This is a genomic window from Azomonas macrocytogenes (assembly GCF_014191985.1).
Taxonomy (GTDB): Bacteria; Pseudomonadota; Gammaproteobacteria; order Pseudomonadales; family Pseudomonadaceae; genus Azomonas; species Azomonas macrocytogenes.
Map to the genome: position 1 here is coordinate 228545 of NZ_JACHXI010000003.1, position 57671 is coordinate 286215.

The following is a 57671-nucleotide window of genomic DNA, read 5'->3' on the forward strand; positions in this document are numbered from 1 at the left end:
GCTATCTGGCATCGGCAGGCTATCGAAACGTTCGTCCGAGCAAGACGTTGGTAACACTGCGCTATTGCTGCGCAGTGACCTTCTTCCAGCATGCGGCTACAATTCGCGCCATTCGAAGCGCCCTTGTTGCTTTGCCAATCCGCTTCGGCGCCCTGCCCTGAAGGAGAAACCCATGGGTCAGCGTACACCGCTCTTTGCTCAACACCTCGCTTTCGGCGCCAAAGTAGTCGACTTTGGCGGCTGGGACATGCCGCTGCACTACGGCTCCCAGGTCGAGGAGCACCATCAGGTGCGCCGCGATTGCGGGGTATTCGATGTCTCGCACATGACGATCCTGGATATTTCCGGTATCGACGCCAAGGCTTATCTGCAACATCTGCTGGCCAATGACGTGGCGCGGCTGGGATTTGCCGGCAAGGCACTGTATAGCGCCTTGCTCAATGAGCAAGGCGGGGTAATCGACGACCTGATCGTCTATCTGGCTGACTATGGTTATCGCATGGTCGTCAACGCGGCGACCCGCGAGAAAGATCTGGCCTGGCTGAGAGCCCAGGCCGCCGGCTTTGACGTCGTCATCGACGAGCGTAGCGAACTTGCCATGCTGGCCATCCAGGGACCGAATGCCCGGAGTAAGGTCGCTGAACTGGTCAACCCGGCACGTGCGGCGCTGATCGGCGGTCTCAAGCCGTTCCAGGGACTGGCCGAAGGCGATTGGTTTATCGCCCGTACCGGCTATACCGGTGAAGATGGCCTGGAAATCATCCTGCCCGCCGTGCAGGCACCCGGGTTCTTCAACGACCTGGTTGGCGCCGGCATTGTGCCCATTGGCCTTGGGGCTCGTGACACCTTGCGCCTGGAAGCTGGAATGAACCTTTACGGCCAGGACATGACCGAGGAGATATCGCCCCTGTCGGCGAATATGGCCTGGACCATTGCCTGGGAGCCGGCCGAGCGCCGCTTCGTGGGGCGCGAGGTGCTGGAGGCGCAGCGTGAAGCCGACCATCTGCCCAAGCTGGTCGGATTGGTACTGGAGGAACGTGGCGTGCTGCGTGCGCACCAGTTGGTGCGGGTCGCTGGTATAGGCGAAGGCGAGATCACCAGCGGTAGCTTCTCGCCGACCTTGGGTAAATCTATTGCTTTGGCGCGCGTGCCGGCTGCCACTGCCGATCGCGCCGAAGTGGAAATCCGCGGCAAATGGTATCCGGTGCGCGTGGTGCAGCCGGTTTTCGTGCGCCATGGCAAGATCCTTGTTTAATCCGAAGATAGTCGTGAGGACAGAGAATGAGCGACATTCCCAGCGAACTCCGTTACGCCGCCACCCATGAATGGGTCCGCCTGGAAGCAGACGGCAGCGTTACCGTGGGCATTTCCGACCATGCCCAGGATGCGTTGGGCGACGTGGTCTACGTGGAATTGCCTGAAATAGGCCTGCAACTTCAGGCAGAACAGGAAGCCGGCGTGGTGGAGTCAGTCAAAGCCGCGTCGGACATCTATGCACCGATTTCCGGTGAAGTGATCGCCATCAATTCCTTGCTCAGCGACTCGCCCGAGCAAGTCAACAGCGACCCTTATGGCAGCTGGTTCTTCCGTCTGAAGCCGAACGATCCGGCCGAGCTGGACAAACTGCTCGATGCCGCCGGTTACAAGGCTGCCAGCGAAGCCTGACCCTGCAATCGCCACACAATTGAAGGAAGCTCCGCGCAGGCGGGGCTTTTTTGCCTTTGGAGAACCTGCCCGGATGTCCCATTCCTCTCGTCTTTCCCAGCTTCATCAGGCCGATGCCTTTCTCGATCGCCATCTTGGCCCGGATAAGGCCGAGCAGCATGCCTTGCTCGATGCGCTCGGGTTGGCCAACCGTGCGCAGCTGATCGAGCAGACGGTGCCGCCAGCAATTCGCCTGCGCGGCGAGCTGGAGTTGCCCGCGGCCCTGGACGAGCAGGAGGCACTGGCCCGATTGCGTGAACACGCCATGCGCAACCAGCAGTGGACCAGCCTGATCGGTACGGGCTACCACGGGACCATCACGCCACCGGTGGTCCTGCGCAATGTGCTGGAAAACCCCGGCTGGTACACCGCTTACACGCCTTATCAGCCGGAAATTGCCCAAGGTCGCCTGGAAGCCCTGCTGAATTTCCAGCAACTGACCATCGATCTTACGGGCCTGGACTTGGCCAATGCCTCCTTGCTGGACGAGGCGACTGCCGCCGCCGAAGCCATGGCATTGGCCCGGCGCGTAGCGAAGAATAAGAGCAACCGCTTTTTCGTCGACGAGAATTGTCATCCGCAGACGATTTCGGTCGTGCGTACCCGTGCCGAAGCCTTCGGTTTCGAACTGGTAGTGGATGCGCTGGATAATCTCGGCGCGCACGACGTATTCGGCGCTTTGCTGCAATATCCCGATACCCATGGCGACATTCGCGATCTGCGGCCGCTGATCGAGCAATTGCATACCAGGCAGGCACTCGCTTGCGTGGCGGCCGATCTGCTCAGCCTGCTGCTGCTGATGTCACCGGGTGAACTGGGCGCCGATGTGGCGCTCGGTTCGACCCAGCGTTTCGGCGTGCCCATGGGCTTCGGTGGGCCGCATGCCGCCTATTTCGCTACACGTGATGAGTTCAAGCGCGCCATGCCTGGGCGCATCATCGGCGTGTCGAAGGATACCCGCGGCAATACGGCGCTGCGCATGGCGCTGCAGACTCGTGAGCAGCATATCCGCCGCGAGAAGGCTAACTCCAATATCTGTACCTCGCAGGTATTGCTGGCCAACATTGCCGGCTTCTATGCCGTCTATCATGGTCCCGAAGGACTCAAGCGGATTGCCGAGCGCGTGTATCGGCTGACCTCGATCCTGGCTGCTGCCCTGGAGCGCAAGGGTATCCAGCGGATCAACCAGTATTTCTTCGATACCCTGACGCTGGACGTCGGTGGTGCACAGACGGCCATCATCGAGAGTGCCAAGGCAGCACGGATCAACCTGCGTATTCTTGGCCGCGGCCGGTTGGGCGTGAGCCTCGACGAAACCTGCACCCGGCAGACCGTCGAGCAGCTACTGAGCATCTTCCTTGGTGCCGATCACGGTCTGGAGATCGACTTGCTGGATGCGAGCGAACTGCCGCAAGGCGTTCCCGCCGAGCTTGTTCGCCGCTCGGCCTACCTGACGCATCCGGTGTTCAATACGCACCATAGCGAAACCGAGATGCTGCGCTACCTCAAGCGTCTGGAAAACAAGGACCTGGCGCTGAACCAAGCGATGATCCCGCTGGGCTCCTGCACCATGAAACTCAACGCCACCAGTGAGATGATCCCCATTACCTGGCCGGAATTCGCCAATCTGCACCCCTTCGTACCGAGTGAGCAGGCCGTCGGCTACCGGGCGATGATCGACGAACTGGAGTCCTGGCTGTGTGCCATCACCGGGTTCGATGCCATCAGCATGCAGCCCAACTCGGGAGCGCAGGGCGAATACGCCGGTCTGCTGGCAATCCGCAAATATCACGAAAGCCGTGGCGAGGCGCAGCGCGACATCTGCCTGATTCCGGCCTCGGCACACGGGACCAACCCGGCGTCGGCGCAGATGACCAGCATGCGCGTGGTGACCGTCGACTGTGACAAATCCGGCAACGTCGATCTCGACGACCTCAAGCGCAAGGCGGCGCAGGCCGGTGGGCAGCTAGCCTGCCTGATGATCACTTACCCCTCGACCCACGGGGTCTACGAGGAAGGCATCCGCGATATTTGCACCGTCGTGCACGAGCAGGGCGGGCAGGTCTACATGGACGGGGCCAACCTCAACGCATTGGTTGGCCTCGCGCGGCCGGCGGATGTCGGTGCCGATGTGTCGCACATGAACTTGCACAAGACCTTCTGCATCCCCCACGGCGGCGGCGGCCCGGGCATGGGGCCGATCGGTGTCAAGGCGCACCTGGCGCCCTTCGTCGCCAACCATCCGGTGGTTGAGTTGGAGGGACCTGCACCCGGCAATAGCGCGGTCAGCGCCGCTCCCTGGGGCAGTGCCAGCATCCTGCCGATCAGCTGGATGTACATCGCCATGATGGGCCCGCGCCTGCGCGATGCGACCGAAGTGGCGATCCTCAATGCCAACTACCTCGCCAACCGCCTGAACGGTGCCTTTCCCGTGCTCTACAGCGGGCGCAACGGCCGGGTAGCGCACGAGTGCATCATCGACTTGCGGCCACTCAAGGCGCAGACCGGCATCAGCGAGGAAGATGTGGCCAAGCGCTTGATGGACTACGGCTTCCATGCCCCGACCATGTCCTTCCCGGTACCCGGCACGTTGATGATCGAGCCTACCGAAAGCGAACCCAAGGCCGAGCTGGATCGTTTCGTCGAGGCCATGCTGAGCATTCGCGCCGAAATCGCCAAGGTGCAGAATGGTGAATGGACAGCTGAAGACAACCCGTTGGTGAACGCTCCGCACACATTGGCCGATGTCACCGGCGCCTGGACTCGCGCCTACAGCATCGCCGAGGCCGTAACGCCAAGCGCGCACACCCGCGAGCACAAGTACTGGCCAACAGTGAATCGAGTGGACAACGTCTTTGGTGACCGCAACCTGTTTTGCGCCTGTGTGTCGGGTTGAATGGCTACAGGCTGCAAGTTTCAGATAAAGGCGGGAAAAGCTTGACGGGACAGCAAGCCTGAAAACGTCCTCACTGTTCTCCCACCAGAATGGTCGTGGCCAGTTCCAGATCGGATGCTTGCAGTTCCGGGTGTTCGCTGCGCAGTTGCTGGAGTTTCGCTTCGAGGAAGGGGCCGCGGATCTCGCCGTTGCTGGCGACGAAACCGCTGGCCTCCTCGCGGATGGCTGCGACCTGCTTGTCGTCGCGCGAGGTCAGGTAGGTGGAGGCGGTCGTCGCGCCCGAGGACAGAATCCGCCGGACCCAGCCATCATCTGCCATGGTTGCGGCGGATACGAATGCAAGAGCGACGGCAAGTAGAACCCTTGGATTGTGCATGGTTTCCTCTCCAGGATGGCGATGCCTAATTGGATGGCTCGGGAACCAGAGGGGTTCCGCTCTGGGTTCAGCTCTCGATCATCTGGCGGACCTTCATTGCCAAGGCATCGATGTTAAACGGTTTGGCGAGCATTTCCATGCCCTGCGAAAGGAACTCGCCGCGAACCCTGGCATTGGCCGCGTAGCCGGTAACGAACAGTATTTTCAGATCCGGCCGGTGATTGCGGGCGATGTCCGCCAACTGGCGGCCATTCATGCCGGGCAGGCCGACATCGGTGATCAGCAGATCGATCTTCCGTTCGCTGCTCAGGATGGGCAGTGCGCTGTCGCTGCCGCTGGCTTCCAGTACGGCATAGCCCAGTTCCTGCAATACTTCGATGACCAGCATGCGTACGGCGGCTTCGTCTTCGACCACCAGAATCGTTTCGTCATTTCGCGCGCAGGGAACTTCCCGCGTATCCACCGCAGCCTCAGCTTGGATCGGCTCCTGCTGATCGCGCGGCAATAGCAAGCTGATGCTCGTGCCCTGCCCGGGCTGGCTGTCGATATGTACCTGACCACCCGTTTGCTTGACGAAGCCGTAGACCATGGATAGGCCAAGGCCGGTGCCCTGGCCGATCGGTTTGGTGGTGAAGAAGGGATCGAAGGCCTTGGTGATTACCTCGGTCGACATGCCACAACCAGTGTCGCTTACGCTGAGCTGCACGTAATCGCCCGGCTCGGTGCTATCCGGCAGAGAGTGGTCGATCGCGATATTGGCAGTGCCGATCAGCAAGCGTCCACCCGCCGGCATGGCGTCACGGGAATTGATCACCAGGTTCAGCAGCGCGTTTTCCAGTTGGTGGGCATCGGTGTGTGCGAGCCACAGGGTCGGCTTCAGTTGGGTGGTCAGTTGGATATGCTCGCCGATGGTGCGGCGCAGCATGTCTTCCATGGACAGGATCAGTCGATTCACATCGACCGGCTGCGGGTCCAGCGATTGGCGGCGGGCGAAGGCCAGCAACCGATGGGTGAGCGCGGCGGCTCGATTGGCCGAGGTCACTGCCGCATCGATGTAGCGATCCACTTCGGTGCTATGCTGCCGACCGAGCCGACGCTGGATCATGTCCAGCGAACCCACCACGCCGGTCAGCATATTGTTGAAGTCGTGGGCCAGCCCACCGGTCAACTGGCCAATGGCTTCCATTTTCTGGGCATGGCGCAGGGCTTCTTCGGCACGCTCGCGCTCGTTCATTTCGATCTGCAGCCGGCTGTTGCTTTCGGCCAGTTCGTGGGTGCGCTCGACGACCCGGCGTTCCAGGTTGTTATTGAGTTCGCGCAGGGCCTCTTCGGCGGCAACCTGGGCGGTCACATCCGTATAGGTGCCGAACCAGTGGATGACCCGGCCGAGTTCATCGCGGATCGGCAGCGCGCGCGACAGAAACCAGTTATACCGGCCATCCTTGCCGCGCAGGGGATAGGTGTCCTCCCACACCAAGCCAATACTGAAGGCTCGCTGCATGGATGCGATGACCCGTTCGCGATGTTCGGGATGATGCATCGAGCCGATACCCAGGGCCTGCATGGCTTCCAGGGTGGCGCCGGTATAGTCGTACCAGCGCTTGTTGTACCAGTAGATCACCCCGGCAGGGTTGGCCATCCAGGCCAGTTGGCTCATGTTGTCAGCCAGGGTGCGGAACTGCTCTTCACTCTTGCGCAGGGCTCGTTCGGCCTGCATACGGTTCTGGGCGGACCAGGCTCGTTCGCTGATATCCCGGGCAAAGGATATTTCCTCGTCAAGCCAGCGGCGCGGCTCGTCCTGCAGCAGGATCAGCACTTTGCAAAGATGGCCTTGCTCCTGGCGCGGGATGCCCATCAGACTGCAGACTCCCGCTTGGGCGAAGTTATCGGCTTGCTCTGCCGTGCGTACGTCATGGCGAACATCCTCGATCACGATCATCTCGCCCTGGTGCAGGTCGTAGGCCAGATCGCCATAATCGGTGAAATTGAAAACCTGTATCCCGCAGGGGAGCTTGTAGGGCCAACTTTGCAGGAGCTTGCCCCGTTCGCCGGGGGCTTCGACTTCGATCAGCAGGGCCCGACTGCTATGCAGGGTTTCGCCGAGCAGGCGCGGCAGCACACGATCGACGGCTTCAGGGTCGAACTGGCCGCGCAGCATGTCGCTCATTCTGACGTAGGCGGCCTGACGCTGTTCGGCCTGATGACGTTCCTCGATCTGCATTTCCAGCAGCGTGTTGATTCGCTTCAGCTCTTCCGCTGCCTGGCGTTCGGCGGTGATTTCCCGTGTCGTGCCGAGAATCCTGACCTTACCGTTGTTATCCTGGATGCGTCGCCCTCGGTTGGTGATCCAGCGATATTGATGGTTGGTCGAGTCGAGAAAGCGGTAGTCCAGATCGATTTCACCGTCGCTTATCACTGCCAGTGCGCGTTTGAATGAGGTGACGACTGTGCGTCGATCATCCGGATGGATCCGTTCCAGAAACGCCCTGATGCTGAGCTCGGGCTGGCCGGCGGCGAGTCCGGCGAGCTGCCGGATCTGGGCATCCCAGTGCAGCCTGTTGGAGTGCGGATCGTATTCCCAGACGCCTACGGCGGCGGCCTGATTGGCCAGGCTGAGCCGTTGCCAGGCATCACGAATGGCCGTGGTACCGTTGAGACCGCTATCTGTCGGTTCTTGGCGTAAGCGGCGCAGCTCCAGCAGGGCCGTTGCCTGGCGAGCCAGGGCTTGCAGGTAGGCGATCTGAGGTTCGGTGAGTTGACGAGTACCAGGGTCGGCAACGGCCAGGGTTCCCAGTGGCAGGCCTTCAGAGGTGATCAGTGCGATTCCGGCATAGCTGCGCAGGTCGGATTCCGGCAATTGCAGGCTGGTTTGCAGATCCGGAATCAGCAGGGGAGTGGCTTGCTGCAGGATTTGTGCGCAAAGGGTTTTCAGGCCGTCGGCATCGCCTGGTTTCAGCGCGCTCGCCGCGACGCAGCAATGGCTGGTGCCATCGAGTAAATGAATGGCCGCACAACTGTAATCGCACAGGATACAAGCCTGCTCGACCAGGGATTGGAGCTCTGGATCTGGTTGCAAGCCAGTCATGGAATGAAAAACCAGAGTGGCCGAGCACCCAGCTTCGTCTTTTTTATAATTCACAATGTTTGCTCGGCAGTCCGTTGCGTTGCAATGGTCGAACGATAACAAGTGCAAACTTGCATCGCCCCGTTTTTTATTAAAGAAATATTAGCCGGGATTACCGCACGATGCTCTCTCCTGTTCTATTGCTCGGCGGTGAGTTCAAGGCCTGGCTGCATTCAATGCTGCCAGCAGGCTCCGGTCGAGTTTGTAGATATCCTGCTGGTAGGTCACCTGACCATTGCCATCGGCTTCTGCCGTCCAGTAGGTAATCAGGATCGGCCTGGGGCTGCCCAGGTTGTACTGCGTGCTCTTACCGTTGGCGAGCAACTTCTTGACCGGTTCGCGTTCCTGATCGGTCAGTAGACGATCGGCCAGTTTCAGGGCGCCTTCGACCCGCACGCAACCCGAACTGAAGGCTCGCGGCGAACGGGCGAACAGGGGCTGGCTGGGGGTATCGTGCAGATACACGAAGAACGGATTGGCGAAACGCACGACAACTTTCCCCAACGGGTTGCCCGGGCCCGCATCCTGGCGCAGGCGGATGGCTTGCGGATTATTCCAGTCGATCAGGTTCGGGTCGATCTGCTGGCCCTGGGCATCCAGCACCTTGATCTGGTTGCGGGCCAGGTAGCCAGGGTTGCGGCGGATTTTCGGCAGCTTGTCTTCGCGCAGGATGGTCGGCGGCACTGTCCAGGTCGGGTTGAGGGTCAGGCGAGTTACCGTCGATTTCAACAGCGGCGTGGCACGGTCGGCCCGGCCTACCTGAGTGCGGGTCTGCCAACTGGCCTGGCCGTTGCGGTAGTCGATCAACCGGGCTCCGGCGACATTTACCAGCAAGATGTCGGGCTCCATATCGCGGGCGATCCAGCGCAGACGCTCCAGATTGATACGCAACTGCCCCAGGCGATAGGCCTGGCTGGTATTCAGTTCGGCAAGGGTACCCGGGCCAATGATGCCATCGGGCTGCAGGCTGTGCTGGCGCTGGAAGTTCTTCACCGCCTCGACCAGGGCCGGGTAGTAGAGCAGATCGTCACTGGCTGCCGGATCGGGCTGCGGCAGGTAGATGGCCAGGCGTTGCTCGAGCAGGGGGATGCGCAGGTCCTGCATCTCCGGGCGCAACGGCGAGCCGGCCGGAATCTTCGGCCATACGGGCGATTGCTCATGGCGCATCCGCGCGTAGAGGTGGCGCAGGTTGATATACAGATCCAGTGTCGGGCGGGCCTGGCTGAAGGCCATGGCCGGATCTGCCAGGCCCTGTTCGGCGATCTTCGTCAGCGAGGGAATCTTTCCGGCATAGTCCCCGGAGCGCCAGATGGGTTCCAGACTGGTCTGGTCGACCCGGCCCCAGGCCAGATGCCGCAGGGCTCGCAGATAGGCATGGGTGGTCAGAATATCGGCGCAGGCCAGCTGGGTGCTGTCCGCTGTCTGGTACAACTGGCGAATCTGTTCGGGAGCGTAGCTGGCCGGGTCGAGGCCATCGTCCGCCAGCTCATCGAATTGCGCCAGCAAGGCTTCCAGACGCTGCCGGTCGCTCCAGAGTGGATGGAAATTGTGCGGTTGATAGAAGGCGATCAACTGTTTGCGCGCCAGATCGTCGAATGTCGGGCGCAAGTTGCGGCATGCGCTATTCTGATTTCCCAGGATCTGGAAGATTGAATTTGTAGAAGAGGGTGCGGAATAAGCGAAAGGTGCCGGCACCGTCAATAGCAGACAGGCGAGCAGACCTAATGCGGTTTTTTTCAACAATGCGTCACTCCACATTCAGGTTCCGGCTGGTAGACTTCAGCCCGCAAAAAAAGGCTGCAGTTCACGGAAGTACCCTTTCAGTTTACCTGAGGCAGCCGCTGGAAGCAGTTGTCATAACGAGGCCCATAGAACGCATGCCCACATTATTTCGCAGACTCTGCCTGGCGGCGGGGTTTTTCGTCTGCTCTTCACCGCTCTTTGCGGCAACGCTCGTCTCCTCTTATTCGCCTCTCGCCGAGCGTCTCGCGCGTTCGGCGCTAACCCTTGATCGACAGGTCCTGCGCAATGCCGTCGCGGCGATGGAATGTGCTGTCCGGCATGGCGCCGCGCCGGCCCAGCGACTGGCGGTGATCGATTATTCGCTGCCGTCCTCGGAGCGCCGCCTGTGGATTTTCGATCTGGTGAGAAAACGCCTGTTGCTCAAGGATTTTGTTGCCCACGGGCAGAATTCCGGGGAAAACCTGGCGACCAGCTTTTCCAATCGCGAAGGCAGCTACCAGTCAAGCATCGGTCTGTTCCGCACCGAGGAAACCTATGAGGGCCAGCACGGCTACTCGCTGCGGATGGATGGTTTGGAACCGGGGGTGAACGACCGGGCGCGAGACCGCGCTATCGTCATTCATGCGGCGGATTACGTGAATCCCTTGTGGATCACCCGGCAAGGGCGCATCGGCCGCAGCCAGGGCTGTCCGGCGGTACGCCCGGAAGTGGCGAAGATGGTGGTGGATAGCCTCAAGGGCGGGCAATTCATGTTTTCCTGGTACCCGGATCGGCAGTGGCTGCAGACCTCTGTCTTTCTTAATTGCAATTCGGACCGAGTCGTCACCATTTTGTCGTCGCGGGCCTCCGGCGGCTAACGCTGCTCGCTCTGCGGGGTGACCCGCAGGACTTCCTCCACCGTGCTCAGCCCGCTTGCCACTTTCTGTGCGCCAGACAGCCGCAAGCTGCGCATGCCGTCTTTGAATGCCTGGCGGCGCAGGGCGAGCAGGTCGGTATCGGCACTGATCAGCGACTTGAGATGGTCGTTCAGCAGCATGATCTCATACACGCCGGCGCGACCACGGTAGCCGGTATCACGGCATTCCAGGCAACCCACCGCCTTGTGCGCGCCGGGCGGCAGCGGCGCGCTCCAGGGCCGGGTCAGTTCCTGCCAGATGTCTTCTTCCAGCGCTAATGGCGCCTTGCAGTGCGGGCAGAGTGTGCGTACCAGGCGCTGGGCCATGACGCCAAGCAGGGTCGCCTTGAGCAGATAGTGCGGCACGCCCAGTTCGAGCAAGCGAGTGATGGCGCTGGGCGCATCGTTGGTATGCAGGGTCGACAGCACCAGATGGCCAGTCAATGCCGCCTGGATTGCCATCTCGGCGGTTTCCAGGTCACGGATTTCGCCGACCATGATGATGTCCGGGTCCTGGCGCATCAAGGCGCGCACGCCGCTGGCGAAGGTCAGGTCGATATTGGGCTGGACCTGCATCTGGTTGAAGGCGCCCTCGATCATCTCGATGGGGTCTTCGATGGTGCAGACGTTCACCTCACTGGTGGCCAACTGCTTGAGCGTGGTGTACAGCGTGGTGGTCTTGCCCGAACCGGTCGGCCCGGTGACCAGGATGATCCCGTTGGACTGGCCGGTCATGCTCTGCCAGCGGCGCAGATCGTCGGCAGAGAAACCGAGCTGGTCGAAACCCTTGAGCAGCACCTCGGGATCGAAGATGCGCATCACCATTTTCTCGCCGAAGGCCGTAGGCAGCGTCGACAGGCGCAGCTCCACTTCGCCACCGTCCGGTGTGCGGGTCTTGATCCGGCCATCCTGCGGCTTGCGCTTCTCGGCGACATTCATCCGTCCGAGCGTCTTCAGGCGGCTGATCACCGCCACGCTGACCTGTGGCGGAAACTGGTAGACATTGTGCAGTACGCCATCGATGCGAAAACGTACGGTGCCCTGTTCCCGGCGTGGTTCGAGGTGGATATCGCTGGCGCGCTGCTGGTAGGCGTACTGGAACAGCCAGTCGACGATATTGACGATATGCGCGTCGTTGGCGTCCGGCTCCTGGTCGCTGGCGCCGAGGCTGAGCAGCTGCTCGAAATTGCCGATGCCGCTGATCTTCTGCTCGCCGGTTGACGCGCCGCTCACCGAGCGGGCCAGGCGATAGAATTCCACGGTCAGGCGCTGGATATCCGCCGGGTTGGCCACCACCCGGCGGATCGGCCGTTTCAGCGCATGGGTCAGGTTCGCCTCCCAGGCCCGCACGAACGGCTGGGCGCTGGCGATGCTGACCGAATCCGCCCCGGCTTCCACCGCCAGGATTCTGTGGCGCTGGGCGAAGGCATAGGACATCAGCGAGGTGATCGCCGCAACCTCGATCTTCAACGGATCGATCCGCAGGTAAGGCTGGTTGGCATACTCGGCCAGCCAGACGGTCAGGGTCTCCAGATCGAGCTTGCGCCCTGGCCGTTGCCGGTCTTCCACCTGCTGGGCCGCGAGGAATTCCAGCGGATGCTGCTGGTTCACCGCGCTGCGGCGAGCCACCAGGCACTGCTCGGCCGTCTCCTGCGCGAGGCGGCCCTGGGCAACCAGTTCCCGCAGCAGTTCGTTGAGGTTCAGCGGGTGATCGGCAGTGGCGGGTGGCATGGCATGAATGTCCTGGTTGGCGAAGCCTGAAGCTTCTACTGCAAAATCTCCCTCCAAACCTTGAGCGTGTAGACAGTCTGCGCTTGTGCCTGGATTTCGCTGGCGGCGCCGGAGTGTTCGAGCCTGTCGTGCAACTTGCTCAATTCGCCATAAAGACGGTCGGTTTCCGGCAGATCGAGTACGTTGCGTGCCAGTTGCAGCCAGACCAGCAGACGCTCCATGCGCGGCAGTTGCTCTGGTAGATCGTTGATATGGTTTTGGTAGTTGGGCAACTGCATGGCCGTCGCTTCTTCGGCAAGCATGCGTGGCAGCCATTTGCCCAGTTCGGCTTTGCCCAGGCGATTGCCGCGCTCTTTGCGCGAGTCGCCCCAGGTACGGCGCAGCAGCCAGAGGGAAGCGGTCAGAGAAAACCGCCCCCAGCGCGGCTGGGCCAATTCTTCGGCGAACAGCGCAGGCGCTGCCTGGCGGACGGATTCGTCCTGCAAGCCAGCGTTGCTTCGTGGGCGCCAGTCGCCCAGCAGTGCATCGAGGCACTCACGCAATTCCTTCGAGCTGGCCCGTGGAACTGCCTGGCCGACGCTGCCAAGCAGGGCACGCAGCTGGGCAAGATGGCGAACCCAGTCGACCAGAAGCGTCCAGTGGCCGTTGAAGCGATATTGCTCGGCCAGGCGTTGGCTGTTGCCGAGCAGATGCCAGGCCAGGGCGGTGAACGCATCGTCCAGCGGCTGTGCGGCATCCAGGTTCGGAACGGGCAGGGCCAGGGCATAGCTAGCGGCATCGTGCAGGCGATAACCGCGTTCTGCCTTGCTGATATCGCAGGGCATCAACGGCAGGTCCGCTGCCAGTTCGGCTGCCAGTTCGAGCAGCGCGGCGGGTTCGCCCTGGCGCAATTCCAGTTCCAGCTCGCAGATTTCCTCCTCCTGCTGGCCTGCGACGACCTTGCCCAGATCCAGCGCGACTTCGACGACTACCTTGGCCTTGCCGCGACCCCAGGCGATATCGGTCTTTTCGCGCACGAAATCGGTACTGAAGATCGGCTTGAGCAACTGCTTGTCCAGCCCGGCCAAGGCTGCCGGCCAGCACTCGTCGGTCAGCTTGCCCGGGTCCAGCTCGGGCTGGTCCAGGTGCCAGTCCCACTCATTACGCTCGGACAGCCCGGCGATGCTCTGACCACGGCTCTTGAGCGTCTGGATATAGCTGTCGCCGTCGCGGCGCAGGCGCAAGGCAACCTTGTTGCGAGCCAGATCGCGTTCGTTGCTGTCGTAGTACTGGTTGAACAGTTCATGGCGTTGCCAGCCCTCCTTGCTGCGTTTTTTCAGCAGAGGATGCTCGCGCAGGGCGGCAAGCGTTTCGCGAGTGGCGCGCAATTTGATTTCGGTTTCTTTCTGCATGTGCCGGAAGGCCTGTTTTCGTATCGATCGGACCGTTGCGGCGGCTCCGGCAGAAATCTCATCCGGCCGGTCGACGGGCTGGACAGCCATTTCCGAGCACAGCGCCGCTCGCGGTTGTCGAGTGTACAGGACAACGCCGCACATGGCCGGGCACCAGAAGCCTATTCATGAAAGGCGGCGTCCGGCCCGATCTGTGTTTCACTGGAGCGGTTTTTCCGGTTTTTCAGGAGGTCTGCCTGTGTCGCTTCCCTCTTTCAAAGAGCAGTTCGCTGCCTTGATCGCCGCGTCTTCGGTGAGCTGTACCCAGCCGCGCTGGGATCAGAGCAACCGTTCGGTTATCGAATTGCTGTCAGCCTGGCTCGGCGATCTCGGCTTTCGCTGTGAGACGCAGGAAATCGCTCCCGGCAAGTTCAATCTGCTGGCTACCTTCGGGACGGGTCCCGGCGGGCTGGTGCTGGCTGGGCACAGCGATACCGTGCCCTTCGACGCCAGCCTGTGGAGCAGTGATCCACTGACCCTGCGTGAGGCCGACGACCGCTGGTACGGCCTGGGCAGTTGCGACATGAAAGGCTTTTTCCCGCTGATCATCGAAGCGGTCAGGTCGTTGCTGGCGCAACCGTTTCGCCAGCCGCTGTTGATCCTCGCCACTTGCGACGAAGAAAGCTCGATGAGCGGCGCCCGTGCCCTGGCCGCCGCCGGGCATCCCCTGGGGCGTGCCGCAGTGATCGGCGAGCCGACCGGCCTGCGCCCGATCCGCTTGCACAAGGGCGTGATGATGGAGCGCATCGACATTACCGGGCAGAGCGGTCATTCCTCCAACCCGGCCTACGGACGCAACGCTCTGGAGGTCATGCATGCGGCCATTGGCGAGTTGCTGAACCTGCGCAGCCAGTGGCAGGCGCAATATCGCAATCCGTTGTTCGATGTACCGCAACCGACGCTCAATCTTGGCTGCATTCACGGCGGCGACAACCCCAACCGCATCTGCGGCCAGTGTGCGCTGGAGTTCGACTTGCGCCCGCTGCCCGGCATGGACCCGGAGCAACTGCGCGCGGCGATCCGCCATAAGCTCGTCCCTCTGGCCGAGCGGCATGGGGTGGGCATTGACTATCATCCGCTGTTCCCGGCGGTACCGCCTTTCGAGCAAGCGGCTACCTCCGAGTTGGTGCGCCTGGCCGAGCGCTTGACCGGGCGAGCGGCCGACGCGGTGGCATTCGGCACGGAAGCGCCTTATCTTCAGCAACTCGGCTGTGAGACCCTGGTGCTCGGCCCTGGCGACATCGCCTGCGCGCACCAGCCGGACGAACATCTGGAGCTGGCGCGGATCGATCCCACGCTAAAGCTGTTGCGCGAGCTGATTCACTATTACTGCCTGGAGCCTCGGCCCGCCGGCTGACGGCCATCTTTCCATCGACCCCTATCAAGATCCCCGCATGCACGACTACGTCAACTGGCTCCGCCACGCCACGCCCTACATCAATGCCCACCGCGACGCTACCTTCGTGGTCATGCTGCCCGGCGACGGGCTGGCACATGGCAACTTCGCCAACATCGTCCACGACCTGGTGCTGCTGCATAGCCTGGGCGTGCGTTTGGTGCTGGTGTTCGGCTCGCGCCCGCAGATCGAGGCACGCCTGGCGGCCCGAGGCCTGGTGCCGCGCTATTACCGCAATATGCGGATCACCGATGCGCCGACACTGGAATGCGTCATCGATGCGGTCGGCCAGCTACGCATCGCGTTGGAGGCGCGGCTTTCCATGGATATGGCGTCCTCGCCGATGCAGGGCTCGCGGCTGCGCGTGGCCAGCGGCAATTTCGTCACGGCGCGGCCCATCGGGGTGCTCGATGGCGTCGACTACCACCACACCGGCGAGGTGCGGCGGATCGATCGCAAGGGCATCGGCCGGTTGCTGGACGAGCGCACCATCGTGCTTCTGTCACCCCTGGGCTATTCGCCGACTGGGGAAATCTTCAACCTCGCCTGCGAGGACGTGGCGACCCGCGCGGCCATCGACCTGCAGGCCGACAAGCTGGTGTTGTATGGCGCCGAATCGGGGTTTCTCGACGAGAACGGCCAGTTGGTACGCGAGTTGCGCCCGCAGGAGATCCCGGCGCTGGTCAAGCGGCTCGGCAGCGATTATCAGGGCGAACTGCTGGACGCGGCGGCCCAGGCCTGCCGGGGCGGGGTGCGGCGCAGTCATCTGGTCAGTTACGGGGAGGATGGCGCGTTGCTCAACGAACTGTTCACTCGCGACGGCAGTGGAACGCTGGTCGCCCAGGAGCAATTCGAGCGCTTGCGCGAGGCGACCATCGAGGATGTCGGCGGGCTGATCGAGCTGATCCGGCCGCTGGAAGAGCAGGGTATCCTGGTGCGTCGTTCGCGCGAAGTGCTGGAGCGTGAGATCGGTCAGTTCAGCCTGGTCGAACGCGACGGCCTGCTCATCGCCTGCGCGGCGCTCTATCCCATTGCCGATTCCCAGGCCGGCGAACTGGCTTGTCTGGCGGTCAACCCACAGTATCGCCATGGCGGGCGCGGCGATGAATTGCTGGCGCGTATCGAGCGACGGGCCCGGCATCTGGGCCTGAAGCATCTGTTCGTACTCACCACTCGCACCGCCCACTGGTTCCGCGAACGCGGCTTCGAGCCCAGTAGCGTCGAACGACTGCCCGCGGCGCGGGCCTCGCTGTACAACCTCCAGCGCCAGTCGAAGGTGTTCGAGAAGGCGCTCTGAGCCACAGGGCCATCGGGTAGGGTGGAAAACCGCGTAGCGTTTTCCACCTTTTCCTGGCGGTGGATAAGCTGCAGGCGGCGTTATCCCGCCTTATCTACCTGGGCCGCTGCCAGTTTCGGCGTAGCCATCGGAAGCGAATGCCATCGTCTGAACGTCGGGCCCTTGCGATTTGTTGCCCAAGGAGGCTGGCCTTCAGGCATGCAGCAAACGGCGCAGCGAACTGGGTGGCAGGCCGGTCCAGCGTTTGAACGAGCGGCGGAAGTTGTTGGCGTCGTGGAAGTGCAGGTAGCTGGCGATCGCTTCGTTGCCGTAACCCTTGATCTGATGGAGGTAGAGCGCTACGTGCAGGCGGACCTGATCGAGCTGTTCCTGGTAGCTGGTGGCGTGTTTGCGCAGTTTGCGCTTGAGGGTGGTCGGGCTCATGCCGAACGCTGCGGCGGCCCGCTCCAGGCTGGGGGCTTCGCGCACGTGAGCGAGCAGCCAGTCGTACAGGCAATCGAGCAGGCTGATTGCCGGACCGAGGGCTTCGAGCTGCGTACGCGCCTGTTGGCAGCTCACCGCGCTGGCGGTGGGGGCCTGCTGGGGGAGCGCCTGGTTCAGACAGGCCAGCGGCAGGCGCATCAGGTCGCAAGGGCTGCCGAAATGCAGGTCTTCACTCAGATGTACCCAGTACTGCTCGACGTAGCGAGGCTCGGCGTGACGGAAATGAAAGCGCCAGGGCTGGCGCTCCCCGCTCAACCGTCGACTCAGTGCGGCCACTGCCGTCATGTGTGCCTCCAGCAGAAAGCGCCGTGATGGCCCGGCACCGCAGCTGTCGAGCCAGTAGAGGTAGGCATGCTGCTCGTCGCAGACCAGTCGCGGGCTCAGCAGCGGGCAGAGCAGCGCGCGCAGTTCGCCGAGTAGTTCCAGCGCCTGGCGCAGGTTGCCGGCCAGCGCCAGGGCCTGACTGGCCGCGCCGTGGTGTCCGGGCAGCAACCGCTGGCCGAAGAGAAAGCTGGAGTCGTCCGTCGCCAGCAGGCGTTGGGCGTTACCGATCAATTGCAGGTATTGCGCAGGGCTGATCGTGGTGGTGCCACGCAGGATGTCTTCATGAAACAGGCCGGTGCCGCGCAGCAGGCGATGGCTGTCGAGGCCACGCTCCAGGCCCAGGTCGATCAGGCTGGCGGGTTGCTGATGGGCGGCGATGAAACGGCTGTCGCATTCGTACCACTGCGCGTGCATCGACATGGCCTCAGGCGCTCAGCGCCAGGGTTTGCTTGGCGTGGGCCAGCGCCAGGTTGAGGCGGCGCAGCAACTGTTCGGCATTTTCACCCAGCGCCATCGTGCTGGCCACGCTGGCCTTGAGCTGCAGGCGTTCGCCGTGCTGGCGAGTCTTATGCGCCAGGTGTTCGACGGCCAGGGCCATCTCCTTGGCCAGTTGCCGGGCCTGGCTCTCGCCGGTATTGGGCAGCAGGATCACGAAGCGGTCGCCGGCCAGCCGGCAGAGCAAGTCCTGGCGGCGCAGGTTGAGCAGCAGCAGTTGGGTTACGGCCTGCAGCACTTCATCGCCTTCGGCATGGCCGAAGCGCTGGTTGAGCGCATCGAAATCGTCCAGGTCCACTGCTATCAGCGACAGTGGCTGGCGTTCCCGACGGCTCTCCTCCAGGCTCAGCTGCAACTGGCGGCGCAGGTAGTCGGCACCGGCCAAGGGGGTGAGTTTGTCGAACAGCAGGTGTTCGCGAAACAGCCGCTCGCGCTTTTCCATCTGGGCGCTGATTGCCAATTGCTCGTGGTGCCAGTGGTAGAGGCCATAGGTCAGCAGCAGCAGGCCGACCGGCATGGGTGCCGATTCCAGCCAGTGATCCCAGTGCACCGCAGCGGGCAACTGGATGAATTCGTCGAGGCAGTCCACCCACAGGGAGAAGAACACGCAGCTTAGCCCCAGGCTCAGCAGGTTGGTCACCCGTCCGGCCGGGCGGCTCTTGAGCAGCAGGCCCAGCCAGGCCAGTGCCAGCAGCGCCGCGCCGCCTTCACCGAGAATGTCCAGCAGAACCCAGTCGTGTGGCGCAATGGGGTCGCCGGCTGCCAGATACAGCAGCAGGGCGAGGTTGGCGGCCAGCAGGACGGCGAACAATTTGACGTGATGGTGGCTCAGCAGGCTTGGCATCGGTGGCGGACTCCCGGCCTGAAACTAGGAAGGCGCTAGCAGAGCAGAGCCATGTGACGGTCCGATGACAGTCGGGGAGGTCAAATCGGACCAGCTCGGTTCGGGTTTTTTTTCTTCGTCGGTGGGCCGGGTGCCACGGTGCGGGGGCCAAGCGAGCCTTTTACCTTGCCGACGAATGTCTGAAGGGGGCATTTCAGCCCATCCGGCTGCGCAATAGGGCTTGCAAGCCACGTTTTTGAGGGCGTTCGCCACTGCCTGTCACAGAAGTGCCATCTCGTCTCCCTAGCGTGCCTCCTCACTTCGCCGGGGCCTCTGCCCGCTATTACCGAGAATTGGGGAAATCCAGATGTACGAATGCCGAGTCTCCCGTCATACCGGCTTTACCTTCAGCGCTCTGGCGCTGGCCATCACTGCCACGCCGCTGCCGGCTGCCGAAGGTGAGAGCCGCGGCAGTACCGAGCATGTCGAAGTAGTCGGGCAGGCCGTCAGTGTGGACAAAGCCCTCAGGCAGCAGCGCCGCTCCGACAATGTGGAGAGCGTGGTGCACGCCGATGGTGTAGCCCAGTTGCCCGACCAGAACGTCGCGGAGGCGGCGCAGCGCCTGCCGGGGGTGTCCATCGAGCGCGACCAGAACGAAGGCCGCTTCATCAGCGTGCGTGGCATGGGCCCCGACCTGAACAGTGTGAGCATCAACGGCACCCTGGTGCCGGCCCCGGAAAGCGGTCGCCGTGCGGTGGCTCTCGATGTGCTGCCGGCCGAGCTGGTGCAGTCGCTCTCGGTGGTCAAGACGCTGACCCCGGACATGGACGCCAACTCCCTGGGCGGCACTATTTCGGTGGAAAGCCTGTCCGCTTTCGATCACGCGGGGCTGTTCTACACCTTCAGCGGCGAGGGCAGTCACGACGAGAACACCAGCGAGAACAGCCCGAAATTCTCTGGCGCGTTCAGCCAGCGTTTCAGCCTTGGCAGCGGCGTCGATAACTTCGGTATCGCCGCGGCCTACAGTTGGTCGGACCGCGACTTCGGCTCGGATAACGTGGAAACCGGCGGCGACTGGGATTTCGAGGACGGCTCGCGGTTGGAGCAGGCAGAACTGCGCGATTACGAAATCAGCCGCGAGCGTACCGGCTTTGGCCTGAACTTCGACTACCGCCCGGACGACTATTCCAGCTACTACCTGCGTACCCTCTACAGCCGCTACAAGGATACCGAGACGCGCAACGCCGCCGGCGTCGAATTCGCCGACCCCATGGCTCCGGGGACAACCGGCGCGGCCGAGGGCTGGCGCGAGCTGAAGGACCGCAAGGAAATCCAGACTATCCGTTCCTACGTGCTCGGTGGCGAGCGTCTGCTCGGCGCCTGGACTCTGAACGGCCAGATCGGCTATAGCCGCTCCAGCGAGAACACCCCCAATGGATTGAACGCCACCTTCGCGGGCAACGATGATTTCAGCGATGCCGGCTTCTCCAGCCGCAGGAAGCCGCATTTGAACATCGGTCGCGAATTCTTCGCGGCCGACAGCTTCGGTCTCGACGAGGTGGAGTGGAGCAAGAGCCGCACCACCGATACCGAGCGCAATATCAAACTCGACCTGGCCCGCGACTACGAACTGTCCGGCCATGCCGCCCGGGTCAAATTCGGCGGCAAACTGAGCCGGCGCGACAAGGATAACGACACCGACATCCTCACCTTCGAGGATCTGGACGAGCACGGCCTGAACGATGCACAGCTGGCCATGGGCAACTTCACGTCGGGTTCGGTGGACTATGGCCTGGGCAATTTCGGCCCGGGCCTGTCCGCGGGCAAGGTCAAGGGCCTGCTCGGTAGGCTCGACCGCAATGCTTTCTATGATGCGGAAGAATCGCGGGTGAACGACTACGACATGAGCGAGGACATCGACGCCGCCTATCTCATGCACACGCTCGATGTCGGCGACCTGCGCATCATTGCCGGCATGCGCTACGAGCGGACCCGCTTCGAGGCCAGAGGCAGCGGTATTCGCGATGGCAACTACGAAAAAATCAACGCAGACAATAGCTATACCCGCTGGCTGCCGGGTCTGCACCTGCGCTACCAACTGGACAAGCGCACCCAACTGCGCGCGGCCATCACGCATTCGGTCGTGCGCCCGACCTTCGGCCAGTTGGCCCCCGGCTTCGTTATCGATGGTGACGAAGCCAGCTTCGGCAACCCGAATCTGCGCCCGCTGAAATCGCGCAACATCGACCTGGGCATCGAGCATTACCTGGGGCGCGCCGGCGTGGTGTCGGCCTTCCTGTTTTACAAGGACATCGACAACTTCACCTATAACACCGACCTGGCCGGCAGCGGCGACTGGACTGATTTTTCCGAGGCGAACACCTTTGCCAATGGTGATCGCGCCGATCTCTGGGGGCTGGAGCTGGCCTGGTCACAGAAGTTCGATTGGCTACCGGCGCCCTGGAACGGCTTGCTGCTCGGCGGCAACCTCACCGTTACCCACTCCGACACCAGCATCAGTGGCCGCGACCCGAACAGCGGCCGCGCGCTGCACCGCAATATCGACCTGCCCAGCCAGTCCAAGCGGGTCGGCAACCTGATGCTCGGCTGGGAGGACGACCGGCTCAGTGTGCGCCTGTCGGTCAACTACAAATCCAAGTATCTCCAGGAAGTGGCCGGCATCACCGACAAGAAGCGCGACCTCTATGTGGATGACCAGACCTTCGTCGATTTCAGCGCCCGCTACGCCCTGACCAAGAATCTGCGGCTGACCTTCGAGGCGCAGAATCTCACCGACGAGAACTATTACGTCTACAGCGGCCGCCGCAGTTTCAACGCCCAGTATGAAGAATACGGCCCGACCTACCGGCTCGGCCTGACCCTTACCCACTTTTGATTTGCCAGGGACTGCCCTGCCACGACAAGGACCATCTGCGACATGATTTTCGAGTTTTCCCGTATCTCCCTGGCCATCCTGCTGGGCACCAGTCTGCTTGCGACCATCGGCGAATGCCGTGCTCAAGCCGCGCCCTTCACGCCGGCCCTGAAATTGAGCCCCTGGGGCGCGGTGACCGGTCGCGAGGCCGACGACCTGCGCTTTGTGCCGGCTGAGCTGGCCGGCGGCGCTGAACTGCGGATCGCTGCCAGCGAGCAACAAGGTTTGTCGCTGCTCGACAGCGAGGGCCGCGAACTGGCGCGTCTGCCCGGCAGCTATGCCAGCCTGGACAGCCGCAGCGCCGGCCACCAACTGATCGTCGCCGCGCTGGACGAAACCGCGCAGCAGGCCACGCTGGTTAGCCTCGATCCGGCCGGTCGCCAATGGAGCCCGCCGCAGTTGCTGCCGGCGCGCGACTATGCGCTCGCCGGGCTGTGCCTGTACCGCGACGAGACGGCCAACCTGCATCTGTTTTTGCTTGGCGAGGAAGGTCGGGGCGAGCAATGGCTGGTCGGCAACGATGCGCGACTGCTCGACGAACCGCGCCTGGTGCGTACCTTGCCGTTGCCGCCCGAGGCTGCCCACTGCCAGGTGGACGATGGGGCCAACCTGCTGTTCGTCGACGAAGCCGGCGCCGGGCTATGGGCCTACCCGGCGCATCCCGAGGCCGATACCACGCGCCAGCCGGTGGATATGCTCAAGCCGTTCGGCTCCTTCACCGGGCGCGCCGGTGCCATGGCCGCGCTATCCGGCGGTCTGCTGGCGCTGGACTCGCGGCATGCCGAGCTGCATCTCTATCAACAGGAGCACGCTGGCTGGAAGGCGCTGGCCAGCCTGCCGCTCGACGGCCTGGAGAAACCCGAGCGGCTCAGCGTGCGGCCGCTCGGCGAGGGCCTGGAGCTATTGATCGGTGACGATAACGGACATTTCTATAAGGGTGAGCTGGACTGGCGACCCCGGCCAGTGGCGTTGCCGAAAGTGCTGCCCAGCGTCGCTGCGCTGCGGCAGAGCGAACCGGTCGGCCGCCATGGCGATGCCGCCGACGATCCGGCGATCTGGGTCCACCCTGGGCAGCCGGCGCTGTCGCGGGTGCTTGGCACCAACAAGAAGCAAGGTCTGCAAGTCTACGATCTCGACGGCAAACTGCTGCAGGACTTGCCAGTGGGCCGCCTGAACAATATCGACGTACGCCCGGATTTCCTGCTCGGCGATACGTCGGTCGACCTGGCCGTGGCCAGTAACCGCGACCGCAACAGCATCACCGTGTTCGCTATCGATCGTGCCAGCGGCAAGTTGCGCGAGGCTGGCGAAATCTCCACGCCACTGGCGGATATCTACGGCATCTGTCTGTTCCAGCCGGCACCAGGCGAGCTGTACGCCTTCGCCAACGGCAAGGGCGGCAGTTTCCTGCAGTACCGCCTGAGCGCCGCCGATGGTGCCGTGAAAGGCGAACTGGTGCGCCGTTTTCAGGTGGACAGCCAGCCCGAGGGCTGCGTCGCCGACGACCGCCGTCAGCGTCTGTTCCTCGGTGAAGAGGATGTCGGCGTCTGGGCGCTGGATGCCCGCCCGGATGCGCCCGCCACGCCGGAAAGCGTGATCCGGGTCGGTGAAGCACTGCACGCCGATGTCGAGGGGCTGGCGCTCTATCTTTCTGCCAGCCATGACAATGACTACCTGGTGATTTCCAGCCAAGGCAACGACAGCTATGTGGTGCTCGATGCAGAGCCGCCCTATGCCTGGCGGGGCACCTTCCGGGTCGGCTTGAACGGCGTGCTGGGTATCGACGGGGCTGCCGAGACCGATGGCCTGGAGGTCACCTCGGCCAATCTGGGCGGCCCCTGGAGCCAGGGCATGCTGGTGGTGCAGGACGGCCGCAAACGCATGCCCGAGCAGACCCAGAACTTCAAGTTCGTGCCTTGGCGCGAGGTCGCTGCCGCCCTGGGCCTGGATGCGCCGGTTTCTACAAGTGGCAAGGCGCTGTCATCAAGCGGTAGTGAAAGCGTAATCGAATAACCCGCACTCGACAGCCCGCTTCCGGGAAGCGGGTGCAGAAAAGGAGCCATATCATGCATTCAACTCTCGAACCCATGAGCGTCTGGGGTCTGGTCAGCGAGGCCAGCCTGCTGGTCCAACTGGTCATGCTGACCCTGGTCCTCGCCTCACTTGCCAGCTGGTATCTGATTGTCCAGCGCAGCCTGCTGCTCGGTGGCAGCGAGCGTTTGCTCAAGGACTTCCTGCGGCGCTTCCGTGGCAGCGCCGAGCTCGCCCAGTTGTATCGCGAAGACGCTGACAAGCTGCCTGCCGACGCCGCCCTGGAGCGTCTGTTCCGGGCCGGCTACGGTGAATTCCAGCAGCTTGGACGCGAGTCGGGCATCCCGCCTGAGGCGGTGCTCGAAGGTGTCGAGCGCAGCCTGCTGGTGGCCATCAGCGAGGAGGAAGAGCGTCTCGGCAAGGGCTTGGCGCTACTTGCCACCATCGGCTCGGTGAGCCCTTATATCGGCCTGTTTGGCACCGTCTGGGGGATCATGAATTCCTTCATCGGTCTGTCACAGGTTCAGCAGGCGACTCTCTCCACCGTCGCGCCGGGGATCGCCGAGGCGCTGATCGCCACCGCCATCGGCCTGTTCGCGGCGATTCCCGCGGTGGTCGCCTACAACCGCTTCAGCGCCCGCGTGGCCAGCCTCGGCAGCCGCTACTATGCCTTCGGCAACGAATTGCAGGGGCGTCTGCATCGCCGCTTGCAGGCCGCGCCGAGCATCGCCCGGGCCGCTTGAGGAGTTCATCATGCGCAAGCCGTATAACCCGCACGGCCCGAAGGCCGAGATGAACGTAGTGCCCTACATCGACGTACTGCTGGTGTTGCTGGTGATCTTTATGGTCACCGCGCCCATGCTCACCCAGGGCGTGCCGATCGAGCTGCCCAAGGTCGCCGCCGAGGCACTGCCGACGGATGCTCGCCAGCAGATTCTCACCCTTTCGGTGAAGGCCGACGGCAGCTATTACTGGAACCTCGGTGCCGAGCTGGATACCGAGGGGCAGACCGACAGCGCGGTGGATCTGGCAGAGATGCGCGCCAAGGTCAGCGCTATCGTCGCCGCGCGCGGCGATACCCAGGTCTATGTGCGTGCCGACCGGAACGCTGACTACGCCAGTGTGGTCGCCGGTATCGCCGCACTACAGCAGGGCGGGGTGAGCAACCTCGGACTGATCACCGAGGCGCCGCAATGAGTGCCGTGTTCATGGACCATCCGGCACCTTGCGCGCCGTGCCAGAGTGACAGCAGTTGGTCGCGCCAGATCGCCGCCAGCGGCGTGGCTGTGGGGGTACACGTGGCGGTGTTGGCCTTGCTGATGGTCGGTTGGCAAGGCGAGACGCCGTCTGCGCCCCAGGTCCGCACCCTGACCACACAACTGGTCGCGCTGACGCCACCGGCCCTAGCGGCGCCGCCCCAGGTCGAGCCAGCGCCGCCGGCGCCGGTGGAACCGCCCAAACCCTTGGCGCCATCCAGACCTGTGGAGCCACCCAAACCCGCCCCGCGTCTGGAGCAGCAGAAGCTGGAGCAGGCTGCGCTGGCCCGCAAGCGGGTGCAAGAGCAGAAGCAGCACGAGCAGCAGCGCATCGAACGGCAACAGCGCGAACAACAGCGCCGCGAGACCGATGAACTGGCGCAGCGCCAGGAACGGCAGCGTCTGGATGAGGTCGCTGCACGTACCCGGGCCGAAGCCGCCGCTAACGCCGCTGCCGAACGTGCCCGCGCCGAAGCCGCCGCTGCGGCCAGCCGCCAGTACCTGCCAATCGCCAAGCAGGCCCCGGATTATCCCGACTCTGCCCTGGACAAGGGCATCGAGGGCGACTGCACGGTCAGCTATCGGGTCAACCCCCAGGGTCGGGTGGAAGATCCGCAGGTCATCGGCAACTGTCACCCGCTGTTCGTGCGTCCGTCATTGGCTGCGGCCCGCTCCTTTCGTTACCAGCCACGCATTGTCGATGGGCGAGCCGTTGCTGTGCTCGACGTGAAGAACACCTTCCACTACCGAATCCAGGAATGATCAACCAGCCAGTACCCACCTCCCGTTTGCCGGGCTGAGCGGGTAGCGAGCATGCACTGGCTGGGGCTGCGGGGCGGGCAAGGCCAGGCTTTGCCCGTCACAGGGTCAGGCCCCGCTATTCTGGATGCTCGCCTGATAGGCCGCGACGAAGTCGTCGAAGCTGCCGCTGTCCCGGCGTTCCTGCTCGGCTTGTTCCATGAGGGATGTGCGGGTTGCGGCCACGAAAGCTTGCTGCTCCGCTTCGCTCAGTGGATGGGCGCGGAAGGTTTCGGCATGGGCCAGGCTCTGGCGCAGGGCGAAGTCACGGAAGCTTTCGCCGCGCTCGCGCAGGGTCGCCAGGACTCGTGCCGAGGGCGTGAGTTCAGGGTTGGCGACCTTCGCCTGCTGGAGGTGCAGGGCGTCCCGGTAGGCAGTGCCGCCGTGAGCCCGGTCGAGCAATTGGGCCAGTGGCTGCAACTGCTCGACCAGCTCGGCCGCCCAGGCTGTGAGCGGCACTGTCTGGCCCTGGCGTTGCAAATGCAGGCCGGGGCGGCGGCCTTCCTTGACCACCTTGAGGAAGTTGCCGGTACAACCGGCGCATTCCCGGGCATCCAGGCAGGGGCTGTCTTCGAGGGCGCAGAACAGCAGGAAGGCGTCGAGGAAGCGCGCTGCGTCGAGATCGATACCCAGTGGCAGGAAGGGATCGATGTCCAGGCAGCGCACCTCTACATACTGCACGCCACGCTCCATCAGGGCCTGGATCGGCCGTTCACCGCTGCGGACGACGCGTTTGGGGCGGATGATCGAGTAGTACTCGTTTTCGATCTGCAGGATGTTGGTATTCAGTTGCAGCCACTCGCCGGCGCGCTGGGTGCCGATTGCAACATAGGGCGCATAGGGCGTGGAAACCGCCCGGCGCAGGCTGTCGATATAGCTGGACAGATCGTTGTAGCAGGGGGTCAGGTCGGCCTGGGCATTGTTGTGGTAGCCCAGGTCGCTCATCCGCAGGCTGGTCGCCCAGGGCAGGTAGAGGGTGTCTGCGTCGAGTTGCTGCAGATGGTGGCGATGATCGCGCAGGAAGTTCCTGTCCAGCGCCGGCGAGGCACCGAACAGGTACATCAGTAGCCAGCTGTAGCGGCGGAAATTGCGAATCAGCGCGATGTAGCGTTCGGACTGGAAGTCGCGTGGATTGCGCGTATCGCCTTCGCTCTGGTGCAGCAGCGACCAGAAGCTCTCCGGCAGGGAGAAGTTGTAGTGGATACCGGCGATGCATTGCATGGTCTTGCCGTAGCGCAGTGCCAGGCCTTTGCGATAGACGTGCTTGAGCCGACCGATATGGGAATTGCCATAGCGGGCGATGGGAATCGTCTCCTCGGCTGGCAGCGGGCCAGGCATCGAGGGGCTCCACAGGTATTCCCCGTCGAGGTTGGCGCAGGCGAAGCGGTGGATGCGATCCAGTTCGGCGAGGGTCGCCGCCGGCTCGGTGGCGGCGGCGGTGACGAACTCCAGCAGCGCTTCGGAATAATCGGTGGTGATCTGCGGATGGGTGAGCGCCGATCCCAGTTTTGGCGGATGACCGGTCATGGCCAGTTGGCCCTGGCTATCGACGCGCAGGCATTCGCGTTCGATCCCGTGCAGGCATTGGGTCAGCAACGGCAGATGGTTGGGTTCGGCCAGCAATGCCAGGCGATGAGAGAGAAGATCGCTCAAGTCAGGAATTCCTTCACGCATCAGACGGCGCAATATGCGGGCTGGATAAGGCCACTACAAGAGCCGGATCAATATTCGTATAGGGTGTTCGCCTGACGCTGTGCGAACGATAGCGTTATCCGCCCAGTTGACCATCTGCCCCTGCGGTGATTCCCCGCATGCCGGCAGATGGTTTTGCTATTAGTTAGTGGTCGGGCTGCGCAGGTCAGGCCGCGTCGCGGGGCAGCAACAGGCCCAGCGGCAGGCAGAGGCGTGCTTCGAGGCCGCCATCGGGACGGTTGCGCAGCTCGACGCTGCCAGCATGCTGGGCGGCGATGCGCTTGACGATGGCCAGGCCGAGCCCTGTCCCCTGGCCGCCACGGGCGCGGTCGCCGCGGATGAAAGGGTTGAAGACCTCGTTGATTTCCTTTGGGGTGAGACCTTTGCCACGGTCGAGCACGCTGAGGACCACGTAGGGTGCGCTGCTGTCGGTAGAGGTATGGGCGGCGACTTCCACGCCGACGCCGGCATAGCGCATGGCATTCTCGATCAGGTTGACCAGCAGGCGTTTCATGGAAATCCGGCGTAGCCACAGCTGTGGCATGGGTTCGAGGTGCAGGTGTACCTGCTCGCCCTGCTGGTTATAGGGGGCGGCTACTTCACGCACCAGTTCGCTCAGGTCGATCAGCTCGATCGATTCATCGCGCCCGTCGCGGATGAAGGCGAGGAACTGATCGAGAATGGCGTTCATGTCCTCCACATCGCGGATCATTTCCTCGGCCAGTTCCGAATCGCCGTGCATCAGCTCCAGCGACAGGCGCAGGCGAGTCAGCGGGGTGCGCAGGTCGTGGGAGACGCCCGCGAGCATCAGATCCCGTTCGCGCCCGGCCTGTTCGACATCCTCGGCCATCTGATTGAAGGCTCGATACAGTTCGGTCATCTCGCTCGGCGTATCGCTTACCGGCAGGCGCACGCTATGCCCCTTGCCGATCTGGCGGGCGGCGACGACCAGGCGTTTCAGCGGCTGGTTGAGTTGGCTGACGAAGATCCAGGCGGCGGCAGTCGACAGCAGGCCGATGCCAAAGGACCAGCCCAGTACGCTCCAGATCCGCTGGCCACGCAGGGCGAAGGCATACAGCGGGACTTCCACCCAACCCTCGCCGAGCGTCGGCGCCTTGACCCAAAGCGCCGGCGAGGCTTGAGTCCTGACCCGGATCTGGGTTTGCGGGCCCAGCTCATGCTGCATTTGGCGCTCGAATACGTCGGAGTAGGGCCAATGGTATTCGCCGATGGGGACGTCCCGCTCTTCCAGCAGCTTGAGCCCGGAAGCCTGGGCGACGACCTCGCGGTCGATGCCACTGACGGCCCAGTAGGCGCGCAGGGTCAGGGCTGCGCCATGGCTGTACTGGCGATCGACCAGCACGTCCTCGTTGAGCATCAGATAGACCAGCGTCAGGAGTTTGGAGAACAGTACGGCCAGCAGGACCAGCCAGAGGGTGCGGGCGAAGAAGCTTTGCGGGAACCAGGCAGGGGTTTTCATGACAAAAACTCGGAAGATCTGCACGAAAAAACGCTGGAAGCAGGACGAAAAATAATCTCGCCCCGCTTCCAGCGCTCTTGTCGACGTTTGCTCAGGATTTGTTGCCGTCCGGGACGAACACGTAGCCGACCCCCCAGACGGTCTGGATGTAGCGTGGTTTGGACGGGTCCGGCTCGATCAGGCGGCGCAGGCGGGAAATCTGCACGTCGATCGAGCGCTCCAGGGCATCCCATTCGCGGCCACGGGCAAGGTTCATCAACTTGTCGCGGGTCAAGGGTTCGCGGGCATGCTGCACCAGGGCCCGAAGCACGGCGAATTCACCGGTAGTGAGCATGTGGACTTCGTCGCCTTTCTTCAACTCGCGGGTGGCCAGGGACAGCTCGTAGTCGCCGAAGGTAACGATTTCATCCTCGCTGGCCGGCGCTCCCGGGACCACCGCTGCCTGGCGGCGCAGCACGGCGCGAATCCGCGCCAGCAATTCGCGGGGATTGAAGGGTTTGGCCAGATAGTCGTCGGCACCGATTTCCAGGCCCTGGATGCGGCTGGTTTCGTCGCCCTTGGCCGTCAGCATGACGATCGGGATCTGGTTGTTGGCCTCACGCAGCCGGCGGCAGGCGGACAGCCCGTCCTCGCCCGGCAGCATCAGATCCAGGACGAGCAGGCTGAACAGCTCCCGGGTCAGCAGGCGATCCATCTGCTCGACATTCTCCACCGTGCGCACGCGAAACCCCTGTTCGCTGAAGAAGCGTTCGAGCAGGCGCCGCAGGCGCGCGTCGTCATCGACGATGAGGATTTTTTCGCCTTCGCTGGCAAGGGCACTGTTCATGGTATCTCCGAGAATATGATCTGGCGGCATTATGGCGTAGTCGGCACTGCTACGAGGGTGACCATTGTTAGCATATTTTTCATCCCGGTCAGCATTTTAAGGCGTTGGCAGCCAGACCTCGGTCTCGCTGTCGTCCGGATAGTAGAAACCGCCAGGGATGGTTTGCAGCTCGATGAGGCCCCCCCAGGGCGTGATGGCATAGACGCTGCCGTTGCCGGGAGTGTCCTCATGGCGCGAGTTGCCGTGGACTTCGGAGAGCAGCCGGCCGCCGGCGGCGGCCATGCGTCTGACGCTGCCCTGCATATCGTCGACATAGACCGCGATATGGTTGAGCCCATAGTCGTGCAAGCCGGCGGCAGGCTGGTGCGTGGGCGATTCGATCTCGAATATCTCCAGGCCCGGGCCGTTGCCGATGTGCAACATGCGCTGGCGGATGATGCGTGCGCCTTTTGGCAAGCCAAGCTGGCGCTCGACTTCCGGCCCTTCGCGCGGTGGGTCGTCGCGCGTGAGTCCATCATAGGCCCAGCGCCTGCTTGAGAAATGCGCTGGCCTGGTCCAGGTCGGGCACGGTCATGCCGATATGGTTGATGCCGCGCGGCAGGGCACCGAATTCATCGTGAGTCACTGCAAACTCTCCTTGTCTTATCAAAATGGTGTTGTTCCCGTCTGACCGATAGTTGCGGATTTGATTCTCGACGCTGTGGCCAGAGCGGGCCGTGCCCTGGTTTTCCGTACGCCATCGTGAAATCGTGTCCAGCAGCTCGTGACCGGCTGCCTTAACGCTCTTGCGTACCTGCCGTTATACTCCTGCCGCTTCCAGGCGCCCGACGCCTGCCTTTTTATCCTCGACCAGGTTTTTTCATGGACAGTATCAACCAGCGTATTGCCGACGAACTGGGTGTTCGCCCACAACAGGTCGCCGCCGCCGTGGCCTTGCTGGACGAAGGCTCCACCGTTCCCTTCATTGCCCGCTACCGCAAGGAAGTCACTGGCAGCCTCGATGACACCCAACTGCGTCACCTGGAAGAACGCCTGCGCTACCTGCGTGAGCTGGACGACCGTCGTGGGTCGATCCTCGCCAGCATCGAGGAGCAGGGCAAGCTGACTCCCGAACTGACCCGCGAGATCAACCTGGCTGACACCAAGACGCGGCTCGAAGACCTTTATCTGCCATACAAGCAGAAGCGCCGCACCAAGGGCCAGATCGCCCTGGAAGCCGGCCTTGGCGAGCTGGCCGACGCGCTGTTCGGCAACCCAGCTTTGACGCCGGAAGACGAAGCCGGGCGCTTCATCGATGCCGACAAAGGCTTCGCCGATACCAAGGCGGTGCTTGAAGGCGCCAAATACATCCTGATGGAGCGCTTTGCCGAAGACGCCGACCTGCTGGCCAATCTGCGCAGTTTCCTCAAGGACAATGCAACCCTGAGCGCCCGCGTGGTGGCTGGCAAGGAAAACGAAGGTGCCAAGTTCAGCGATTACTTCGAGCATGACGAACCTCTGAAAAGTGTGCCCTCGCACCGCGCCCTGGCCATCTTCCGGGGCCGCAACGAAGGTATTCTGGCGTCGACCTTGAAGGTGAGTGAAGAGCAGCCAGGCACCCTGCATCCTTGCGAAGGCATGATCGGCGAGCGCTTTGGCATCTCCCATCAAGGCCGTGCTGCGGATAAGTGGCTGGGCGAAGTGGTGCGCTGGACCTGGAAGGTCAAGCTCTACACGACGCTGGAAACCGATCTGTTCGGCGAACTGCGCGACCGGGCGGAAGACGAGGCGATCAACGTGTTCGCCCATAACCTGCACGATCTGCTGCTGGCTGCGCCGGCTGGCCCGCGCGCCACGCTGGCGCTGGACCCGGGCCTGCGTACCGGCTGCAAGGTGGCGGTCGTCGATGCCACTGGCAAACTGCTGGACACCGCCACGGTTTATCCGCACGCGCCGAAGAACGACTGGAACGGCACGCTGGCGATCCTGGCTAAACTCTGTACCAAGCATGCCGTGGACCTGATCGCCATCGGCAACGGCACCGCCAGCCGGGAAACCGACAAGCTGGCCAGCGAGCTGATCAAGAACGTGCCGGGGCTGAAGCTGACCAAAATCATGGTCAGCGAAGCGGGTGCTTCGGTGTATTCGGCCTCCGAACTGGCGGCAAAGGAATTCCCCGATCTCGATGTCTCGCTGCGTGGCGCTGTTTCCATCGCTCGCCGTCTGCAGGACCCGCTGGCTGAACTGGTGAAGATCGATCCGAAATCCATCGGTGTCGGCCAGTACCAGCACGATGTGTCCCAGCTCAAGCTGGCGCGCTCGCTGGATGCCGTGGTGGAGGACTGCGTGAACGCCGTCGGTGTCGATGTGAATACCGCTTCGGCCGCATTGCTGGCGCGCATCTCCGGCCTCAACACAACGCTGGCGCAGAATATCGTCGCCCACCGCGACGCCAATGGTGCCTTCAAGACCCGCAACGAACTGAAGAAAGTCCCGCGCCTGGGTGATAAGACCTTCGAGCAGGCCGCAGGCTTTCTGCGCGTGATGAACGGTGACAATCCGCTGGACGCTTCTGCTGTGCACCCGGAAACCTACCCGCTGGTGCAGCGTATCGCCACCGATACCGGTCGCGATATTCGCTCGCTGATCGGCGATTCGGCCTTTCTCAAACGCCTCGATCCGAAGACATTCACCGACGAGACGTTCGGTTTGCCCACCGTCACTGACATCCTCGGCGAGCTGGACAAACCCGGCCGCGACCCGCGCCCCGAGTTCAAGACCGCCGAATTCCAGGATGGCGTCGAGACGCTGAAAGACCTGCAGCCCGGCATGGTGCTCGAAGGCGTGGTGACCAACGTGACCAACTTCGGTGCCTTCGTCGATATCGGCGTGCATCAGGATGGCCTGGTGCATATCAGTGCGCTGTCGGAAAAGTTCGTCAAGGACCCGCGTGAAGTGGTCAAGGCCGGCGACATCGTCAAGGTCAAGGTGATGGAAGTGGACATCCCGCGCAATCGCGTCGGCCTGACTATGCGCATGAGCGACACGCCCGGGGAAAAAGTTGAGGGGCCGCGTGGTGGCGATGGCAAGCGCGGCGGCCAGCGTAGTGGCGCAGCGCAGCGCGGCGAGCGCAGCGCGCCCAAACAGCCAGACAAGGCACCCACGAACCCGGCCATGGCGGCGTTGTTCGCCAATGCCAGGCAGTTGCGCAAATAAGCGCTTCGAAAAGCGTCGCAAGCAAAAGGCTGGACGAAAAATCTTGATTCTCGTCCAGCCTCGGTCTCAGCCTTTTCCCTTGGTCCTCGTCATGCCGTATTCGGCATTTTTTTCCAGATGATCGATGATGATGCCGGCTACATCGCGGCTGGTAGTTACCTCGATTCCTTCCAGACCGGGCGAGGAGTTCACTTCCATCACCAGTGGACCATGGTTGGAGCGCAGGATGTCCACGCCAGCCACGTTCAGCCCCATCACCTTGGCGGCGCGGATCGCGGTCATACGTTCTTCCGGCGTGATCTTGATCAGGCTGGCGCTGCCGCCGCGATGCAGGTTGGAGCGGAATTCACCGGGCTTGGCCTGACGCTTCATCGAGGCGATGACCTTGTCGCCGACCACGAAACAGCGAATGTCGGCACCGCCGGCTTCTTCGATGTATTCCTGAACCATGATGTCCTGCTTGAGGCCCATGAAGGCCTCGATCACCGATTCAGCTGCCTTTTCGGTCTCGCACAGCACGACGCCGATCCCCTGGGTGCCTTCCAGCACCTTGATCACCAGCGGCGCGCCGCCGACCATGCGAATCAGGTCCGGCACGTCGTCCGGCGAATGGGCGAAGCCGGTCACCGGTAGGCCGATGCCCTTGCGCGAGAGCAGTTGCAGCGAGCGCAGCTTGTCCCGTGAACGGCTGATGGCTACCGATTCGTTGAGCGGAAAGACGCCCATCATCTCGAACTGGCGCAGCACCGCGCAGCCATAGAAGGTGACCGAGGCACCGATCCGCGGGATCACCGCGTCGAAACCTTCCATCGGCATGCCGCGGTAATGGATCTGCGGCTTGTGGCTGGCGATATTCATATAGGCGCGCAAGGTATCGATCACCACCATGTCGTGGCCTCGCTGCCGGCCGGCTTCCACCAGGCGGCGAGTCGAATACAAGCGCGGGTTGCGCGACAACACGGCAATTTTCATTGGGCACCGAGGGTCAGGATCTGCGGTTTGTCTTGAATGTAGCTTTTCGAGGGATCGACCAGCCAACTGCCGTCGATCAGGGCCTTGGAGCCCAGCAGCATGCGATAACGCATGGTCTTGCGACAGGTCAGAGTGAGTTCGACGAGCCAGGCGCTGCCGCCGAGTGCCAGGGTCGTGCGGATCACGTAACGGGTCTGTACGTGGCCGGTGGAGCTCTTGATGGTCTTGCGGGTCAGCAACGGCGCTTCGCAGCGATGCCGGCGCTGCACCAGCGTGCCCAGGTGCGCGTGAAAGCGTACCCAGCGCTGGCCGCCGCGTTCGAACTCGCTGATCTCGGTAGCATGCAGCGTCGAGGTGCTGGCTCCCGTGTCGATCTTGGCGCGCAGGCCGACTACGCCCAGGTCGGGCAGGGCGACCCACTCGCGCAGGCCGATGACGCTATTGAAGAGGTCGGAGTTCATCGAGGCCTTCCTGGATGATGTGCGCGCATTTTAGAACCTTGCATGTGGCAGCCACAAAATTGCGGGTAATGGTAATGGCCAAGTATGTCGCGGCCATGCCGTTCGGTGAAGCGGGCCTATAATCCTGCAAGAGTTCACCCCTGCCCGACAAGGAACGAAGATCATGAAAATACCTGTGGGATGCGGTCTGGCCGCCCTCGCTCTGATTCTGGCCTGGCCTGCGCTGGCCGGCAGCCTGACAGGCAGCGCAACCTATCGCGAGCGCATGGCGCTGCCGGCGGATGCGGTGTTCGAGGCGGTGCTGCAGGATGTGTCACGGGCCGACGCCCCAGCCTCGGTGCTCGGCCGTGCCACGCTGGAGCCGGCAGGTCTGCCGCCATTCCATTTCGAAATCACTTATGACGACCAGGCCATCGAGCCGGGCCACCGCTATGCCGTGCGGGCAGCGATCCGTCAGCAGGAGCGCTTGCTGTTCACGACCGATACGCACGTTCCCGTACTCGACGGCAGCTCCGTGCCCCTTCAGCTTCGGCTGGTGTCGGTTGCCGGTGCAGCGCAATCGACCGACACGTTCGTCCCCGACAGCCCGCTGCGCAATACTTACTGGAAGCTGGTAAGTCTGAACGATGCGCCGGTTGCGGTGGTGGCGAACCAGCGCGAGCCGCACCTGGTCTTTTCGGCAAGCGAGCTTCGTGTGTCGGGCTATGGCGGCTGCAATAGAGTAATGGGCGCTTTCGAGGTCGAGGATGATCGGTTGGCGCTGAAACAAATGGCCAGTACGCAGATGGCCTGTGTCGACGGCATGGCGCAGGAAACACAGTTCCTGCATACCCTGGAGACGGTGGCGCGCTTTCGCATCGTTGGCGAGCAGCTCGATCTGCTGGATACCGATGGCAAGGTCGTGGCGCGTTTCGCGGCTGTGGCGTTGCGCTGAGAGTAGGTGTGCGGCTGGATGACGTCGGATTTACTGCTATTAGAAACCCGTGTTCTTCGTCGATTTCAATGGATTGATAGGTACTTATCCGTCCTTCACTGACTCGCGCAATTTTCGTAGCAGTCGATCAGGCGCTGCAGGGGAAATGCCTCAAGCTTGCGCCTGTCGAGATAGTTGCTCAGGTGCATGAAGTTTCGCTTGATTTCGCCTTGCGTAAGGCGTCGGCGTTTTTTGCGCAGGTCGAGAAAGTCGATCAGCCCGAACCGGCCATCGGGTAGCTGCAGGATGTTGCCCAGGTGCAGGGAGCGAAAATAGATGCCCTCGCGATGCAGCAGCGCGATGAAGGTGGCCAGATCAGGCAGCAGCGGTTCGATTTGCTGCGAGTTGCGTTTGAAGAGCGATTCGATCGATTCTCCAGGCAGGGGACGATAGCGACAGGCGCTCAGGCCCTTATCCTTGTCCAACCAGAATGTTTCGACGATCTCGGGAACGCAGATTCCCGAATTGGCCAGGATTTCCCCGTTGCGCGAGAAAACCTGCGCAGGCGGGGTAAGCCGGTTCAACAGCACATGGCGGCGCGTGTGGAAGATCTTCAGGATCAGCCCGTCTTCCAGTAGCAGTACCTTGGGGCCACGGCTGTCCTTTTCCAGAACCTGGCCATCTTCGAGCCATTTCTCCTGCTCTTGCGCTGATACAATCCGCATCCTGTTTTTCTTGCCGAGGTTAGAGGCTTTCTGCATGGCCCATTCTGTCCAGCAATCCAGCGTTTCATTGTACCTGCGATTGCTCAAGTACGTGCTGCCCTATCGAGGATCGTTCTCACTCAGTATCGTTGGCTTTCTCATCTTTGCCTCCAGCCAGCCGATGTTGGCCGATCTGCTCAAGTATTTTCTCGATGGCTTGCAGGCCGATGACAACAGCAAGCTGTTTGGGATAGCGCTGGTTTACGGGGTGCCGCTGGCAATCATCCTGATCGCTGCCTATCAGGGAGTCGGTTCCTTTCTCGGTAATTTCTTTCTTTCGCAGGTGGCGCGCGGTGTGGTGCATGATCTGCGCTGTTCACTGTTCGACAATTTGCTGGTGCTGCCGAACGATTACTACGACAAGCACAATTCCGGCCACCTGATTTCGCGAATCGTCTTCAACGTCGCCCAGGTTACGGGAGCGGCCACCGATGCCGTCAAGGTGGTGATCCGCGAAGGATTCACTGTGGTTTTCCTGTTCGGCTATCTGCTCTGGATGAACTGGCAACTGACCCTGGTGCTGTTGGCCATCCTGCCGCTGATCGGAATGATGGTGGTCTCTGCGAGCCGCAAGTTTCGCAAGCAGAGCAAGAAGATTCAGGAGGCGATGGGCGATGTTACCCATGTAGCCTCGGAGACCATCCAGGGCTATCGCGTGGTACGCAGCTTCGGCGGTGAAAATTATGAGCGGGCCCGCTTCCACAAGGCCAGCGAGGACAACATGCGCAGGACTATGCGCATGGTCCGCACCCAGTCGGTCTACACGCCCACCCTGCAGTTGGTGATCTACACCAACATGGCAGTCCTGATGTTCATGGTGCTGTTCTTTCGTGGCGATGCCTCCGCCGGAGAGTTGATCGCCTACATCACCGCGGCCAGCATGCTGCCCAAGCCGATTCGCCAGCTTTCCGAAGTCAGTGCCACCATCCAGAAAGGGCTGGCAGCGGCCGACAGCATCTTTGCCCAGCTCGATGAGGCTCCGGAGATCGATAACGGCAGCGTGGAGCGCGAGCGAGTCAGCGGCCAGCTTGAGGTGAAAAATCTCGATTTCGTCTATCCCCAGACGAAGAAGCAGGTGCTGTCCGAGGTCGACTTCACGATCGAACCGGGGCAGATGGTGGCTCTGGTAGGGCGTTCCGGCAGCGGTAAATCGACCCTGGCCAACCTGATTCCGCGCTTCTATCACCATGAGAGGGGGAGCATTCTGCTCGATGGAATTGATATCGAGGATTACAAACTCGCCAATCTGCGCCGGCATATTGCTCTGGTAACTCAGCAGGTCACGCTGTTCAACGACACGGTGATCAACAATATCGCCTATGGCCATCTCGCCGGGACGCCGCTCGAGACGGTGCAGCGGGCAGCCGAGGCGGCTTATGCCCACGAATTCATCGAGCAGATGCCTGATGGCTACCATACGCTGATCGGCGAGAATGGGGTGTTGCTGTCCGGCGGTCAGCGCCAGCGCCTGGCTATCGCGCGGGCTTTACTGAAGAACGCGCCGGTGCTGATTCTCGACGAAGCCACTTCGGCGCTGGATACCGAATCCGAGCGACATATTCAGGCGGCGCTGGATGAAGTGATGAAAGGCCGGACCACGCTGGTCATCGCGCATCGTCTGAGCACCATCGAGAAGGCCGACCTGATTCTGGTGATGGACCAGGGGCGCATCGTCGAACGCGGGACCCATGCCGAACTTTTGGCCGCAAATGGCCACTATGCGCGCCTGCACGCCAGGCAATTCAAGGAAAGCAGCGATATGCCGCCGATCGAGGAAAATGTCTGATGCTCCAGTATTTGCGCTTCTGGCGCGAGCGTGGCTGGACCGCCATCGACTCTGCGGCTTATGCCGAGGCCTGGCGACGCTTGGGCGGCAGTGTGATCACCCATCCCGATATCGTCGAACGGCTGGCCACCCTGGTCGGCATTCCGGTGCGCTATCTGGGCTGGCAGCAGGGTGGCGAACTGGTTGCGGCGATACCCTGCTGGGGGCGTCATCTGGCCCTGTCGAAGGAGGTGCTGAAGCAGGCCGGGAAGAAGCGTTTTTTCGATCTGGGCAACGCTGAAGTGATCCTGCCGATCGCCGAGCATGCCTGCGTGCCGGTGCGCCAGCAGATTCCCTACGTTTCCGAGGTGAATAAAGCACGTATTGCAACACTGCGAGCCCAGTCCGATGAGCTGGCTTTCGCCCGTCCTCCGGAAAACTACAAGGGGCGTTATCGCTACAACCTGCGCCGCGATTTGCGCCTGATAAAGGAGGCGGGCGGTGAAGTGCGACCAATCGGTGAATTCGCTACGCTTGAGCGGGCCCGGATCTATGCGCAGCTGTTCGAGAAGCGCTGGAAGTTCGAGGTGCCGGGCAAGGCCAACCTGGTCGAGGTATTCGATCTGTTGCAGGAATTCATGGCCGGATCGGTGGTGCTGCTGGAGGGACGGCCCATTGCGATCCAGATTCTCTACCGGGTCGAGTCGCCGCAATGGATCTCCATGGAATACATCAATGGTGGCTTCGACCCGGACTGCGACAAGTACGCGCCAGGCAGCGTACTCACTTTCGTCAATACCCAGGCGGCCTGGGACGAAGCGCGGGCGCTCGGCAAGCAGCTACGCTATTCCTTTGGCCGCGCCGACCGCGAGTACAAGGATCTCTGGTGCCATCGGGCGCCGGTCTATCAAGTTTAGGTCTGATGCCCATGACAGCTCGCAAACAGCAATTGCTCAGGCGCCATCGGCGGCAGAAACGCTTTGTCCTGGGCATTGGCCTGGCATTGCTCGTGGTGGCCAGCCTGTCGCTCGGCTGGTGGCTGCTGCCGCTGCTGGCCATCGCGGTCTGGATCGCCCACGAGGCCTGGTTTGCCGACCATCTGTTCTACAGCCCGCAGGATGACTACCGCTATGCCTTCCCGCCCGGCACGCCGGCATTGCCGGTGTATCTGGAGGCCGGGCGGGTCATTGTCGAGGGGGATATCGGCACCGCGCAGACGCTCATTCTCGCCGTGCACGTCACTGCTACTCGCCTGGGGCGCCTGCTCGATCCGCAAGTGCGGATCGGCACCGATCGCCAGGATTTCGAGCGCGGAGTCGACGGAATCCGCTATCTCAACCTGTCCGGTCAGCAAAAGGATTTGCGCGCCGGCCGTTTGCTTATCGACGGGCGTTTCTGTCATCTGGCCAGCAGCGGCACCCTGTATGCCCTGAGCAACCCGGACTATGCCGAGCGGCGCGTGCTGATTGTCGCGCCGCATGCCGATGATGCCGAGCTGGCAGCCTTCGGTTTGTACAGTCGGGCCAAGGACGTTGCCATCGTCACGCTCACCCAGGGTGAGGTCGAAGCCGAGCGCTACCAGGCGCTCGGCCTGGATCGAGCTGCCGCCGCACGCCTGAAGGGACGCCTGCGAGCCTGGGACAGCCAGGCGATACCCCTGTGGGGAGCCGTGGCGCAGGAGCGTTGTGTGCAGCTCGGTTATTACTGCCTGCAATTATCGGCGATGGCTGACGAACCGAATCGGCCGTTCGGCTCGCGCGAATCGAGCGAGACGGATATTCGCCCCTTGCGCCAGCACAACCCACTGCCTCTTCCCGGCGATGTCGACGGTCTGCCGACCTGGAGCAATCTGGTCAACGATCTGCGTGCCCTGATCGAGCATTTTCGCCCGGAAGTGCTGGTGACTCCGCATCCAGAGCTCGATCCGCATGCCGACCATGTCGCCGCTACCCGCGCTCTGCTCGAAGCCCGTGCGGGTGCACGCTGGCGGCCGAAGGTTTTGCTGCTCTACGCCAATCATCTGCACGATAACGACCGCTGGCCGATGGGCCCGGCCGAAGGCGGGATCGCCTTGCCGCCAGCCATTGAACTGCTGCCGCCCGATGGGCTGTGGAGTCCGTCACTGGATGCTGCGAGCCGCCTGGACAAGGCCATGGCACTGGCCATGCAGCATGACCTGCAGGGAGCGCTACCGCTCAAGAAGCGTTTGCGCCGGTTGATCCAGCATTGGCTCGCTGGGCGTCGCTGGCCTGCCAGCGGTGAAAATGAGTTCTTTCGCAAGGGCGTGCGCCGGCATGAATTGTTCTGGGTGCGCACTTTAGCCAAATCGCCGGCATGAGGCGTGGCGCACCGCTGGCCGGATGCTCGTCTAACATATCCTGCGGCCGGCAATGCCGCCTGGCATGCTATGATCGCCGCCGATCTGATATCCCGTCGGAGACTTCATGAAGCTGTCCATGCCCCGTTTCGATCAGGCCCCGGTTCTGGTGGTCGGTGATGTCATGCTTGATCGCTATTGGCATGGTGGAACCTCGCGGATTTCGCCGGAAGCGCCGGTGCCGGTGGTCCGGGTCGAGCAGATGGAGGACCGACCGGGCGGGGCAGCCAACGTAGCCTTGAATATCGCGGCCCTCGGCGCGCCAGCCTGGCTGGTCGGAGTCACCGGCCAGGATGAAGCCGCGGACAGCCTGGCCGAACGCCTGCATGCCGCCGGCGTGGATGCACGCCTGCAGCGGCTCGCCCATCAACCGACCATCGTCAAGCTGCGGGTGATGAGCCGGCATCAGCAATTGCTGCGGATGGATTTCGAAGAGCCTTTCGATACCGACGCCGCACAGGTGGCTGTCGAAGTCGAGCAGTTGCTTGAGCGTGTCCGGGTGCTGGTGTTATCCGATTACGGCAAGGGCGCGCTGAAAAATCATCAGGTTCTGATCCAGGCCGCACGCCAACGCGGCATTCCCGTACTGGCCGATCCCAAGGGCAAGGATTTCGCGATCTATGCCGGCGCCACGCTGATCACGCCGAATTTCGGCGAGTTCGAGTCGGTGGTCGGACGCTGTGAGGATGAGGCGGACCTGGTGGCCAGAGGGCTGCGTCTGATCGAGCAGTTGCAACTGGAAGCCTTGCTGATCACGCGGGGCGAAAATGGCATGACCCTGCTGCGTCCCGGCCAGGCGGAGTTGCACCTCCCGGCGCGTGCGCGCGAAGTGTTCGACGTGACGGGAGCCGGCGATACCGTGATCTCCACGCTCGCTGCCGCCCTGGCTGCCGGAGAGGAACTGCCGCAAGCGGTGGCACTGGCCAACCTGGCGGCTGGCATCGTGGTCGGCAAGCTGGGCACGGCAGCCATCAGCGCACCGGAGCTGCGGCGTGCGGTGCAGCGCGAGCAGGGGTCGGAGCGTGGCGTCATGACGCTGGAGCAACTGCTTACAGTGGTCGAGGATGCGCGCAGCCAGGGCGAGAAAATCATCTTCACCAACGGCTGCTTCGATATTCTCCACGCCGGTCATGTGACCTATCTCGAACAGGCCAGGGCGCTGGGTGATCGCCTGATCATCGGGGTCAACGACGATGCCTCGGTGTCGCGCCTGAAGGGGCCGGGGCGGCCGATCAATACGGTTGACCGACGCATGGCGGTGCTTGCCGGGCTCGGCGCAGTAGACTGGGTGGTGTGCTTTTCCGAAGATACGCCGGAAAAGCTGCTGAGCCAGGTAAAGCCCGATGTGTTGGTCAAGGGCGGTGACTATGCTGTCGATCAGGTAGTCGGCGCCGATCTGGTGAGGGTCTATGGTGGCCAGGTCCGGGTTCTGGGGTTGGTGGAAAACAGCTCCACCACGGCTATCGTCGACAAGATCCGAAATCGTTGAATAACGGGTATTGCCCAGGGTTTGAAAGGCTCGCCGGTATGTGCCAGGTGCAAACGGTGAGCCCTCTGAATGGTATTTATGGGGGCTCGTGTCGATCACGCGCAAGGGCCCATCTATCAGGCTGGCTGAGCGGTCTTTATTGGTTGGAAGCACGAGATGATTGGAATTAAGAGTATCGCCAGCTACATTCCGGCGGGTCGGATCGATAATATCGCGCAGGCGGCATCCTTCGACCGGGATGAAGAATTCGTGCTGTCCAAGATCGGTACGCCGACCCTTTCGGTGAAGGATGATACCGAGGAGACATCGGATCTCTGCGTGGCGGCTGTACGCAACCTGCTGGCGAAGAATCCACAACTGCAGCTCGAGGATATCGACGCTCTGGTGGTTGTGACCCAGAACGGTGATGCCGAGGGGCTGCCGCATACTTCCGCCATTGTCCAGCACAAGACCGGCCTGCCAACCCATATCGCCTGCTTCGATGTGTCCCTCGGTTGCTCCGGCTATGTCTATGGCATCTATGTGCTCAAGGGCTTCATGGAAGCCACGGGATTGAAAAACGGCATCCTGGTAACCGCCGATCCCTATTCGAAAATCATGGATCGTAGCGATCGCCTGACTACGCTGTTATTCGGCGATGCCGCTACCGCCACCTGGCTCGGCAGCGACCCGGTCTGGACGCTGGGGCCGGCTCGCTTTGGAACCGATGGCACGGGTGCCGACCATCTGTTCGTCAAGGATGGATTCTTCCATATGAACGGCCGGCAGGTTTTCAATTTTGCCAGCCTCAAGATCATCCCGCATATACAGGAAGTCCTGGCTCTGGCGGGGATGGATATGGAAGAGGTAGATGCGTTCTGTCTGCACCAGGGCAGCGGGGCGATTGTCGATGCCATTGCCAGGCGTCTGGGCGAGGGCTGCAGCGGCAAGGTCATCAAGGACATGTTCGGCGCGGGCAATACCGTGTCGTCCACCATCCCGCTGTTGATGGAGCGCTACGCCTTCGAGTCCGACTGGCGCAACCTGGTCATGAGCGGTTTCGGCGTCGGCCTGTCCTGGGGTTCGGCTATTCTGTTTCGCGGCGATCGCTGAAACGAAAGCGGGAGGCTGCACTGGTGCAGCCTCCCGCTTGCTGATGGATGACTTGTGCCTTTATTGGCTGCCAGGCTCCTGCGTCAACAGGCCAGCTGTTTGTTGCTCGCCGTTGCCGCTACCGGGCGCGCAGCCAGCCAGTCCTTCCAGCGAATCCGTTCATCTTTCACGACCCAGCCTTGCTGCGCGGCGAAACTTTCCGCCAGCCAGATCCCGCGGGTGCTGGCCGGTACCAACTGACCCTTGCGCAGGGTCATCAGCTCGGCATTGGGCTGGCCCTTTTCCAGTGGAATCAGATAGAGATCGGGACGGCTGCGATCCAGTCGGGCGATCAGCTTGCCGTCCTCGACGCGCTCGTCGACATGGAACAGGCTGAGCTGGTGGGTATCCTTGGGCAGTTCCAGGCGCATGTCGTACACCAACTGCAATGAGGCCGTAGGCAGGTGCACGTAGGCGCGCGGCCGCTCCATCAACGGGATCTTGCCGCACAGCACCGGGCGGGTAGCCCCGGTCCGCGAATGCAGGCTGTAATGCGTGGTTTCGCGATAGCGCAGATGGGTATCGTAGGGGGTCGGCAACCAGGTATCGCCGAAGCGCCCGGAGAGCCAGCCTTCCGGGGTTTCCAGCAGGCATTCCTCGGCGATTTCGTGGATGGCGGAAAGCAGCGGCAGGTTCAGCTCGTGGGCCGATACATAGCCGGAAATCAGCTTGAGCACAACGTCGCCGCGATCCTGGCGCTGCTGTTTCACCAGCACCCAGTATTCCTTGCCCTGCCAGGACAGGGTCAGGCGTACGGATACTCCCAGGTTGGCCAGTTCTACGGCGAAGTGGCCGGGGTCGGCCACCTCGATCGGGCGCCGCCGCTCCAGCATCTGGGTGAAGTTCAACGGTGTACCCAGGCTCTGGTAGCTAAGGTTGTCCGGCCCGGCCTCGACAAACAGGGGCAGGGTCTTGAACGCGGCGGGGTTCTTGCGGACCAGTACTCTCGGCATGGCAGTCTTCCGTCGTAGATTAGGACGCTCTGGCGTCAGGCTTGTTATTCAGCGCGGCCACGGTATGGGCTACGTTCTCTCGCAGATGTTGCGAATCGATGGTGCCGATGATTGCGCTGCTGATACCGGTATGACCGAAAATCAGCTCGAAACTGCGGCGCACAGGGTCGTCATCGGACTTGAGGTCGAGGGCATGGCCGCTGGCCAGTGCCTTTTTGATCAGGATGCCCTTGGCGTGGGCGGTGGCATATTCGATTACCGGTTCTTCACGGCGTTCCGCAAGATTGAAGGTCACCATTGCACAATCACCGTCCCGGAGTGCGAGCAATCCGCCGGCAACTGTCTTGCCGGAAAAACCGTAGGCCAGGATCTTGCCTTCCCGCTTGAGCTCGGCCAGGGTGGGATAGACCTCGCTGTTTTCGAGAATGGCGAGGTCGTTGCCATCCGAATGCACCAGCACCAGTTCGATATGGTCGGTGCGCAGGCGCGTCAGGCTGCGTTCCACGGAGTAGCGCGTATGGGCGGCGGAGAAATCGAAGCGTGATTGCCCGTTCGCGAATTCCTCGCCGACCTTGCTGGCGATTACCCATTGATCGCGTTGTCCCTGCAGGAGCTGGCCGAGGCGTTCTTCGCTGGAGCCGTAGGCTGGCGCGGTGTCGATCAGGTTGATGCCCAGTTCGCGAGCCAGGTCGAGCAGTCTGGCTGCTTCGCCATCATCGGGAATGCGGAATCCGGCGGGATACTTGACACCCTGGTTGCGGCCGAGCTTGACCGTGCCAAGGCCGAGCGGCGAAACCAGCAGGCCGGTACTGCCCAGTGGTCGATGGAAGTCATGCAGCGTGGGCATGCAATACCTCCCAGAATGGCGTGGCCAATGGCGGTTGCGGCAAGGCAGGCAGGGCAGGGTATGTTCCGGGAACGATACCATCGCGTTGCAGGCTGGCAAGCACCCGGTCGGCGAAATCCGGTGCCAGCGCCAGTTTGGTCGGCCAGCCGACCAGCAAGGAACCGTGCTCAGCAAGAAAGGCATTGTCCGGCCTGGCCAGCCCCGATTGCGCGGGCTCCGCACGATCCACGCGCAGGGTGGCCCAGCGCGCTTGCGACAGGTCGATCCAGGGCAGCAGTTCGTGCAATTCCTGCCGGGCTCGCTCGATCTGTGCTGCTTCGTCGCGGGCCACGCCATCAGCCTCGGCCAACTCTCCGCCGAGATACCAGACCAGCCGGCCATCGTCGGTCGGATGGCTGGTGATGGTGATGCGTGGCTTGGTTCCGCCGCCCAGGCAATGGGCATAGAGCGGTTTGAGTGTCGGCGCTTCGACCAGCACCATATGCAGCGGCCGCGTCTGCATGGCCGGCTGTTGCAGGCCCAGCTCGGCCAGCAATTGTGCGTTACCGGCACCGGCACAGAATACGATGCGCCGGGCACGAATGGCCCGTTCGTCGACGCGCAGACCGATCAGTTCGCCGGCTTCATATAAAGGCTGGATATGCTCACCAGCCAGCAGGCTGTTTTCGCTCAGTTGGGCAAGCCGGGCAATCAGGCCGGGCACATCCAGCACCAGCTCGGCCAGCCGATAGGCCTTGCCCTTGAATCCCGGATGCTGCAATGCCGGTGGCAGGTCGCTGCCCTTGACCTGGTCGACCCGTCCGCGCAGCGCCTTGCTGGCGAAGAAGCCGGCCAGATTGCCGGTCAGGGTGCCGGGTGACCATAGGTAATGCGCGGCTGATAGCAGGTGGACGCCAGAGAGATCCAGTTCACCCTGGCCGGCCAGGGCCTCGCGCCAGCGCCTGGGCATATCCGCGATGGCTTCGGAGGACCCGGTCAATGCACCATGCAGGGCATATTTGGTGCCGCCATGGATGATGCCTTGGGATTTACCGCTTTGCCCGCCACCCAGCGCCCGCTGCTCCACCAGTACACAGCAATAGCCCAGCCTGCGCAGACGCGCATTCAGCCAGAGGCCGGCGACACCGCCGCCGACGATCAGGACATCTGTGCCGAAGGATTGGAGCATTGACAGGGTTCACCAGAAAAATGGCCGGCAGTATAAACACGTCGAATCAGTGGATAAGATGCTTCAAGCTTAGTCTTGGTGCTGTTTTTTCTATCTAATCGAAAAGTCAAGCCATCTGGATCATAGTTCGCCATTTCTCTGCCTTGACGTAGTGTCGCACTGATGCAGCCCTCGGTCGATTAGCTGTACTCATGCTGCAGCATGCTCAGGCACGCTTGGCTCTGGATGGTGCCCTCGTTCCTGGCGAGCTGCTAAGCTGCGCGCCCATGACCCGGACCCTCTATACCCTGCTGCTTCACCTCGCACTGCCATTGATCGTTTTGCGTCTGCTCTGGCGTGCCCGCCGTGCGCCAGCCTACCGGCAGCGCCTCGGTGAGCGCTTTGCCTGCGGGTTGCCGGTCATGCGACAGGGCGGCATTTGGGTGCATGCGGTATCGGTCGGCGAGAGCATCGCCGCCGCGCCATTGATCCGCGCATTCAGCGAGCGCCACCCCGGCTTGCCGATCACGGTCACTTGCATGACGCCGACCGGTTCCGAGCGGATTCGCGCACTCTTCGGTGAGCGCGTCCAGCATTGCTATCTGCCCTACGACCTACCCTGGGCTGCGGCCCGTTTCATCGAGCATCTGGCACCCAGGCTGGCAGTGATCATGGAAACCGAGCTCTGGCCAAATCATATCCATGCTTGTGCCCGGCGAGGCATTCCGATAGCGCTGGCCAATGCCCGCCTGTCTGCACGATCCGCCCGCGGCTACGCTCGTTTCTCCGGCCTCACCCGGCCGATGTTGCGCGAAATGAGCTGGATTGCCGCGCAGAGCGAGGTCGAGGCCGAACGTTTTCGTCAGTTGGGCGCCCGGCCCGAGCATGTTGCGGTTACCGGTTCGATCAAGTTCGATCTGGCCATCGATCCACAGTTGCCGGTGCAGGCCGGATGCCTGCGCGAGCAATGGCATTCGATGGCGCGTCCGACCTGGATCGCTGCCAGCACCCATGTCGGCGAGGATGAAAGCGTGCTTGCCGCCCATCGCCGGCTGCTCGTCGAGTATCCGCATGCCTTGCTGATCCTGGTGCCGCGTCACCCCGAGCGTTTCGATACAGTCCAGGCGTTGTGCCAGCGTGAAGGCTTTGCCACTCTCCGGCGTTCCTTTAAACAGGCATTGACGGCGCAGCATCAGGTTTTGCTGGGCGATACCATGGGCGAATTGCTGTTTCTCTATGCCTTGGCTGATATTGCTTTCGTCGGCGGCAGCCTCGTGCCCAGCGGTGGTCACAATCTGCTGGAGCCCGCGGCCTTGGGGTTGCCGCTTCTGAGCGGGCCGCATCTGTTCAATTTTCAGGATGTCGCCGCCAAGCTGCGTGAGGCCGGAGCATTGCTGGTGGTCCAGGATACGGCTTCGCTGGCGCAGCAGGTTGGCGCGCTGTGCGGCGATCCGGCCTTGCGTGCGCAACTGGGGCTCTCCGGCCAGGCCGTGCTGGATGCCAACCGTGGCGCCCTGGGCCGTTTGCTCGATGGTTTGGAGCCATGGCTGGGGGGCAATGCTTGAGCACTTTACTGCTGACCTTGCTTTTCATGGACGAGAGGAGGTGGATATGCGTGTCGTGGTGACCGGGGCCAGCGGTTTTGTGGGTCAGGGACTGCTGGGCCCATTGTTGCAGGCCGGCCATCAGGTCACTGCCGTCTCGCGTGACGCCTTGCCAGGCTTGAATCCGGCAATCGTGCTGAAGACCGTGACCGGTTTGGATGCCGGGCAGGACTGGCAGGAAATTCTGGCGGGACAGGAGCGAGTCATCCATTGCGCGGCGCGGGTCCATGTAATGGACGACCGGGCTTGCGATCCGTTGACTGAATACCGCAGGGTCAATGTGGCCGGCACTCTCGATCTGGCCCGGCAGGCAGCGGCTGCCGGGGTCGGGCGTTTCGTTTTCATCAGTACGGTCAAGGTCAACGGCGAACAAACCATTCCAGGCCAACCCTATGCGGCCGATGATATTCCCGCGCCGGTCGCCGCTTATGGCCTGTCCAAGCTCGAAGCGGAGCAGGGCCTGCAGGCGCTTTGCGCCGCGACGGGCATGGAGTTGGTGATCATCCGGCCGGTGCTGGTCTACGGGCCAGGCGTGAAGGCCAATTTCCGCAGTATGATGAAGTGGCTGTATCGAGGCATTCCCTTGCCGCTCGGTGCCATCGACAACCGTCGTAGCCTGGTGGCCTTAACGAATCTGGCGGATCTGATCGTGACCTGCGTCGCGCATCCGTCTGCGGCAAACCAGGTATTGCTGGTCAGCGATGGCGAGGACCTGTCCACTGCCGATTTACTGCATCGCCTGGGGCGCGCACTGGGTCGGCCGGCGCACTTGTTGCCAGTGCCGCCGACGCTTCTTGAAACCGGTGCTCGTCTGCTGGGCAAAGCGGCCCTGGCTCAGCGCCTGTGTGGCTCGCTGCAAGTGGATATCGGCAAGACTCGGGCCTTGCTAGGTTGGAATCCGCCTTTGCGTGTCGAGGCCGCATTACATGAGACGGCCCGCCATTTCCTGGAGCATGAAGTGCTATGAGTCTATGGTGGTTGCTACCAGTGGTGGCGGGCTTGTCCTGGTTGCTCACCGGTGCCCTGCGCCGTTATGCCCTGGCCCGCAGCCTGCTGGATATCCCCAATGCCCGCAGTTCACATTCCGTACCTACGCCGCGCGGGGGGGGCGTGGCGATCGTACTGAGTTTCCTGCTGGGATTGGCGGTGCTGGGCTGGATGCAGGCCTTGCCGTGGGCGGCGATCTGGGCGCTGGCTGGCGCTGGCGCGGCAATCGCTATGCTGGGTTTTCTCGACGACCATGGCCACATCGCCGCACGCTGGCGTTTGCTGGGCCATTTCGCGGCAGCGGCCTGGGTGCTGTTCTGGTTGCATGGCTTGCCGCCTCTGGTTGTCTGGGGAACTGCCTGGGATGCCGGTTGGCTGGGCGATCTGCTGGCCGCCGTTTACCTGGTCTGGCTGCTCAATCTCTACAATTTCATGGATGGTCTCGACGGTATCGCCAGCGTCGAGGGGATCTGCGTCTGCCTGGGCGCCGCTTTGCTTTGCGCTTTGACGGAGTCGGTAGCCGACGGTTCGGCCGAGCTGCTGCTGGCCAGTGCCATAGCCGGATTTCTCTTCTGGAATGTTCCGCCAGCCAGGATTTTCATGGGCGATGCCGGGAGCGGCTTTCTTGGTATCGTGCTGGGTACGCTTTCCCTGCAGGCAGCCTGGGTCGCGCCCGAACTGTTCTGGAGCTGGCTGATTCTGCTCGGTGTCTTTGTGGTCGATGCGACGGTTACGCTATTGCGCCGCCTGTCGCGCGCAGAAAAGATTTATCTCGCACATCGCAGTCATGCCTATCAGTATGCTTCACGGCGCTACGGTTGCCATCTGCCGGTAACACTGGGTGTGGCGGCGATCAACTTGATCTGGTTGCTGCCGCTGGCCTTATGGGTGGGCAGCGGCAGACTCGATGGCCTGTCTGGCTTGCTGATTGCCTATTTGCCGCTGGCATACCTGGCACTGAAATTCCGGGCTGGCGAGCCCGAAACTGGTCGAGCCTGATGATTTTGTGTGGTCGATCGAACTTGCGGTGTTCTACGCTTGCCTGAAATGGCAAGCTCGCGTTTGCTGGAAGCGATAACCGGAGCAGATCGTGTTCTGGCCCAAATCTTCATCGGAAAGCAGCCATGATTCGTGAAAAACTACAACGCTTGCCCCGGCGACAGAAACGTTTTGTACAACTGGCTGTCGACGTCCTGTTGATCTGGCTGGCGCTCTGGCTGGCCTTCTACCTGCGCCTGGGAGCCGTGGCCAGGATCGAGCCATTCGGTGGGCACGCCTGGTTGTTCGCCATTGCTCCCTGTCTGGCATTGCCGTTATTCATCCGCTTCGGCATGTACCGCGCGGTGATGCGTTATGTGGGCAGCGATGCTCTGATCGCCATTGCCAAGGCGGTAACCCTTGCTTCGCTGCTGCTCGCCCTGGCGGTCTACTGGTACGGCAACTCGCCTGTACTGGTGCCGCGCTCGATGGTGTTCAACTACTGGTGGTTGAGCCTGGTCCTGCTCGGTGGCCTGCGCCTGCTGATGCGGCAGTTCTTTCTTGGGGACTGGTACAGCGTGGCGCTGCCTTTCATCACCAGTCGCAACGACGGGCTACCGCGAGTTGCTATCTATGGTGCCGGTTGTGCGGGCAACCAGTTGCTGGCAGCCCTGCGGGCTGGCGAATCGATCCGCCCGGTCGCATTCATCGATGATGATGGCAGTATCGCCAACCGGATTATTGCCGGGTTGCGAGTCTACAAGCCCAAGCATCTCCAGCAGATGATCGATGAAACCGGCGCAACGGAAATACTCCTGGCCATTCCCTCTATCTCCCGCGCCCGGCGGCGGGAAATCCTCAATTGTCTGGAAGCCTATCCCCTGCGGATTCGCTCGGTACCGAATTTTTCGGAGCTGACCAGCGGGCGTGTCCGAGTGGAAGATTTGCAGGAGGTTGACATCGCCGACCTGCTGGGGCGTGATGCAGTGGAGCCGCGTGCCGATCTGCTCGAACGCTGCATTCGCGGCCAGGTAGTCATGGTGACCGGTGCTGGCGGTTCCATCGGCGCGGAGTTGTGCCGGCAGATTCTCAGCCAGGACCCTTGTGCCCTGATCCTGCTGGAGCACTGCGAATTCAATCTCTACAACATCCATCGCGAGCTGGAGCAGCGCATCCGCCTCGAATCCCTGAGTGTCCATCTGGTCCCGATTCTTGGTTCCATCCGTAATCCTGTACGGCTACTGGATATCATGCGTACCTGGAGTGTGGAAACCGTCTACCATGCTGCCGCCTATAAGCACGTCCCCATCGTTGAGCACAATATCTCCGAAGGTGTGCTGAACAATGTGCTGGGAACGGTATATGCCGCTCAGGCCGCGATCCAGGCGCGCGTGCGGCATTTTGTGCTGATTTCGACCGACAAGGCGGTGCGTCCGACCAATGTGATGGGCAGCACCAAGCGCCTGGCCGAAATGGTCCTGCAGGCGCTCAGCAAGGAAGTGGCTCCGGTGCTCTATGGCGACCACGCCTGCGTGCACCAGGTCAACAAGACGCACTTCACCATGGTGCGCTTCGGTAACGTGCTGGGCTCTTCCGGCTCGGTTATTCCCCTGTTTCGCGAGCAGATCCAGCGGGGTGGGCCGATCACCGTGACCCATCCGAAGATCACCCGATACTTCATGACCATCCCGGAAGCCGCGCAGTTGGTCATTCAGGCGGGGGCGATGGGGCGTGGCGGCGATGTCTTCGTGCTGGACATGGGCGAGTCGGTGCGCATCGTCGAGCTGGCGGAAAAACTGGTCAGGCTATCCGGCCTCACGGTGCGGGACGAAAACAATCCTCAAGGGGATATCGCCATCAAATTCACCGGCTTGCGTCCGGGTGAAAAACTCTATGAAGAGTTGTTGATCGGCGCCAACGTGACGCCCACGGATCACCCCATGATCATGTCCGCGCACGAGGAACACCTGCCCTGGGACCAGTTTCGACACGTGTTGGGGGATCTGATCGGAGCGGTAGAGCAGGACGACTTCCAGCGTATCCGCCAAATTCTTCGCAGCAAGGTCAACGGCTACAACCCGCAAGGCGAAATCGTCGACTGGGTTCATAAGCAGCGTCAACTGAGCGAGGTCGAAACGAATTCCAGGGAAGAAAGCGGTTTCGGTGCCTGATCCGATTTCCAGGCCAGGATGAATCCGGGCCTGGAAACCAGTTCTTGGTTCGATCTTCAATAATCGCTTACAGCCTCAGGGTGCCGGAGTGATCCGCCATACAACATTGCCCACATCGTCCGCCACCAGTACCGCTCCTGCCTTGTCGATTTCCACCCCGACAGGCCGGCCAAATGCCTCGCCTTTTTCGTCGTCGATAAAGCCGGTGAGAATATCTTCTGGAGGGCCGGCAGGACGGCCTTGATCATCGAAGGGGACGAATATCACTTTGTAGCCACTGCGTGGCTTGCGGTTCCAGGAACCATGCTGGCCGATGAAAGCACCATTGCGATAATGTTCCGATAGCAGGCTGCCCTCATAAAAGGCCAGGCCGAGCGAGGCCGTATGCGAACCGAGCGCATAGTCCGGCACGATGGACTTTGCCACCAGATCCGGGCGCTGCGGTTTGATGCGCACATCGACATGCTGGCCGTAGTAGCTGTAAGGCCAGCCGTAGAAGCCACCGTCCTGCACCGAGGTCATATAGTCCGGCACCAGATCACTGCCGATTTCATCGCGCTCGTTGACCACTACCCAGAGTGCGTTGCTGCGTGGCTGCCAGGCCGGACCGTTGGGATTGCGCAGGCCGGATGCGAACAGCCGGGTCTGGCCATTGCCCGGATCGACTTCGAGTATGGCAGCGCGATTTTCCTCTATGTCCATGCCGTGTTCGGCGACGTTGCTGTTGGAGCCTACCGTGACATACAGCTTGCTGCCGTCGGGACTGGCGATCAGATCCTTGGTCCAGTGATGATTGCGCGGCCCGGCTGGTAGGTCAGCTACTTTCACGCCTTGTGCCGTGATTTTCGTCTCACCTTCCTTATAGGGAAAACGGACGATGGCATCCGTATTGGCCACGTATAGCTGATCGCCTACCAGAGCCATGCCAAAGGGTGAATTGAGGTTTTCCAGCAGCGGCGTGCGGGTTTCCGCGATGCCATCGCCATTTTCGTCACGCAGCAGAGTGATCCGGTTCGCACTGGGTGTGCTGGCACCAACGCGGCTTTTCACTTGTGCAGCGACCCAATCGCGAATGCCGCTGCTGCTGTCGTCGGTCTTGGGCGGAGCATTCGTCTCGGCGACCAGCACATCGCCATTAGGCAACGACAACAGCGTACGAGGATGCTCGAGCCCGACAGCAAACGCGGTTACCTGCAAGCCGGCAGCCACGCTAGGTTGCTTGCCTTGAGGCCAGCCGACCGCCTCGGCGATGTGCACCGTCGGGATAAAGGTCGAGTTCGGTTCGGGAAGTTTCGGTTGCGGGCCATAGCCTTCGCTGACCGGTAGCTTGGCACTTTCGCCGCAGCCACCGAGGGCCAGCAATAGCGGAGTACCGATGAGGAGGGGAGTGAAACGTGACATGGTTCTGTCTCCAGAGAGATTATCGATCCGGCTTGGTGAATGCCGCGCGGTAGCAGTGAACTACTCGCCTTCCGGCACGATTGCGGGACGAAGACGAGTGACCATGTTTGTAGAGTGCTGGCCGCGCTGGTGGTTTCGCTTATTTACCAGGCTGGCTGAACAGCTTGCGGCCCCTGTCGATAATCTTCCGGTCTTCCTACGCAGGTTTCTATGCGCATAATTCCCAGTCTCGGCAATCTAGTCGGGAATCGTCACTCACCACTAATCCAGAAACCTGATGTCACTATTCCATTAGAATTGATCAGCGTGCGTGGTTGTCACGATGGAAGTCACAGTGGTGCGTGTGGGGATGGTGTGGGCGGTGCGCTTGAATGGCCTGTTCGTCGTAGAGTTTGATTGCCAAGTCGAAGCCAATGAGTTTGCAGCCCTGCTATCCAGGCGGATCAATATCCCACTAAAATCATCTGGAATTACTTGGGCATTGCCGTAGTCATGCTGCAGCGTCTGCACAAACAAAAAAGCGACGGGAGTTTATTCCCGTCGCCTTCATGTGTTACCGCTTCCTTGGTCATCGTCCTGATGCTGCTGCGTCCTGCAACGTTCCTTGGCGTTCACTTCTAGCCACTAGCTTCGATCCTTTGAGGCTGCTGTGGTCACTATAGCGAGGCAGCCAGCCTCAGCAAATAAGCTAAATGCTTCGCGTCGTGTAAGCCTTTACTGACAGATCCGTTTTCATAGCCAGGGCGACAGGCCACGGTCGCGCCGGTGTACTCGTGCAAGGCAGCACCGGTGGTCCAGCCCCTACATGGGCTGCGCCCGGAAACGAAAAAGGGCTAGCTTTCGCTAACCCTTTGAAATGATGGTGGCTACGCAGGGACTTGAACCCCGGACCTCAGCATTATGAATGCCGCGCTCTAACCAGCTGAGCTACGTAGCCATTCGAGGCGCGCATTATTCTCAAGCAAAATATATCTGTCAAGCCTTTGTGTTTAAATAACTTTCTCGTTTTTGACTGTCAGGCGAGTATCTTTCGACGGTCGGCTTGTGGCTTTGCTTGTGCCTAGACGTTGATCACACGTTTAAACATTGATCGGTTGGCAAAGGCCTGTGAATTAGGTTTCGCGGGGAAACCGCGTCACGGCCTTTGCGGGAATCGCTGGAAGTACCCCCAAGAGATGTCGGGATCATAGATCAGTCCTGAGGACGATGCCAGCGCTGCGCTCAGCCGGATCAAAACGGTTATGGCGCAGACCAGCATTGTTGGCTGACGTCCGGGACGGCACGCGATGAGATGCAGGGGAACGGGCCACTGTGGCCCATACCTCGGAGAACTCTCGTAGCAGACCATCACACCCGCCACAACCCGCTGGGGCAAGACGCCCTGTTCACCAGGCCGGCCTCGCTCATGCTCGACGTTCGCCTAACGCCATTGGAGCGCAACGGCTGGCAGGTTCTGCGCATGCTGCGCTCTGCGGAGGGTATCAGTCCGCTGGCGAACCTGGGGCAGTTGCGCCGCTATCTTACTTCGACGTCGCTGGGGCAGCGGGCCGGATACGAGACGGCCTGGCGCGTCCTCGTCGTGCTTCGGCTGACGGGCTGGATCAGCCTGGTGGGTCAGCCCGCGACCCTCTAACCGGCCATGTTCTCAGCGAGCTGTATCAGGTTCACGAAAGCGCCCTGGACTTCCAGCGGGCATGCGCGCTCGATGCCGATCTCGCAAAGCTTCTGCAGGCCTCCATCGGCTACGAAAACAACCAGGTGGATTGTGTTGCCATCCATATCGCCGCGATCGAATCGTGCGATCGCTGTATTTCTGCTCGGATGGCGTGCGTGGTCGTGGCGCGTTTGTGAAGAATCTGAGCCATGGATCATCCTCCGAGAGAGGCTCATACCATAGACCATTACTTCCCGGGACCAAACAACTAGGACATAAGCGGATCGGTGTAGTCTCGATTTATCTGGGCCGATAGAAGTCACTCAGACTGCCTGCCATAGGGGGAGCGCGTTTAGTTCCGCACGAGCCTCCCGCCAGGCGGGATAGTGCTGATCCAGCAAGGCGATGAAGCGTTCATTGTGCGTCGGCTCAATCAGATGGATCATCTCATGCACGATCACGTATTCGAGCAGGTCACGAGGTTTCTTGACCAGTTCGGTATTGAGCCGAATATGAGCGCGTAGGTGATTGCAACTGCCCCACTTGGTTTTCATGCGCTGTAGAAAATACCCTTCCACCTTCACGCCGATACGTCGTTCCCAATGCGCGATCAAAGGCGGGATCGTTTCATGCAACAAGGACCGTTGCCAACGTTGATAGATGGCCTCGCGCCTGCCTGCATCGGCTCCAGGACGAACGTTCAGGGTGATGCGCCGGTGATCCATCTTCACCACGGGCGGAGCATCGCGCTCCACCACCGTGAGCAGGTAGCGGCGTCCCCAGATGTAATGGCTTTCCCTCGTGACAAATTGGCGGGGTACTTCACGTGCCTGTGCCAGCAATTGCGTCTGTTGCTGGCGAATCCAGCGTAATTTGGAAATGGCATAGGCACGCGCCACTTCCAGCCGTGTGCCCGTCGGCGCCACCAGCGTCACGTTACCCGCGGGCGGATGTACGGAAAGATGGACGTTCTTCACCGCCTTGAAGGTGACGGTGATGTCCAGCTCCCCCAGACGTATGTGCGTCTGTCCCATCAGTAGCCTGGCTGATTTTTCAGCAGATCGAACAGCTTGAGCGTGGCCTCTCGGTCGCGGCCGGTCAGCGGATACAGAACGTTCTGCACGATGCGTTCCTTGGCTTCATCGCCGCGCCATCCCGCCGGGGCTTCGTCACGCATTAGGCTGTCAATCCTCAGTGCCAAAAAGGCCAATGGGTTGCCGTAATTCGCCACCGACTCGTGGACGTCGCGATCTTCATCAGGCAGCGCATCATCGGAAATGATGTCCGGCAGGTTGCGGTAGATCACCAGCGCACTGGCATTGCCGTGCAGGATGGTGGGTTCATCGCTGTCGTGCTGTTTTTCGTGTAGCTTCTTCACCAGGGCTTCTGCATTACGCAGGAATGCTTCATAGGCCTCGGTGCTTTCGCGGCTTTGCTGGATCAGGTCATCGAGCAGCTTGGACATCTGCTCATAAAGGCGCGGATCGGTCAGGCGGTCGCGGATGATGGTCTTGCGGACGTTGTTGATGATGGTTTCCGCAATGGCATTCTTCGACAGCTTGCCCTTCTCATTGAGCTTCTTGGCGATGGCGTCATGGATACCGGTCTCGATGATCAGCTCAGTCAGCGACAGTTCGGCCAGCTCACCCAAGCCTTTCGCCGGTTCGGCCTGGATATAGGTGTTGATAAGGTGGCGCATGTCGGCCTCGTAGGGCTTGATGTCCAGCTCTTCGCCGCTGTAATGCTGGATGGCCGAACGCACCTCGGCATAGAACTCGGTTTCCCGCCGCAAGGTATCGGCTTCACTGTCGGAATAACCTGCCTCGGCCAGGTTCTGGGCAATGGCCGCGAAGGCGCGCAGGTAGGTTGCCACAGCCTTGTAGAAGGCGATGCGCAGCGCCTCGCTTTCCAGCAGCGCCTCCGGATCACCAGCATGGCCGCAGAAATAGTGGATAAACTGCTCCAGTTCCCGCGGCTGCGCCACCGGCTCGCATAGGTAATGCAGCGCTTCACGGGCTTCGTCCAGTTGCTTGCGGCCTTCCTCCAGCCAGTTCTTCAAGTGGACGTTGTTATCGCCGCCGTTGCCCACGTCGATGTCCAGCTCGTCGGAGCTGTACACCGCAATGGCCTGCTGCACGTCGCCGAACAGTTCCTTGTAATCGACGATATAGCCATAGTCCTTGTCGTCACCATCGAGCCGGTTGGTACGGCAGATGGCCTGGAACAGGTTGTGGTCGTGCAGTTCGTTGTCCAGATAGATATAGGTGCAACTGGGCGCATCGAAGCCGGTGAGCAGCTTGCTGACCACGATCAGCAGCTTCATGCGGGCCGGCTCCTCGATGAAGCGGCGCTTGGTTTCGTCTTCGTATTGCTTGGTGGTCTGGCCGTCGCGCAGCACGTGCTGCGTGTAGGTGTCATATTTGTAGCGCTCGTCGCCATTGGCCGGCTCGCGGGCAATGGCTGCTGGGTTCGGCTCGAACGAGGTAATGATGCCCACATGCAGGCCAAAAGGCGTATTCCGGAACAGCCGGAAGTAGTGGCACGCATCGTAAATCGAGGCGGCCACCAGAATTGCCGTGCCGCGGTCATTGTCCAGACGGGGCTTGAGGCTGAAGTCCTCAATGATGTTGGCGACGATGCGGTCCTTGCGTTCCTTGGCGCTCATCAGCTCTTCCATCGTGGCCCAGCGCTTGCGCAGGATGGATTTCTGGAAGTTGTTCAGCCCGCGGGTTTTCTTCTCGAACCAGGCGTCGATGGCCTCGCGTGAGGTCAACCGCTGCGGTACATCGCGGGCTTCGTATTTCAGGTCCAGCACCACCTTGTTGGCCACCGCTTCGTGGAACTTATAGGTGTGGATGTAGGTGCCAAACACATCGCGGGTGGTTTGCCTGTCCTTGCGCAGCAGCGGCGTGCCGGTGAACCCGATAAAAATCGCATCGGCCAGCCAGCGCTTCATCTGCTTGTTCATATTGCCGCCCTGAGTGCGGTGGCACTCGTCCACGAACACGTAGAAACGCCCGTGGATCGGCGGCGGCTCGCCCTTGAGATCGGCCGCATCGAACTTGTGAATCAGCGCACACAGCAGGCGCGGCGTGGTGGCGCTGAGCTTGCCCACGAAGTCCGCCCG

Annotated in this window: 44 protein-coding genes and 1 tRNA gene (1 of these 45 cut by a window edge); 23 read left to right on the forward strand and 22 right to left on the reverse strand. The window is 61.9% G+C overall.

What is annotated here, in order from left to right; translation table 11 throughout:
- Nucleotides 1-172 precede the first annotated feature (172 nt).
- The 3 genes from gcvT (at nucleotide 173) to gcvP (ending at nucleotide 4600) form a co-directional block, all read left to right on the forward strand.
- Nucleotides 173-1255 (forward strand): glycine cleavage system aminomethyltransferase GcvT, encoded by a 1083-nt coding sequence (gene gcvT, locus FHR87_RS04995; protein WP_183165614.1) that lies wholly within the window; start codon nucleotides 173-175, stop codon nucleotides 1253-1255.
- A gap of 26 nt (nucleotides 1256-1281) precedes the next feature.
- Nucleotides 1282-1665 carry a glycine cleavage system protein GcvH gene (gcvH, locus tag FHR87_RS05000; protein ID WP_183165615.1) on the forward strand — a complete coding sequence of 128 codons (384 nt, stop codon included), beginning with the start codon at nucleotides 1282-1284 and terminating at the stop codon, nucleotides 1663-1665.
- A gap of 73 nt (nucleotides 1666-1738) precedes the next feature.
- Nucleotides 1739-4600, forward strand: a complete 2862-nt coding sequence (gene gcvP / locus FHR87_RS05005; protein ID WP_183165616.1) for an aminomethyl-transferring glycine dehydrogenase — start codon at nucleotides 1739-1741, stop codon at nucleotides 4598-4600.
- 70 nt (nucleotides 4601-4670) lie between these two features.
- Here gcvP and FHR87_RS05010 read toward each other — a convergent pair whose 3' ends face one another.
- From FHR87_RS05010 to FHR87_RS05020, 3 genes are all read right to left on the reverse strand, one after another.
- Nucleotides 4671-4976, reverse strand: coding sequence for a DUF2388 domain-containing protein (locus tag FHR87_RS05010; protein ID WP_183165617.1), 306 nt, complete (start codon nucleotides 4974-4976; stop codon nucleotides 4671-4673).
- A 67-nt stretch (nucleotides 4977-5043) separates the two neighbouring features.
- A complete protein-coding gene (locus tag FHR87_RS05015) occupies nucleotides 5044-8061 on the reverse strand; it encodes a PAS domain-containing protein (RefSeq protein WP_183165618.1) in 3018 nt (1005 codons plus the stop codon).
- 195 nt (nucleotides 8062-8256) lie between these two features.
- Nucleotides 8257-9843, reverse strand: a complete 1587-nt coding sequence (locus FHR87_RS05020) for a L,D-transpeptidase family protein (protein WP_246335781.1) — start codon at nucleotides 9841-9843, stop codon at nucleotides 8257-8259.
- 134 nt (nucleotides 9844-9977) lie between these two features.
- Between FHR87_RS05020 and FHR87_RS05025 the strand changes: the two genes are divergently transcribed.
- Complete coding sequence (locus FHR87_RS05025) at nucleotides 9978-10700, forward strand: murein L,D-transpeptidase catalytic domain family protein (RefSeq protein ID WP_183165620.1); 723 nt, start codon at nucleotides 9978-9980, stop codon at nucleotides 10698-10700.
- On the opposite strand, the gene tfpB is transcribed toward FHR87_RS05025, so the two are convergent.
- Nucleotides 10697-12469 (reverse strand): type IV pilus assembly ATPase TfpB, encoded by a 1773-nt coding sequence (tfpB, locus tag FHR87_RS05030; RefSeq protein WP_183165621.1) that lies wholly within the window; start codon nucleotides 12467-12469, stop codon nucleotides 10697-10699. The genes FHR87_RS05025 and tfpB overlap by 4 nt on opposite strands.
- 35 nt (nucleotides 12470-12504) lie before the next feature.
- Complete coding sequence (locus tag FHR87_RS05035; protein ID WP_183165622.1) at nucleotides 12505-13860, reverse strand: CYTH domain-containing protein; 1356 nt, start codon at nucleotides 13858-13860, stop codon at nucleotides 12505-12507.
- Nucleotides 13861-14098: 238 nt separating this feature from the next.
- Between FHR87_RS05035 and argE the strand changes: the two genes are divergently transcribed.
- Together argE and argA are read left to right on the forward strand one after the other, a co-directional pair.
- The gene (gene argE / locus FHR87_RS05040) at nucleotides 14099-15256 is read left to right on the forward strand and encodes an acetylornithine deacetylase (RefSeq protein WP_183165623.1); all 1158 of its coding nucleotides are present in this window, start codon (nucleotides 14099-14101) and stop codon (nucleotides 15254-15256) included.
- A gap of 37 nt (nucleotides 15257-15293) precedes the next feature.
- Nucleotides 15294-16592: an amino-acid N-acetyltransferase gene (argA, locus tag FHR87_RS05045; protein ID WP_183165624.1), complete on the forward strand. Its 1299-nt coding sequence runs from the start codon at nucleotides 15294-15296 to the stop codon at nucleotides 16590-16592.
- A gap of 192 nt (nucleotides 16593-16784) precedes the next feature.
- Here the strand turns inward: argA and FHR87_RS05050 are convergent, their stop codons facing one another.
- Both FHR87_RS05050 and FHR87_RS05055 read right to left on the reverse strand, forming a co-directional pair.
- Entirely contained in the window at nucleotides 16785-17819 is a 1035-nt protein-coding gene (locus FHR87_RS05050; protein ID WP_183165625.1) for an AraC family transcriptional regulator, read from the reverse strand.
- A 4-nt stretch (nucleotides 17820-17823) separates the two neighbouring features.
- Nucleotides 17824-18738 (reverse strand): GGDEF domain-containing protein, encoded by a 915-nt coding sequence (locus tag FHR87_RS05055; RefSeq protein ID WP_183165626.1) that lies wholly within the window; start codon nucleotides 18736-18738, stop codon nucleotides 17824-17826.
- 406 nt (nucleotides 18739-19144) lie between these two features.
- On the opposite strand from FHR87_RS05055, the gene FHR87_RS05060 reads away from it, so the two are divergent.
- Genes FHR87_RS05060 through FHR87_RS05080 form a run of 5 tightly spaced genes read left to right on the forward strand, consistent with a single transcriptional unit; the run spans nucleotide 19145 to nucleotide 25701 of the window.
- Nucleotides 19145-21613: a TonB-dependent receptor gene (locus tag FHR87_RS05060; RefSeq protein ID WP_420826726.1), complete on the forward strand. Its 2469-nt coding sequence runs from the start codon at nucleotides 19145-19147 to the stop codon at nucleotides 21611-21613.
- Between the two features lie 42 nt (nucleotides 21614-21655).
- Nucleotides 21656-23665: a phytase gene (locus FHR87_RS05065; protein ID WP_183165628.1), complete on the forward strand. Its 2010-nt coding sequence runs from the start codon at nucleotides 21656-21658 to the stop codon at nucleotides 23663-23665.
- Nucleotides 23666-23718: 53 nt separating this feature from the next.
- A complete protein-coding gene (gene tolQ, locus FHR87_RS05070) occupies nucleotides 23719-24426 on the forward strand; it encodes a protein TolQ (protein WP_183165629.1) in 708 nt (235 codons plus the stop codon).
- Between the two features lie 10 nt (nucleotides 24427-24436).
- On the forward strand, nucleotides 24437-24880 hold the full coding sequence (gene tolR, locus FHR87_RS05075) for a protein TolR (protein WP_221189734.1): 444 nt from the start codon (nucleotides 24437-24439) through the stop codon (nucleotides 24878-24880).
- Entirely contained in the window at nucleotides 24877-25701 is an 825-nt protein-coding gene (locus FHR87_RS05080; RefSeq protein WP_183165630.1) for an energy transducer TonB, read from the forward strand. Before tolR ends, FHR87_RS05080 begins: the two co-directional genes overlap by 4 nt.
- 105 nt (nucleotides 25702-25806) lie before the next feature.
- On the opposite strand, the gene gshA is transcribed toward FHR87_RS05080, so the two are convergent.
- From gshA to FHR87_RS05100, 4 genes are all read right to left on the reverse strand, one after another.
- Complete coding sequence (gene gshA / locus FHR87_RS05085; RefSeq protein WP_183165631.1) at nucleotides 25807-27390, reverse strand: glutamate--cysteine ligase; 1584 nt, start codon at nucleotides 27388-27390, stop codon at nucleotides 25807-25809.
- A gap of 205 nt (nucleotides 27391-27595) precedes the next feature.
- Nucleotides 27596-28909, reverse strand: a complete 1314-nt coding sequence (locus FHR87_RS05090; protein ID WP_183165632.1) for an ATP-binding protein — start codon at nucleotides 28907-28909, stop codon at nucleotides 27596-27598.
- A gap of 91 nt (nucleotides 28910-29000) precedes the next feature.
- Nucleotides 29001-29735, reverse strand: a complete 735-nt coding sequence (ompR, locus tag FHR87_RS05095) for an osmolarity response regulator transcription factor OmpR (RefSeq protein ID WP_183165633.1) — start codon at nucleotides 29733-29735, stop codon at nucleotides 29001-29003.
- Between the two features lie 96 nt (nucleotides 29736-29831).
- Nucleotides 29832-30191: a VOC family protein gene (locus FHR87_RS05100; RefSeq protein ID WP_221189735.1), complete on the reverse strand. Its 360-nt coding sequence runs from the start codon at nucleotides 30189-30191 to the stop codon at nucleotides 29832-29834.
- Between the two features lie 405 nt (nucleotides 30192-30596).
- Between FHR87_RS05100 and FHR87_RS05105 the strand changes: the two genes are divergently transcribed.
- A complete protein-coding gene (locus FHR87_RS05105; RefSeq protein ID WP_183165634.1) occupies nucleotides 30597-32930 on the forward strand; it encodes a Tex family protein in 2334 nt (777 codons plus the stop codon).
- A gap of 66 nt (nucleotides 32931-32996) precedes the next feature.
- Here the strand turns inward: FHR87_RS05105 and rimK are convergent, their stop codons facing one another.
- Both rimK and rimB read right to left on the reverse strand, forming a co-directional pair.
- Complete coding sequence (gene rimK, locus FHR87_RS05110; protein ID WP_183165635.1) at nucleotides 32997-33902, reverse strand: 30S ribosomal protein S6--L-glutamate ligase; 906 nt, start codon at nucleotides 33900-33902, stop codon at nucleotides 32997-32999.
- Nucleotides 33899-34363 carry a retropepsin-like aspartic endopeptidase RimB gene (gene rimB, locus FHR87_RS05115; protein ID WP_183165636.1) on the reverse strand — a complete coding sequence of 155 codons (465 nt, stop codon included), beginning with the start codon at nucleotides 34361-34363 and terminating at the stop codon, nucleotides 33899-33901. Before rimB ends, rimK begins: the two co-directional genes overlap by 4 nt.
- A 163-nt stretch (nucleotides 34364-34526) precedes the next feature.
- Here rimB and FHR87_RS05120 point away from each other — a divergent pair, with 163 nt between their 5' ends.
- Nucleotides 34527-35297: a YbaY family lipoprotein gene (locus FHR87_RS05120; RefSeq protein WP_183165637.1), complete on the forward strand. Its 771-nt coding sequence runs from the start codon at nucleotides 34527-34529 to the stop codon at nucleotides 35295-35297.
- A 95-nt stretch (nucleotides 35298-35392) separates the two neighbouring features.
- Here the strand turns inward: FHR87_RS05120 and FHR87_RS05125 are convergent, their stop codons facing one another.
- Nucleotides 35393-36001, reverse strand: coding sequence for a protein kinase family protein (locus FHR87_RS05125; protein WP_183165638.1), 609 nt, complete (start codon nucleotides 35999-36001; stop codon nucleotides 35393-35395).
- A 34-nt stretch (nucleotides 36002-36035) separates the two neighbouring features.
- Between FHR87_RS05125 and msbA the strand changes: the two genes are divergently transcribed.
- From msbA to FHR87_RS05150, 5 genes are all read left to right on the forward strand, one after another.
- Nucleotides 36036-37826, forward strand: coding sequence for a lipid A export permease/ATP-binding protein MsbA (gene msbA, locus FHR87_RS05130; protein WP_183165639.1), 1791 nt, complete (start codon nucleotides 36036-36038; stop codon nucleotides 37824-37826).
- Nucleotides 37826-38722, forward strand: a complete 897-nt coding sequence (locus FHR87_RS05135) for a GNAT family N-acetyltransferase (protein ID WP_183165640.1) — start codon at nucleotides 37826-37828, stop codon at nucleotides 38720-38722. The genes msbA and FHR87_RS05135 overlap by 1 nt, the downstream gene beginning before the upstream one ends.
- An 11-nt stretch (nucleotides 38723-38733) precedes the next feature.
- Nucleotides 38734-40143, forward strand: a complete 1410-nt coding sequence (locus tag FHR87_RS05140; protein ID WP_183165641.1) for a PIG-L deacetylase family protein — start codon at nucleotides 38734-38736, stop codon at nucleotides 40141-40143.
- 106 nt (nucleotides 40144-40249) lie between these two features.
- The gene (gene hldE, locus FHR87_RS05145; RefSeq protein ID WP_183165642.1) at nucleotides 40250-41671 is read left to right on the forward strand and encodes a bifunctional D-glycero-beta-D-manno-heptose-7-phosphate kinase/D-glycero-beta-D-manno-heptose 1-phosphate adenylyltransferase HldE; all 1422 of its coding nucleotides are present in this window, start codon (nucleotides 40250-40252) and stop codon (nucleotides 41669-41671) included.
- Between the two features lie 156 nt (nucleotides 41672-41827).
- Nucleotides 41828-42763, forward strand: coding sequence for a ketoacyl-ACP synthase III (locus FHR87_RS05150; RefSeq protein WP_183165643.1), 936 nt, complete (start codon nucleotides 41828-41830; stop codon nucleotides 42761-42763).
- Nucleotides 42764-42846: 83 nt separating this feature from the next.
- Here FHR87_RS05150 and FHR87_RS05155 read toward each other — a convergent pair whose 3' ends face one another.
- From FHR87_RS05155 to FHR87_RS05165, 3 genes are read right to left on the reverse strand one after another with little or no spacing between them, the layout of a single operon-like run.
- Nucleotides 42847-43755 carry a metal ABC transporter ATPase gene (locus FHR87_RS05155; protein ID WP_183165644.1) on the reverse strand — a complete coding sequence of 303 codons (909 nt, stop codon included), beginning with the start codon at nucleotides 43753-43755 and terminating at the stop codon, nucleotides 42847-42849.
- 19 nt (nucleotides 43756-43774) lie between these two features.
- Nucleotides 43775-44602 (reverse strand): aldo/keto reductase, encoded by an 828-nt coding sequence (locus tag FHR87_RS05160; protein WP_183165645.1) that lies wholly within the window; start codon nucleotides 44600-44602, stop codon nucleotides 43775-43777.
- On the reverse strand, nucleotides 44586-45770 hold the full coding sequence (locus tag FHR87_RS05165; RefSeq protein WP_183165646.1) for an FAD-dependent oxidoreductase: 1185 nt from the start codon (nucleotides 45768-45770) through the stop codon (nucleotides 44586-44588). The genes FHR87_RS05160 and FHR87_RS05165 overlap by 17 nt, the downstream gene beginning before the upstream one ends.
- 266 nt (nucleotides 45771-46036) lie before the next feature.
- Here FHR87_RS05165 and waaA point away from each other — a divergent pair, with 266 nt between their 5' ends.
- The 4 genes from waaA to FHR87_RS05185 all read left to right on the forward strand — a co-directional run bounded on the left by waaA (nucleotide 46037) and on the right by FHR87_RS05185 (nucleotide 51489).
- The gene (gene waaA, locus FHR87_RS05170) at nucleotides 46037-47314 is read left to right on the forward strand and encodes a lipid IV(A) 3-deoxy-D-manno-octulosonic acid transferase (RefSeq protein WP_183165687.1); all 1278 of its coding nucleotides are present in this window, start codon (nucleotides 46037-46039) and stop codon (nucleotides 47312-47314) included.
- A 46-nt stretch (nucleotides 47315-47360) separates the two neighbouring features.
- Nucleotides 47361-48320 (forward strand): UDP-glucose 4-epimerase family protein, encoded by a 960-nt coding sequence (locus tag FHR87_RS05175; RefSeq protein ID WP_183165647.1) that lies wholly within the window; start codon nucleotides 47361-47363, stop codon nucleotides 48318-48320.
- A complete protein-coding gene (locus tag FHR87_RS05180; protein ID WP_183165648.1) occupies nucleotides 48317-49339 on the forward strand; it encodes an MraY family glycosyltransferase in 1023 nt (340 codons plus the stop codon). The genes FHR87_RS05175 and FHR87_RS05180 overlap by 4 nt, the downstream gene beginning before the upstream one ends.
- A gap of 125 nt (nucleotides 49340-49464) precedes the next feature.
- Entirely contained in the window at nucleotides 49465-51489 is a 2025-nt protein-coding gene (locus tag FHR87_RS05185) for a polysaccharide biosynthesis protein (protein ID WP_183165649.1), read from the forward strand.
- Between the two features lie 75 nt (nucleotides 51490-51564).
- On the opposite strand, the gene FHR87_RS05190 is transcribed toward FHR87_RS05185, so the two are convergent.
- Together FHR87_RS05190 and FHR87_RS05195 are read right to left on the reverse strand one after the other, a co-directional pair.
- A complete protein-coding gene (locus tag FHR87_RS05190) occupies nucleotides 51565-52890 on the reverse strand; it encodes a PQQ-dependent sugar dehydrogenase (protein WP_183165650.1) in 1326 nt (441 codons plus the stop codon).
- A gap of 860 nt (nucleotides 52891-53750) precedes the next feature.
- A tRNA-Met gene (locus FHR87_RS05195) sits at nucleotides 53751-53827 on the reverse strand.
- 468 nt (nucleotides 53828-54295) lie between these two features.
- Between FHR87_RS05195 and FHR87_RS19120 the strand changes: the two genes are divergently transcribed.
- On the forward strand, nucleotides 54296-54523 hold the full coding sequence (locus FHR87_RS19120; protein ID WP_246335782.1) for a hypothetical protein: 228 nt from the start codon (nucleotides 54296-54298) through the stop codon (nucleotides 54521-54523).
- Here the strand turns inward: FHR87_RS19120 and FHR87_RS19125 are convergent.
- The 3 genes from FHR87_RS19125 to FHR87_RS05210 all read right to left on the reverse strand — a co-directional run.
- Nucleotides 54520-54780 (reverse strand): hypothetical protein, encoded by a 261-nt coding sequence (locus FHR87_RS19125; RefSeq protein ID WP_246335783.1) that lies wholly within the window; start codon nucleotides 54778-54780, stop codon nucleotides 54520-54522. The genes FHR87_RS19120 and FHR87_RS19125 overlap by 4 nt on opposite strands.
- 87 nt (nucleotides 54781-54867) lie before the next feature.
- On the reverse strand, nucleotides 54868-55578 hold the full coding sequence (locus FHR87_RS05205; protein ID WP_183165651.1) for a M48 family metallopeptidase: 711 nt from the start codon (nucleotides 55576-55578) through the stop codon (nucleotides 54868-54870).
- Nucleotides 55578-57671: the 3' portion of a type I restriction endonuclease subunit R gene (locus tag FHR87_RS05210; protein ID WP_183165652.1), read on the reverse strand. It continues 1032 nt past the right edge of the window; only the last 2094 of its 3126 coding nucleotides appear in the window; the start codon falls outside the window, past its right edge; its stop codon occupies nucleotides 55578-55580. Before FHR87_RS05210 ends, FHR87_RS05205 begins: the two co-directional genes overlap by 1 nt.

Coding starts and splice junctions, on each gene's coding strand:
- gcvT (WP_183165614.1), top strand. CDS start 173: ATGGGTCAGCGTACACCGCTCTTTGCTCAACACCTCGCTTTCGGCGCC.
- gcvH (WP_183165615.1), top strand. CDS start 1,282: ATGAGCGACATTCCCAGCGAACTCCGTTACGCCGCCACCCATGAATGG.
- gcvP (WP_183165616.1), top strand. CDS start 1,739: ATGTCCCATTCCTCTCGTCTTTCCCAGCTTCATCAGGCCGATGCCTTT.
- FHR87_RS05010 (WP_183165617.1), bottom strand. CDS start 4,976: ATGCACAATCCAAGGGTTCTACTTGCCGTCGCTCTTGCATTCGTATCC.
- FHR87_RS05015 (WP_183165618.1), bottom strand. CDS start 8,061: ATGACTGGCTTGCAACCAGATCCAGAGCTCCAATCCCTGGTCGAGCAG.
- FHR87_RS05025 (WP_183165620.1), top strand. CDS start 9,978: ATGCCCACATTATTTCGCAGACTCTGCCTGGCGGCGGGGTTTTTCGTC.
- tfpB (WP_183165621.1), bottom strand. CDS start 12,469: ATGCCACCCGCCACTGCCGATCACCCGCTGAACCTCAACGAACTGCTG.
- FHR87_RS05035 (WP_183165622.1), bottom strand. CDS start 13,860: ATGCAGAAAGAAACCGAAATCAAATTGCGCGCCACTCGCGAAACGCTT.
- argA (WP_183165624.1), top strand. CDS start 15,294: ATGCACGACTACGTCAACTGGCTCCGCCACGCCACGCCCTACATCAAT.
- FHR87_RS05050 (WP_183165625.1), bottom strand. CDS start 17,819: ATGTCGATGCACGCGCAGTGGTACGAATGCGACAGCCGTTTCATCGCC.
- FHR87_RS05055 (WP_183165626.1), bottom strand. CDS start 18,738: ATGCCAAGCCTGCTGAGCCACCATCACGTCAAATTGTTCGCCGTCCTG.
- FHR87_RS05065 (WP_183165628.1), top strand. CDS start 21,656: ATGATTTTCGAGTTTTCCCGTATCTCCCTGGCCATCCTGCTGGGCACC.
- tolQ (WP_183165629.1), top strand. CDS start 23,719: ATGCATTCAACTCTCGAACCCATGAGCGTCTGGGGTCTGGTCAGCGAG.
- tolR (WP_221189734.1), top strand. CDS start 24,437: ATGCGCAAGCCGTATAACCCGCACGGCCCGAAGGCCGAGATGAACGTA.
- FHR87_RS05080 (WP_183165630.1), top strand. CDS start 24,877: ATGAGTGCCGTGTTCATGGACCATCCGGCACCTTGCGCGCCGTGCCAG.
- FHR87_RS05090 (WP_183165632.1), bottom strand. CDS start 28,909: ATGAAAACCCCTGCCTGGTTCCCGCAAAGCTTCTTCGCCCGCACCCTC.
- ompR (WP_183165633.1), bottom strand. CDS start 29,735: ATGAACAGTGCCCTTGCCAGCGAAGGCGAAAAAATCCTCATCGTCGAT.
- FHR87_RS05105 (WP_183165634.1), top strand. CDS start 30,597: ATGGACAGTATCAACCAGCGTATTGCCGACGAACTGGGTGTTCGCCCA.
- rimK (WP_183165635.1), bottom strand. CDS start 33,902: ATGAAAATTGCCGTGTTGTCGCGCAACCCGCGCTTGTATTCGACTCGC.
- rimB (WP_183165636.1), bottom strand. CDS start 34,363: ATGAACTCCGACCTCTTCAATAGCGTCATCGGCCTGCGCGAGTGGGTC.
- FHR87_RS05120 (WP_183165637.1), top strand. CDS start 34,527: ATGAAAATACCTGTGGGATGCGGTCTGGCCGCCCTCGCTCTGATTCTG.
- FHR87_RS05125 (WP_183165638.1), bottom strand. CDS start 36,001: ATGCGGATTGTATCAGCGCAAGAGCAGGAGAAATGGCTCGAAGATGGC.
- msbA (WP_183165639.1), top strand. CDS start 36,036: ATGGCCCATTCTGTCCAGCAATCCAGCGTTTCATTGTACCTGCGATTG.
- FHR87_RS05135 (WP_183165640.1), top strand. CDS start 37,826: ATGCTCCAGTATTTGCGCTTCTGGCGCGAGCGTGGCTGGACCGCCATC.
- FHR87_RS05140 (WP_183165641.1), top strand. CDS start 38,734: ATGACAGCTCGCAAACAGCAATTGCTCAGGCGCCATCGGCGGCAGAAA.
- hldE (WP_183165642.1), top strand. CDS start 40,250: ATGAAGCTGTCCATGCCCCGTTTCGATCAGGCCCCGGTTCTGGTGGTC.
- FHR87_RS05150 (WP_183165643.1), top strand. CDS start 41,828: ATGATTGGAATTAAGAGTATCGCCAGCTACATTCCGGCGGGTCGGATC.
- FHR87_RS05155 (WP_183165644.1), bottom strand. CDS start 43,755: ATGCCGAGAGTACTGGTCCGCAAGAACCCCGCCGCGTTCAAGACCCTG.
- FHR87_RS05160 (WP_183165645.1), bottom strand. CDS start 44,602: ATGCCCACGCTGCATGACTTCCATCGACCACTGGGCAGTACCGGCCTG.
- FHR87_RS05165 (WP_183165646.1), bottom strand. CDS start 45,770: ATGCTCCAATCCTTCGGCACAGATGTCCTGATCGTCGGCGGCGGTGTC.
- waaA (WP_183165687.1), top strand. CDS start 46,037: ATGACCCGGACCCTCTATACCCTGCTGCTTCACCTCGCACTGCCATTG.
- FHR87_RS05175 (WP_183165647.1), top strand. CDS start 47,361: ATGCGTGTCGTGGTGACCGGGGCCAGCGGTTTTGTGGGTCAGGGACTG.
- FHR87_RS05180 (WP_183165648.1), top strand. CDS start 48,317: ATGAGTCTATGGTGGTTGCTACCAGTGGTGGCGGGCTTGTCCTGGTTG.
- FHR87_RS05185 (WP_183165649.1), top strand. CDS start 49,465: ATGATTCGTGAAAAACTACAACGCTTGCCCCGGCGACAGAAACGTTTT.
- FHR87_RS05190 (WP_183165650.1), bottom strand. CDS start 52,890: ATGTCACGTTTCACTCCCCTCCTCATCGGTACTCCGCTATTGCTGGCC.
- FHR87_RS19120 (WP_246335782.1), top strand. CDS start 54,296: ATGCTCGACGTTCGCCTAACGCCATTGGAGCGCAACGGCTGGCAGGTT.
- FHR87_RS19125 (WP_246335783.1), bottom strand. CDS start 54,780: ATGAGCCTCTCTCGGAGGATGATCCATGGCTCAGATTCTTCACAAACG.
- FHR87_RS05205 (WP_183165651.1), bottom strand. CDS start 55,578: ATGGGACAGACGCACATACGTCTGGGGGAGCTGGACATCACCGTCACC.